The organism is Bartonella mastomydis (genome assembly GCF_900185775.1).
Classification (GTDB): Bacteria; Pseudomonadota; Alphaproteobacteria; order Rhizobiales; family Rhizobiaceae; genus Bartonella; species Bartonella elizabethae.
Genome location: NZ_LT883138.1, coordinates 174081 through 231751, shown reverse-complemented (window position 1 = coordinate 231751; position 57671 = coordinate 174081). Strand labels below are relative to the sequence as shown.

At 37.0% G+C, this 57671-nt stretch carries 45 protein-coding genes, 2 tRNA genes and 4 pseudogenes (2 of these 51 cut by a window edge); 17 read left to right on the top strand and 34 right to left on the bottom strand.

Features of this window, described 5'->3' with window-relative positions:
* The 8 genes and pseudogenes from zwf to FJG96_RS09035 form a co-directional block, all read right to left on the bottom strand.
* Positions 1 to 585 carry the 5' end (the start) of a glucose-6-phosphate dehydrogenase gene (gene zwf / locus FJG96_RS04195; RefSeq protein WP_139412874.1) on the bottom strand. Its footprint begins 888 nt before the window's first position, so the window shows 585 of its 1473 coding nt (coding positions 1-585); the start codon lies at positions 583 to 585; the stop codon falls past the left edge of the window.
* A gap of 121 nt (positions 586 to 706) precedes the next feature.
* Positions 707 to 1990 carry an NAD(P)/FAD-dependent oxidoreductase gene (locus tag FJG96_RS04190; RefSeq protein ID WP_139412873.1) on the bottom strand — a complete coding sequence of 428 codons (1284 nt, stop codon included), beginning with the start codon at positions 1988 to 1990 and terminating at the stop codon, positions 707 to 709.
* Between the two features lie 11 nt (positions 1991 to 2001).
* Positions 2002 to 3429, bottom strand: a complete 1428-nt coding sequence (locus FJG96_RS04185; protein WP_139412872.1) for a glutamine synthetase family protein — start codon at positions 3427 to 3429, stop codon at positions 2002 to 2004.
* Between the two features lie 661 nt (positions 3430 to 4090).
* Positions 4091 to 5860 (bottom strand): 50S ribosomal protein L7/L12-serine acetyltransferase, encoded by a 1770-nt coding sequence (rimL, locus tag FJG96_RS04180; RefSeq protein WP_139412871.1) that lies wholly within the window; start codon positions 5858 to 5860, stop codon positions 4091 to 4093.
* Positions 5861 to 6059: 199 nt separating this feature from the next.
* Positions 6060 to 6287 (bottom strand): annotated as a pseudogene (locus FJG96_RS09310) (hypothetical protein); the annotation flags it as partial.
* Positions 6218 to 6520: a hypothetical protein gene (locus tag FJG96_RS09040; RefSeq protein WP_246046901.1), complete on the bottom strand. Its 303-nt coding sequence runs from the start codon at positions 6518 to 6520 to the stop codon at positions 6218 to 6220. The gene FJG96_RS09040 and the pseudogene FJG96_RS09310, both read right to left, overlap by 70 nt.
* Positions 6514 to 6651: a hypothetical protein gene (locus FJG96_RS08890; RefSeq protein WP_210234975.1), complete on the bottom strand. Its 138-nt coding sequence runs from the start codon at positions 6649 to 6651 to the stop codon at positions 6514 to 6516. The genes FJG96_RS09040 and FJG96_RS08890 overlap by 7 nt, the downstream gene beginning before the upstream one ends.
* 12 nt (positions 6652 to 6663) lie before the next feature.
* Positions 6664 to 6792 (bottom strand): restriction endonuclease, encoded by a 129-nt coding sequence (locus FJG96_RS09035; RefSeq protein ID WP_342773678.1) that lies wholly within the window; start codon positions 6790 to 6792, stop codon positions 6664 to 6666.
* A gap of 438 nt (positions 6793 to 7230) precedes the next feature.
* On the opposite strand from FJG96_RS09035, the gene FJG96_RS04170 reads away from it, so the two are divergent.
* The gene (locus FJG96_RS04170; RefSeq protein WP_139412870.1) at positions 7231 to 8265 is read left to right on the top strand and encodes a virulence RhuM family protein; all 1035 of its coding nucleotides are present in this window, start codon (positions 7231 to 7233) and stop codon (positions 8263 to 8265) included.
* Between the two features lie 883 nt (positions 8266 to 9148).
* Here the strand turns inward: FJG96_RS04170 and FJG96_RS04165 are convergent.
* Together FJG96_RS04165 and FJG96_RS04160 are read right to left on the bottom strand one after the other, a co-directional pair.
* On the bottom strand, positions 9149 to 10492 hold the full coding sequence (locus FJG96_RS04165; RefSeq protein ID WP_139412869.1) for an MATE family efflux transporter: 1344 nt from the start codon (positions 10490 to 10492) through the stop codon (positions 9149 to 9151).
* A 512-nt stretch (positions 10493 to 11004) separates the two neighbouring features.
* Positions 11005 to 11227 (bottom strand): annotated as a pseudogene (locus FJG96_RS04160) (Arm DNA-binding domain-containing protein); the annotation flags it as partial.
* A gap of 444 nt (positions 11228 to 11671) precedes the next feature.
* Between FJG96_RS04160 and FJG96_RS04155 the strand changes: the two are divergent.
* The 6 genes and pseudogenes from FJG96_RS04155 (at position 11672) to FJG96_RS04125 (ending at position 19967) form a co-directional block, all read left to right on the top strand.
* Positions 11672 to 12967, top strand: a complete 1296-nt coding sequence (locus tag FJG96_RS04155) for a coproporphyrinogen-III oxidase family protein (RefSeq protein WP_246046900.1) — start codon at positions 11672 to 11674, stop codon at positions 12965 to 12967.
* Positions 12968 to 13103: 136 nt separating this feature from the next.
* On the top strand, positions 13104 to 14324 hold the full coding sequence (locus FJG96_RS04150; protein ID WP_139412868.1) for an MFS transporter: 1221 nt from the start codon (positions 13104 to 13106) through the stop codon (positions 14322 to 14324).
* Positions 14325 to 15793: 1469 nt separating this feature from the next.
* Positions 15794 to 16954, top strand: a pseudogene (locus tag FJG96_RS04140) (tyrosine-type recombinase/integrase).
* Positions 16955 to 17151: 197 nt separating this feature from the next.
* Positions 17152 to 17352 (top strand): helix-turn-helix transcriptional regulator, encoded by a 201-nt coding sequence (locus tag FJG96_RS04135; protein WP_139412866.1) that lies wholly within the window; start codon positions 17152 to 17154, stop codon positions 17350 to 17352.
* Between the two features lie 99 nt (positions 17353 to 17451).
* Positions 17452 to 18381, top strand: a complete 930-nt coding sequence (locus tag FJG96_RS04130; RefSeq protein ID WP_139412865.1) for a DUF7146 domain-containing protein — start codon at positions 17452 to 17454, stop codon at positions 18379 to 18381.
* Positions 18378 to 19967 (top strand): YfjI family protein, encoded by a 1590-nt coding sequence (locus FJG96_RS04125; protein WP_139412864.1) that lies wholly within the window; start codon positions 18378 to 18380, stop codon positions 19965 to 19967. Before FJG96_RS04130 ends, FJG96_RS04125 begins: the two co-directional genes overlap by 4 nt.
* Before the next feature lie 1810 nt (positions 19968 to 21777).
* On the opposite strand, the gene FJG96_RS09215 is transcribed toward FJG96_RS04125, so the two are convergent.
* The 6 genes and pseudogenes from FJG96_RS09215 to FJG96_RS04100 form a co-directional block, all read right to left on the bottom strand.
* A complete protein-coding gene (locus tag FJG96_RS09215) occupies positions 21778 to 21903 on the bottom strand; it encodes a helix-turn-helix domain-containing protein (protein ID WP_281279004.1) in 126 nt (41 codons plus the stop codon).
* An 18-nt stretch (positions 21904 to 21921) separates the two neighbouring features.
* Positions 21922 to 21999, bottom strand: a pseudogene (locus tag FJG96_RS09030) (type II toxin-antitoxin system RelE/ParE family toxin); the annotation flags it as partial.
* Between the two features lie 13 nt (positions 22000 to 22012).
* Positions 22013 to 22945: a DMT family transporter gene (locus tag FJG96_RS04115; RefSeq protein WP_139412863.1), complete on the bottom strand. Its 933-nt coding sequence runs from the start codon at positions 22943 to 22945 to the stop codon at positions 22013 to 22015.
* Between the two features lie 11 nt (positions 22946 to 22956).
* Positions 22957 to 23463, bottom strand: a complete 507-nt coding sequence (locus FJG96_RS04110) for an SDR family oxidoreductase (protein ID WP_281279029.1) — start codon at positions 23461 to 23463, stop codon at positions 22957 to 22959.
* 43 nt (positions 23464 to 23506) lie between these two features.
* Positions 23507 to 23701 carry an SDR family NAD(P)-dependent oxidoreductase gene (locus FJG96_RS09305; protein ID WP_425456577.1) on the bottom strand — a complete coding sequence of 65 codons (195 nt, stop codon included), beginning with the start codon at positions 23699 to 23701 and terminating at the stop codon, positions 23507 to 23509.
* A 266-nt stretch (positions 23702 to 23967) separates the two neighbouring features.
* Entirely contained in the window at positions 23968 to 24624 is a 657-nt protein-coding gene (locus FJG96_RS04100; protein WP_281279028.1) for an HAD family hydrolase, read from the bottom strand.
* Between the two features lie 1361 nt (positions 24625 to 25985).
* On the opposite strand from FJG96_RS04100, the gene FJG96_RS04095 reads away from it, so the two are divergent.
* The 5 genes from FJG96_RS04095 (at position 25986) to FJG96_RS04075 (ending at position 29515) form a co-directional block, all read left to right on the top strand.
* Complete coding sequence (locus tag FJG96_RS04095; protein WP_139412859.1) at positions 25986 to 26627, top strand: LbetaH domain-containing protein; 642 nt, start codon at positions 25986 to 25988, stop codon at positions 26625 to 26627.
* A gap of 94 nt (positions 26628 to 26721) precedes the next feature.
* Complete coding sequence (locus FJG96_RS04090; protein ID WP_139412858.1) at positions 26722 to 27396, top strand: LbetaH domain-containing protein; 675 nt, start codon at positions 26722 to 26724, stop codon at positions 27394 to 27396.
* A 95-nt stretch (positions 27397 to 27491) separates the two neighbouring features.
* Positions 27492 to 28271: a hypothetical protein gene (locus FJG96_RS04085; RefSeq protein ID WP_139412857.1), complete on the top strand. Its 780-nt coding sequence runs from the start codon at positions 27492 to 27494 to the stop codon at positions 28269 to 28271.
* Between the two features lie 568 nt (positions 28272 to 28839).
* Positions 28840 to 29190, top strand: a complete 351-nt coding sequence (locus FJG96_RS04080) for a type II toxin-antitoxin system RelE/ParE family toxin (protein WP_139412856.1) — start codon at positions 28840 to 28842, stop codon at positions 29188 to 29190.
* A 1-nt stretch (position 29191) separates the two neighbouring features.
* Positions 29192 to 29515 carry a helix-turn-helix domain-containing protein gene (locus FJG96_RS04075; RefSeq protein ID WP_139412855.1) on the top strand — a complete coding sequence of 108 codons (324 nt, stop codon included), beginning with the start codon at positions 29192 to 29194 and terminating at the stop codon, positions 29513 to 29515.
* Between the two features lie 725 nt (positions 29516 to 30240).
* Here the strand turns inward: FJG96_RS04075 and FJG96_RS04070 are convergent.
* The 10 genes from FJG96_RS04070 to FJG96_RS04030 form a co-directional block, all read right to left on the bottom strand.
* The gene (locus FJG96_RS04070) at positions 30241 to 30756 is read right to left on the bottom strand and encodes a DUF6622 family protein (RefSeq protein ID WP_246046899.1); all 516 of its coding nucleotides are present in this window, start codon (positions 30754 to 30756) and stop codon (positions 30241 to 30243) included.
* Positions 30757 to 30847: 91 nt separating this feature from the next.
* Complete coding sequence (locus FJG96_RS04065) at positions 30848 to 31156, bottom strand: hypothetical protein (RefSeq protein ID WP_246046898.1); 309 nt, start codon at positions 31154 to 31156, stop codon at positions 30848 to 30850.
* Positions 31157 to 31614: 458 nt separating this feature from the next.
* Positions 31615 to 32529 (bottom strand): hypothetical protein, encoded by a 915-nt coding sequence (locus tag FJG96_RS04060; protein ID WP_139412854.1) that lies wholly within the window; start codon positions 32527 to 32529, stop codon positions 31615 to 31617.
* Positions 32530 to 32531: 2 nt separating this feature from the next.
* Entirely contained in the window at positions 32532 to 33419 is an 888-nt protein-coding gene (locus FJG96_RS04055; RefSeq protein ID WP_139412853.1) for a hypothetical protein, read from the bottom strand.
* A complete protein-coding gene (locus FJG96_RS09025; RefSeq protein WP_246046897.1) occupies positions 33412 to 33660 on the bottom strand; it encodes a hypothetical protein in 249 nt (82 codons plus the stop codon). The genes FJG96_RS04055 and FJG96_RS09025 overlap by 8 nt, the downstream gene beginning before the upstream one ends.
* Before the next feature lie 10 nt (positions 33661 to 33670).
* Complete coding sequence (locus FJG96_RS04050; RefSeq protein ID WP_246046896.1) at positions 33671 to 34243, bottom strand: hypothetical protein; 573 nt, start codon at positions 34241 to 34243, stop codon at positions 33671 to 33673.
* Between the two features lie 294 nt (positions 34244 to 34537).
* The gene (locus FJG96_RS04045) at positions 34538 to 35347 is read right to left on the bottom strand and encodes a hypothetical protein (protein ID WP_246046895.1); all 810 of its coding nucleotides are present in this window, start codon (positions 35345 to 35347) and stop codon (positions 34538 to 34540) included.
* Between the two features lie 178 nt (positions 35348 to 35525).
* Positions 35526 to 35864, bottom strand: a complete 339-nt coding sequence (locus FJG96_RS04040) for a hypothetical protein (RefSeq protein ID WP_139412851.1) — start codon at positions 35862 to 35864, stop codon at positions 35526 to 35528.
* 545 nt (positions 35865 to 36409) lie between these two features.
* Positions 36410 to 36486 (bottom strand) — tRNA-His (locus FJG96_RS04035).
* A 151-nt stretch (positions 36487 to 36637) separates the two neighbouring features.
* Positions 36638 to 37720, bottom strand: coding sequence for a quinone-dependent dihydroorotate dehydrogenase (locus FJG96_RS04030; RefSeq protein WP_139412850.1), 1083 nt, complete (start codon positions 37718 to 37720; stop codon positions 36638 to 36640).
* 1589 nt (positions 37721 to 39309) lie between these two features.
* Between FJG96_RS04030 and mscL the strand changes: the two genes are divergently transcribed.
* Positions 39310 to 39720 carry a large conductance mechanosensitive channel protein MscL gene (gene mscL, locus FJG96_RS04025; RefSeq protein ID WP_139412849.1) on the top strand — a complete coding sequence of 137 codons (411 nt, stop codon included), beginning with the start codon at positions 39310 to 39312 and terminating at the stop codon, positions 39718 to 39720.
* A 19-nt stretch (positions 39721 to 39739) separates the two neighbouring features.
* On the opposite strand, the gene FJG96_RS04020 is transcribed toward mscL, so the two are convergent.
* Positions 39740 to 41440: a PAS domain-containing sensor histidine kinase gene (locus FJG96_RS04020; protein ID WP_139412848.1), complete on the bottom strand. Its 1701-nt coding sequence runs from the start codon at positions 41438 to 41440 to the stop codon at positions 39740 to 39742.
* Between the two features lie 1169 nt (positions 41441 to 42609).
* Entirely contained in the window at positions 42610 to 45195 is a 2586-nt protein-coding gene (locus tag FJG96_RS04015; protein WP_139412847.1) for a DNA translocase FtsK, read from the bottom strand.
* Between the two features lie 465 nt (positions 45196 to 45660).
* Between FJG96_RS04015 and FJG96_RS04010 the strand changes: the two genes are divergently transcribed.
* The 3 genes from FJG96_RS04010 to rpoH all read left to right on the top strand — a co-directional run bounded on the left by FJG96_RS04010 (position 45661) and on the right by rpoH (position 49159).
* Positions 45661 to 47091, top strand: a complete 1431-nt coding sequence (locus FJG96_RS04010) for an aldehyde dehydrogenase family protein (RefSeq protein WP_139413611.1) — start codon at positions 45661 to 45663, stop codon at positions 47089 to 47091.
* A gap of 30 nt (positions 47092 to 47121) precedes the next feature.
* A complete protein-coding gene (locus FJG96_RS04005; protein ID WP_139412846.1) occupies positions 47122 to 48126 on the top strand; it encodes an RluA family pseudouridine synthase in 1005 nt (334 codons plus the stop codon).
* A gap of 148 nt (positions 48127 to 48274) precedes the next feature.
* A complete protein-coding gene (rpoH, locus tag FJG96_RS04000) occupies positions 48275 to 49159 on the top strand; it encodes an RNA polymerase sigma factor RpoH (RefSeq protein ID WP_139412845.1) in 885 nt (294 codons plus the stop codon).
* A 189-nt stretch (positions 49160 to 49348) separates the two neighbouring features.
* Here rpoH and FJG96_RS03995 read toward each other — a convergent pair whose 3' ends face one another.
* From FJG96_RS03995 to FJG96_RS03985, 3 genes are all read right to left on the bottom strand, one after another.
* Positions 49349 to 50776, bottom strand: coding sequence for a hypothetical protein (locus tag FJG96_RS03995; protein ID WP_139412844.1), 1428 nt, complete (start codon positions 50774 to 50776; stop codon positions 49349 to 49351).
* Positions 50777 to 51013: 237 nt separating this feature from the next.
* Positions 51014 to 52303, bottom strand: coding sequence for an adenylosuccinate synthase (locus tag FJG96_RS03990; protein WP_139412843.1), 1290 nt, complete (start codon positions 52301 to 52303; stop codon positions 51014 to 51016).
* A 386-nt stretch (positions 52304 to 52689) separates the two neighbouring features.
* On the bottom strand, positions 52690 to 53853 hold the full coding sequence (locus FJG96_RS03985) for a phosphoserine transaminase (RefSeq protein WP_139412842.1): 1164 nt from the start codon (positions 53851 to 53853) through the stop codon (positions 52690 to 52692).
* A 401-nt stretch (positions 53854 to 54254) separates the two neighbouring features.
* On the opposite strand from FJG96_RS03985, the gene FJG96_RS03980 reads away from it, so the two are divergent.
* A tRNA-Phe gene (locus tag FJG96_RS03980) sits at positions 54255 to 54330 on the top strand.
* Between the two features lie 2128 nt (positions 54331 to 56458).
* Here the strand turns inward: FJG96_RS03980 and FJG96_RS03970 are convergent.
* The 3 genes in view from FJG96_RS03970 to FJG96_RS03960 are tightly spaced (at most 31 nt apart) and all read right to left on the bottom strand, a layout consistent with a single transcriptional unit that may run on beyond the window.
* Positions 56459 to 57013 (bottom strand): biotin transporter BioY, encoded by a 555-nt coding sequence (locus FJG96_RS03970; protein ID WP_139412840.1) that lies wholly within the window; start codon positions 57011 to 57013, stop codon positions 56459 to 56461.
* A 31-nt stretch (positions 57014 to 57044) separates the two neighbouring features.
* Positions 57045 to 57668 (bottom strand): energy-coupling factor transporter transmembrane component T family protein, encoded by a 624-nt coding sequence (locus tag FJG96_RS03965; protein ID WP_139412839.1) that lies wholly within the window; start codon positions 57666 to 57668, stop codon positions 57045 to 57047.
* Positions 57665 to 57671: the end of an energy-coupling factor ABC transporter ATP-binding protein gene (locus tag FJG96_RS03960; RefSeq protein ID WP_139412838.1), read on the bottom strand. Its footprint extends 674 nt past the window's final position; only the last 7 of its 681 coding nucleotides appear in the window; its start codon lies off the right edge, out of view — the gene reads right to left on this strand; the stop codon is at positions 57665 to 57667. Before FJG96_RS03960 ends, FJG96_RS03965 begins: the two co-directional genes overlap by 4 nt.

Genomic DNA, 57671 nt, shown 5'->3' with positions numbered 1-57671 from the left:
AAATCGCAATGCCATCAAATTTTGAACCGTTTCCTTGCCAAGATAATGATCAATGCGAAAGATTTGATCTTCATTACAGACACTTGCAAATGCATCGTTAAGCGAAATAGCTGTTTTTACATCACGGCCAATAGGTTTTTCAATGATAATTCGTGTTTGTGGCGTCACCAAATTGCTTTTGCCCAATTGCATCGCAATATCAGCAAAAAGCGACGAACCAACAGCCAAATAAAAAGCTTGAATATCTGCTGAATCTTGTGACAATACCAGCGCAAGATCTTGCCACCCTCGGTTTGAGGAAACATCAACAGAAACGTAAGTTAAACGTGCAAGAAAACGATGGAGTTCAGTTGAATTGAGATCTTCCTTATGAATATGTGTTTCTAAAGACGCACGAACAAAATTTTGATATTCTTCATTACTCCATGCAGAACGTGCAACCCCAATAATACGCGTGGGCTCATTAAATTGCCCAACACACTGACAATGATAGAGAGCAGGCATAAGTTTGCGCGCTGCTAAGTCACCGTTACCACCAAAAACAATACAATCAAAGGGAGAAACTGGAATAATTTTACTTACCATGGACTTATTTATTTTTCTATTCGATTATTCAATCCTAGTATTACTTATAAAAGCTTTCATCATTAAAGCAGACAGAACCTAAATAAGCCATTAATTTTCTACATTTCAATCAATGTTTCTGTTAAAGACGATCCATTAAAGAAAACCAACGCATTGCTAAAAATATAAGTGGATAACGCAAAATGCTTCCTCCCGGAAAGGATGAAATCTTTAAGTTCTGAAAATGGGCAAAACGTTCATAATTCCCAGTCAACCATTCTGCGTATAATTTTCCCATAAAAGGAGCAAGTATAACGCCATGCCCTGAATAACCACCACAATAAGTCATCTTTGAGAAAAGTTGGCGAACATAAGGCATACGTTCAACCGTGATAGCAACCGTTGCCCCCCAACGATGGGTCAAATTAACAGAGTATAATTGAGGATAAATTTCAGCAATTTGCCGTTTTATACGTACATCTAAATTTATAGGATTCTTATTATTGTAACTTTCTACACCACCAAATAAGAGACGATTATCGATGCTTTTGCGAAAATAACGAACCATAAAACGGGAATCATCAACCGATTCACCGCCCATGAGAATTGAACTGTTCTTTGGTAAAGGTTCCGTTGCTCCAATATACGAGCGAATAGAAACAATATTTTTCTGAACAAAATGCTGCAAACCAAGTTTATACCCGTTCGTTGCGAGTAAAACATGCTCTGCTGTTATACTCCCTTTTTCTGTTATTACGTTCCAATGAGTTCCCTTGCTCTTCACGGTTGTTACTTGTGTCTTCTCATAAAGCTTAGCACCAGCATCTTTAGCCCTTTTTGCCAACCCAACAATCAATTTTAAGGGATTTATATGGCCGGTATCCGCATCATAAATACCACCACAATAAAAAGACGATCCAAGTCGCCTAGATGTTTCAACCCTATCCATAAAAGTAAGCGCGTGATAGCCATAACGCTGCATTGCCTCAATATGCCGTTGATAAGAGAAAAGCTCACGCCTTTTATGGGTCACAGAAAGCTGCCCTACCATAAAATCGCATTGAAAATCAGGCATTACACATAAAGATAAAATATCTCTTTTAGCTTCTTCTGCTAAATCAAATAGCACTTTACTGCGCTCAAAACCATATTTTTTCTCTAACGTTTCGACCCATTGCCGTTGCCCCGTTCCCAGTTGTCCACCATTGCGCCCTGAAGCACCATCCCCAAAACGTGATGCTTCAAATAAAACAACATCCACTCCAGCGTTCGCTAAATGATAAGCAGCTGAAAGCCCTGTCAATCCACCCCCAATAATGACCACATCACACTGTCTATCTTCACAAAAAGAAGGATAAGAGGGACGCTCTTTTAAAGTATCTTCATACCAAGAAAGACCTGGAGAAATTGGATTAGAGCCAATCATCGTGATAAACCTCAAACATTAAGCAAGAGATATTCGCGCTCCCACGGGCTAATCACTTCCATAAAAGTTTCAAACTCTTGTCGTTTGATTGCAGCATAAGTACTAACAAACATATCTCCTAGAATAGCGCGTATTTCTGTATCTTGTTCAAATAAATTAACTGCTTCAATGAGTCCACGCGGTAACTCAATGTTATCAGCATTCACATTATTTGTCGTTGGCTCATCGGGTTCAATTTTCTGTTGTAAACCAATGAGACCACAAGCCAAAGAAGCCGCCAGAGCTAAATAAGGATTTGCATCTGATGAAGGAAGTCGATTCTCGACACGCCGCGCTTGAGGAGCAGAACGAGGAACACGAAATGCTGTGGTACGATTATCATAGCCCCATCGCAAATTAACAGGTGCAGAAACATCGGGCATAAGGCGTCGATAAGAATTGACATAAGGCGCAAGCATAACAAGTCCTCCCGCCATATGTCTTTGTAATCCACCAATAAAATGGCGAAAACAAACACTTTCTTCACCATCTTCCTGCGTAAAAATATTCATACCTGTCTTCTTATTAACGACTGATTGGTGAATATGCATCGCAGAACCCGGCTGCCCTTGAATGGGCTTGGCCATAAAAGTTGCATACATATTATGTTTCAGTGCTGCTTCACGAATTGTGCGTTTGAACATAAAAACTTGATCAGCCAATTCAATTGGATCACCATGGCGTAAATTGATTTCAAACTGACCTGCCCCCTCTTCGTGAATAAGTGTATCGATCTCCAATCCTTGTGCTTCCGAAAAATGATAAATATCATCAATGAACTCATCAAACTCGTTCACACCGGCAATCGAATAGCCCTGCCCCCCACCAATTGAACGTCCAGAACGACCAACTGGAGGAACTAAAGGATAATCAGGATCAGGATTTTTTTCTACTAAATAAAATTCAATTTCTGGTGAAACAACCGGCTTTAGATCCATTTGCGTATAAAAATTGACGACTTTTCGCAAAACATTTCGTGGTGTATAATCGACAACCTGTCCACTTTGATATACAAGATCACAAATCACCTGTGCTGTGGGAGCATCTTCCCATGGCACAATGCTTAGCGTAGACAAATCAGGCTCAAGACGCAAATCACCATCGGTTTTAGGATATTCAAAGCCATGACCATCTTCAGGATAATCTCCTGAAATTGTTGTCATAAAAACCGCTGAAGGCAATGCTAATGATGTTTCCGATGTAAATTTTTTAGAAAGCATCATCTTGCCACGCGGCACCCCTGCTTGATCAGGCGTGATACACTCAATATCCTCTACCTTACGGAAAGCAAGCCATTGTAAAACTTGTTCCCAATTTTTTACACCCCTTAAATTTTTAAGGAAATGAGCGACAGGCTTAGAACCCTTACTTTTTATTTGTATACCATTCTTCACAGCCATAACATATCAACTTTAAAAATAATCAAGTCCTATTCTTATTATATCAGACTTATATCAGCCACGTATGAATGACACGAAAAAAACTTATCAACGAATATTTTTAAAGAATGCTATAAAATTCATCAAGGTAAGAGAACCTTACACTCAATAAGCTATCCTATCAACTATAGTGCAAAATTGGTACTGCACGCGATACATCGGCGCTAACGCTCTGTTAATAAAAAATAAAAGGTCTAAAGCCATTCTGGCAAGCAATAATCGTATAAAATCTCATAGTGGATGCTCAACGTAATTATTACATCTCTACTCTTAATGACCACAAAGAAGCGATCCGCACACCGTCCCTTCTGCTACCTCAATCTATACAGCAAAATCCTCAATCATAGCGTCTCATTAACTACGCCTTACCGTAACTCCAATAAACGCTTGAGACAACTAGAAGCCGTCAGCATTCGTGGGCAGCTAAACAAAAGACGAATTTCCTATTCTGCTAATAAATCTAGCTTGATTTAGAGCACTAGCCCTCTCAATGATTTTTTTGCCCTTCTCCAGATGCGTCGCACATATGACTTCTTATCTGCGTGGCTGAATCTTATTTAGCACAGATAATTTACCTCATCGGTATAAACCCACGCAGTATATCAAGAAATAATTTTTTTAGCTAATCACACATTATAAAGCTATAAATATTCTGATCATGAAAAACTCCGTTCAATAATTCAGCTTTTCTCAATCTGCCCTCAAGCTCAAAACCACAGCGCTGCGCTACTGCGTTGCTTCTCTGATTGTCTACTGAGCATTTTATGACAAATCTTTTTATTTTGCCAGATTTCAAATAAGACTGCATCAAAGCTTTCACAGACTTAGTGATAATCCCTTTTCCTTGAAGTTTTAAATCAACCCAATAGCCGATATAAGCGGTCTTATTACCACTATCAATCCTATTGAAAGAAAGTAATCCCACTGGAACTTCATCAAACAAAATAGCATATGTTTTTCCATCATTCTTCTGATGTTGCAAAAAGCAAATGTCAAGAAAAATAGCTTCATCATGTTCATTCATAACATAACGTGGCCAAGCCATATATTGATTGAATTCCTTTCTATTACGATCTATGATATTAAAAAGTTCGGAAGCATATCTCGAAGATGCGGGTGCGAGTTGAATATTTTTATCCACACTAATAGCTTCCTCTGCATGCAATAAATCCACTCGCCCAGCTGGTAGGGCATTTTCTGCAAGCCTGGCTGTTACAATTTCTTTTTTGTATAAAGCGTATACGGGAGGTTTAAGACGCGTCCATTCATTAGCAGCTTGTAAATCATAAGAACCGCAACCGCGAATAATAAACAACTGATCTTTGCCCAAACCATAATCTGCCTTGGGAAAAAGGCAATCATTTTCAAAACAGTTAAAACCTGCTAATATCTGATCATGTTTACCACAAGCGCTTTTTTTCTCTTCTAACGGTACAAGCGAATGGTGCCAAACACGCCAAGAAGGTATCCAGTTAATGTCAAGATTTGTCTGTATGATATCAACCTTACCGCGCTTTTTAATACTCACAGTTCTCCCTACAGCATAACAATGATCTTCACTGATATACCTACTAGGCTCAAAAACCAATTTCCATCTAGCCGGTAAAGTGGGGTCTTGTTCAGATAAAACATTAAAAATTCCTTGGAAAAACTCCCGTAATTTTGTATCCGTAACTTCAGCATCTTCTGAGAAGGAGTCTGTTGGAAATCCGCTCTCCATATCAAGATACCCTCCCTTAGGCATATTTTTTAAAAGGAAAGGAAGCCAATCACGCAAGTTCTCAATAATTCGTGCCGGACTTTCCAGATTCGAACCGATATGAAGATGAAAGCCCTTAAGATAAACATTCTTGCAAGATTGCAGCAAGGGAACGATTTCTTCTTCAAATTCTTCTACTGTCACTCCAAAACGAGAACATTGGCTATCCTTGTAAAAATGCGACAATCTTACACCCAGACCCACTACGCGATCAGTATCAGAAACTAGATCAATTATGGACTTGAGTTCGTGCGGACTATCGACATGAATCAGTGCATTTTCAGCAATCCCTTGAGAAAGATCGTTGAGAGATTTATAAGGCCCATCCAATACAATCCTATCGCCAGTAAAACCAGCCTTTAAAGCTAGCTGAAGCTCATCTGCCGAGCATACTTCTGCACTGAATCCATGCTCAGCGATTAGTCGCAACAACAAACCTAACGAGCATGACTTAACCGAAACAGCGATAACTGCGTTCAGAAAATATTGCTGACAGACCGCTTGCAAATGCAGAACCCATTTCAGAGCAGAATCAACATCGAATATAAAAAACGGCTCGTCGCCATAAGGCTGGCGTCCACGCAATCGTTTAGCTGCCGTGATGATATTTTGAGCTATTATTTTTTGCGCCATAACGGTATCGTAACTCCCTGATAATCTCGTTGAGCATTAAGAGGAGGAACACGGATAGCAAAATATCGCTCATAAAATGCATCCTGCATATTTTCCTCAAGCTGACAAGTGACCTTATTTTCAATTCCAATATATCTGCGAAGATTTTCTTTAAGCTCATCATAGGATCAAGACGATAATTCATAATTTTTTCTCGATCCTATTCCAATCCTGCTTTGCCAAAAAAGTTACACCAATAATGCAGCGTCCAAGTAGAATTAAGTTTGAACCCTATGGCGCTACAAACGTCAGTAATAATTTTATCGCTAAGCACCCTTTTATCGTAAAAATTTAAAGTACAAAGAACACCTTCTACTTTCAAAACACGACAGACCTCAGATAGCGCTTGTTCCCTTGCTTGAATAAATGCAAAATTACATCCACCAAGTACATGAGTAAACGTTTCTGCATAAAAAGGAAGGCTGCAGACGTCAGGTACTTGATAGCGTAAAGATCATCCGCCGCAAGCTTAGCCGCCGGCTCACGGGCAATAATGATTGCTACTTCAGATATATCAATATCCTCTGTAGAAGATATCGTTTTTTTCAAAACAATAACGCGAACTGTAACCGGTAGAGCAGGCAAGATCCAACAACAAAGAATCGCGGCGAATGCTAGCATGCGATCCAATAATCAACAGTATAATTACCACTGGGCAGCGTATTATCCTGTTTCATCAGCGCCACAAAATCAAGATAACTCATCGAACAAACGTCTTCAAACTTCGCAAATGTATCACTAAGCTCCATCATATAATTTCCTCCTTATAGGATTTCTTTAAAACGGATCTCTAGCACAAAGTAAAGCTTTTGTTCTCCCTCACGCTCTAAAAACACCGCCAAATCCGGCGTGTAAGATTCTATGAGCGGCACAATTTTAAAGCTCCTTGGCAATTTAAAAAATAATTTTACTTCGGGGGCTTTATCATTGATTTTACACAAATTCTTTCTCAATACGGCTCTGGCAAATCACATGATCATAAACACTTTTCTCATTGACCACTGCCAGACATATGATCGCCTTTTATATCCTCATTTTACAGATGTGGAACCAATTTATTACGCTGCGCACATTCAGCAATTATTTTTATTATCTGTATTAGAGATCCAAAAACATGAAAATACGCGTCCGCTTAGATAATAAGGGCAGCTTCTTAATCAACCTACACAAAAATGCATATGCAGGCAATATATCGGTGCTCGCCTTCTCTTTAAATATAAACAGCGCAAACGGCGTGATCATCGCCTCTAGCTTCTTACCAATATTGTTTGACAGCAAACAGAAAATTCGTAACATTCAGCAGCACAAGACGCGTTTTAAGAAGGTACCAAATGCCCCCTAAAAAATTAATCATCCGCAATAGCACTGCTGAATTTCTTATTTTCACTCAACAAGCTGGTGAAAACGGCATTGAAGTTCGCTATGAAAATGATACAATCTGGCTTAGTCAAAAGCTTATGGCAGAGTTATTCAGCGTAGACGTCCGTACAATCAGCGAACATTTAAAAAATATATTTAAAACTCAAGAATTAGATGAAATTTCAGTTATCCGGATTTTCCGGATAACTGCCTCTGACGGTAAAAACTATAATACTCAATTTTACAACTTAGATGCCATTATCGCTGTTGGATATCGTGTCAACTCCAAACGCGCTACACAATTTCGACAATGGGCAACGCAAATACTACGTGACTTTGCAATTAGAGGTTATGTCATAGACAAAAAGCGCCTTGAAAACGGCCAAACTCTTAATGAAGATTATTTCGAACATTTACTCGCTGAAATAAGAGAAATTCGCCTTAGTGAACGGCGTTTTTATCAAAAAATTACGGATATTTATACAACCAGTATAGATTATAACAAAGATGCGCCAACAACACACGAATTTTTCAAAAAAGTTCAGAATAAACTGCATTTTGCTGTGCACGGAAACACAGCCCCTGAATTGATTGCTAAGCGAGCAGACAGCAACAAAAAACATATGGGCTTAGCAACGTGGGAGAATTCTCCCCATGGTAAAATTGTAAAAACCGATGTCACAATTGCTAAAAACTACCTAACACAAGATGAACTTAAGCAGCTTGGCTTAATTGTTAGTGCTTATCTTGATTTAGCAGAGAGTCGCGCCGAGCGAAAAATACCAATGACTATGGAAGATTGGGCACAACAATTAGATAAGCTCCTCGAGCTAGACAAGCGGAATATTTTACAAAACGCTGGAACAATCACAGCAAAAATTGCCAAAGAACATGCCAAAACTGAATTTGAAAAATACCGCATTATTCAGGATAAATTATTTGAATCTGATTTTGATAAAGAAGTTAAAGCCCTTAAGAAACCTAGGCGCCAAAAAAGTGATGACTAAGCTCACAATGTGCTTCAATAAAACTGTCTTAAGCACAGTGTATACTGACCAACGCTTTTAAGATGTTAAATCGCAGCACTTTCCACAAATGTGGATATGCATGCGACAACACTCCCAGCATAAGTCAACAATCCTGCATTCATAGCCACCAACACCTACCTCCTACCTCAATCTCATCGTGCCCAATTAAAAGACAATTAACCTTTCTTTCATCAAATTGAATCTTATTAAAGAGTGTGCTTCTTCACGTTCATTAATAAAATCTCTATCAGCGCAGAAAACCTGAAAGACAAAATTTTAAATTTCATTATAAATAGAAATCTACGTAGAAGGGAATGCAAACGGTAGAAAATATCCATATGAGATAGTACACGTTTTTAGGTAGTCCGTCCATGAGAGATAAAACCAACAGCTTTATCATATTCTCATTAGCAAGCGAACTACCAAGAGTATCCTTCATCCCCCTGAATAAAACCCGTAATAAACAGAATTTGCAAGAATAACACCATCAACGACTGAGATTATTTTGACAAATGCATGCATCCTAGCTCCGCAATGTCATTACTTATAAAAACAATAACTTTTTTAGATTACCCCTCAACAGCGTATAAATTATAAATATCGACACGCTTGTTCTAATCATTTTTTATGGTATTAAACTATTCCAATTTACCAAACTTACTCCTCATTGAAGCTAGATGTCCCATAAACCCACATGATAAAAAAATCAACAGATCATATTGGAGCTACAATCAAAGGTATGTCTTTTCAATATTAAGCAAGTTTTGTAACCTCTCTTGTTATTTCCGTAGAAGGAAACAGCCTCTATGGACAGTGAGGAGCGATGCCTTTATAGTTAATGCTTATAGCGCTTTTATAACACTCAACCCGCCCCAAATATAGGATTGCGCTTTATTAAATAACCTACGCGCATATAGTTAAAGAGAGAAACGATTAAGCTGGCACCAATCATGCCAAGCCAATAGCCAATAAAGCCATATTCAAAAAAATGTGCCATGAGCGCTCCCCCAAATAAGCCTATCCCCCAATAGCTTATTATGATAACAATGGTTGACCAAAATGTATCAAGCAAGCCCACAAGTATGCCATTGAGCATGGCTCCTAAAGTGCCAAAAGCAAAAGACAATAAGATAAACGGAAGCAACTTCCAAGAGAAAACAATAACGCTTTCCTCAGCAATATCAAAGATAGTTGTAAGAATGAATTCATAAGAGAGATAAACAACCCCTGATAAAAACAAGACATAAGCAACAGCAAAAACTGTGACACTCATACGTAACTGTTTTAGAACTATATTATTCCCATCTGCTCTATACCACGCTGCTATAGTTGCCGCTGCGCTGGAAATTCCCAAAGCCACCACAGAAATAAGCATATCGAGACGCATTCCAATCGTATGCGCAGCCAAAGCTTCGACTCCAAAAGCTGTAATCATGAAGGCAATGACAGAAGGAAAGCCCTCCGCAATAAGAATACGGATACCAATGGGAAGTCCTATGAACAGTAATTGTATTATTCGTGAAATTTCTAACTTTGGTCTTAAATAATTAAAGTGAAAGGAACTAAAAGTAGAATTGCGGGACAGAATTATTGCTACTGCCATAACAATCAAAATACGGATCAAACTACTCGCAATTCCAGCACCAAAGACACCCAATCCGCTTGCAGGACCTATACCAAAAATAAGCAGCCAAGAGATAAGAAAATTCATAGGGATAGCGGCAAGCATAACAAAAGTTAAAGGCTTTGGATGACCAATTGCTGAAAGTAATCCGCGGCCATTGACATAAAGATAAAAAAATACCACTCCTATCGCAGCACCCCTGTTATATTCCTGCGCTATATGTGCAATTGCCTCATCTTGACCAAGAAGACATAAAATATTCCTCGTATTGAATAAAATGATCGCGCTCATCATTCCAATCAAAAGGGAAAGCCATATCCCTTGATCAAACCATGCTTTTAATGCATCTCTATCTTGTCTACGAAAACTTTCCGCAAGTTTTGGTGCAACCGCGGTAATAATACCGAGCCCCAACAACATAACAAAACTAAACATACTCAGAGCCAACATTGTACCACTCAAGGCTTGAATACCTAAATGCCCCACAAGTACCACATCTGTAAAGGAAATCATCATCTGAGAAATAAAGCCAACAGCCAGTGGCAAGCCAAGAGAGAGCAATTGCTTCATCACAACAAACATTGGGAAAAACCCTTCCATACTGAAGTGTATATTAAGCTTGGATCCTTCAAACAAAACGTATTGTTTTTTTCCGTCAAGTTTTTCCACCGTAAATCTTGTGTAAAGGATGCATAATGAGAACGCATTATGCTAAGAGGAAATGCTCAATTCTTAAAAAAGAAGCGCAATGCCCCTTTATTGGTTTTTGGGACTTCATGCCAAGCGTTTTTTTTATACAACATTATATCCCCAAGCAGTTATAATCGTTGATAAAATATTCTCAGCAAGCCTTTATTCATCTTGCACATCCATTTTCAGTATTTTTAATAAAATTTTTTGGTACAAAACTTGATATGCTCCCCCTAAAAAACGGATTCTTGACAATAAAGAACTGTTGAAAAATATAAAAATAAACGAGGGACTAATCGTCCTGTTCGAAGATTTTGTACAATGGAATTAGTTTCAAAATCAATATACAGTTCAAAACGATCTGAATGTCAAACGCTGTCTTTTAACTGGAGAGGACGCACACGTAAAACAGAACGCCATTGGTTTGCTAATTCACGAGCTTTTTTTAAGAGATATGTCTTAAAGCACCCAAGCCCATTTCGTGACGGCGCCCATGAATGGTGTAACGATAAATCCATTGAGCACCTCCATCTTTACACTTATGAAGTAACAAACCGCACCATCATTATATTTGCCAGCCCCCAATGTTGCGACAGATCTTGCATTAAGACGGTTCATAAGAGCCATTTTTAGTTCTTGTCTTTAACAAATTTTATCCACACATTCATCCCGCTTTTGACGTGCAAGGGAATGATTTTGATTGATTCAACATAGAGAGGTTTGAAATGAGAGAATCTTACGTTATTTGAGATTCTCATTCAACATACAAAACAGAAAATTATCATTATAAATCAATAGCTTGTACAATTCAAGCAGGATACCAATTGCAATATCAGACCATAAGATTGCAAGAGAAAGTTCTTTTATAAAGAGACATTTTTTAGCTTTATATTGCCTCTTAAACAAGCTAGCCTGTTCATATAACTAAGTTATATGTATAATACATATAACTTCTACAAAAGGAGGATTCATTATATTCCGTGAAAGCCTTTGGTAATACACTCGGGCGATTAGATCAGCCATCACCCATCAATAATATATTGCGAGGTAAGAAATTGGGGGAGGTAACCTATGCAACTCGTGGATCATCTTTTTGTGAAGTTCGATCAACTCAAGTCGATTTACAATTTCACATATCCGCTGTTTCGCACTATTTCAAATAAATTTTACGATTACCTAGATTTTAATAATCTAGCGCAAAGTAAGCAGATTCCACAAGCGCGTACCATTTTTCTTTATTTGCATATTCCCTTTTGCAAAACCATTTGTTCCTTCTGTCCCTTTCAGAAAGAAGCTTATAAGCACGTTAAGCAAATCAAAGCTTATATGTCAGTGCTTACCACAGAGATCAGAAACAAAGGAAATTTCATTCACTCACTTAGAGGGCCCATCCACAGCATCTATATAGGAGGTAGCACACTCTCGCTCTTGTCCGCGGATAATATCCGACACATCGGAAAAGTATTGCATGCCGAATTTGAGCTCTCTTCCTTAGCCGAGTTTACACTGGAAGGCGAACCGAAGAGCGTCACACGTGATAAACTTTATGCTGCCCGTGAGATCGGCGTTAACCGGATCAGTTTCGGTGTACAGAGTTTTATTGAGCGTTTCCGATCATTGTTTAACCTCACCTCAACACGTGAACAAATCAAAAATACCGTGGCTTGGTCACAAGAGATAATTGGACATGTCGGTTTCGACCTACTATATGGCATGCACAACCAGCAAGCCGAAGAACTATTATACGATTTGAAGCAAGCAAGCGAGCTTCACCCTGAAACCACCAACCTCTACGCAATCAACAATCTAGCTATCACGTCGCAACTGCATAAGTCTTACGCACAAAAAGGGCTAGAACCATCCAGCCTACAGCATCGACAGATGCTTCGCTTATTTAGTGACATCGTTATGCGCAGCTGCGGCTATGCACCATGTAATGGGCATTCCTATATCAAAATTTCCAATAACACTCCTCTAACGCTTGCTCAAACGAGTCCAGCTCATTATTTCCGCTATCACAAATATTTGCATGGCTATCATGACGATTATGTGGTTGGCTTCGGGGCGTCAGCAATGTCGCTTCTCGGCTCACTCGTCACACGAACCAATCCCAGTCGAAGCGGATACATGACCAACATACAACTTAAAGGCAAATCCAAAGTATACTACAATTGGGTATCAGCGGAGCAACAAACCTCCAAGGCTTTGTGTATGCGGCTACCTTATAACGGCTATGTCCAAAAAGAAAGAATTGACTGGAACTCAATCCCTTCTTTTGTATACAATAACCTACAACAGCTCATAGGTGCAGGTCTCATCGCAGAAAGTGATAACGATCTTCAGCTGACTCAGCATGGTTGGCAATAGTATTCCAACCTCATATATTTCCTTCTACCTCAGGCAGATAGAAATATCTTGGACGACTATGTCGCAAACATGCTGAATACAACCGCCGTACTTGATGGACCAGTGGAAATCTGTGTGGCATCTTAAGGAGAAAAGAATGTTCACACTTTTTGCCAATAAGGACATACGCTATTTTTGCCTAACCGTTAGTCTGCTCGCCTTACTCAGCGGTGCTTTGCGCACTGCCATCCCGCTATTAGCAAGACAATCTGGATATGACGTCATCGGAGTAAGTTGGGCACAAGGTCTCTTCTCATTAGCGTGGCCAATTTTCGGCATCCTTGCAGGCACTTTACTTGATCGCTGCGACAAGATAAAACTTGCTACCTCGGCTCTCCTCATCTTCATGCTCATGCATATTGTCCTGTTCGTACTGCTTATGATACAGATTGCTCCAGCCGAACAAATTTTCTTCTATGCAACCATTGCTGGGTTCATCGTCGTTTCTGCCGAAGCTTATATAATGACGATTCCACCACTTATCATGGAGGGAGAGCGATTGATGACTTTCTACTCAGTTGTCTTGTTTCTAGATTTCGGTGTCTCCTCTTTTCTTGCTCCTATCATAACAAGCAGCATTTTAGCGCATAGCACACTGCTATTTCTTGGCCTATTAATCGCGCTTTTTATCACGTTGATTTTTACCACTCGCCATGCTGTTCCGAAATCGCCAGCACTTGATAAAGAAAACATCTCTTTGCGTTATATCATTGCCGGCTTTCATTTCATTTTTTCAAATCGGCATCTCACCTCCCTTACATTACTCACATTCTTTCTATCGGTGGTATTTGGAGCATTCCTAACCTCGTTCATCTTTTTCGTTACCGACAGTCAGTATCTGGGTCTCCATAGCAACCAATATGGCCTGATGTTTGCAGCCTACGCGCTTGGTACAATGGCAGGTGCCCTATTTGCACCGCGTATACGCTATGCACCGGTGCGCCTAGCTGTTCTCACTGACGGTTTAGGAACTATTGTCTTGCTGCTGATTCCAGCCTTTTCAAAAAGTGCTATCGTCGTATGGGGCGTCACCTTTATCGCTGGCGTTGGAGCAAGCTTATGGTTTATTGCTGTTACCGCCTTCAGGCAGCGCCTCACACCAAAGCAACTTCTCGGGCGAGCTAATTCTGCTTTTCGGGTGATCGGCTATGCTGGAATGCCGGTCGGAAGCTTTTTGGTCGGCGTCTTTGGTTCTTTTATATCATTGCAGTTTGCTGCCACCTTTATCGCTGGACTACTATTGGTGGCTATCGCGATAACGCTTCCATTTCTTTGGCAAGCTGATCATATAGATACATCCAACCCTGCCACGAGGTAAAGCTGCTTTTAAAAAAAACACAGTCAGAAAAAGCGCACATTCCCTATTCCGCAATCGATTGATCTGTTCTTTGGACGAGGAAATTATCACCATAATGGCTGATAGCGCTAAGGAGCACTATGGAATCAGACAAACAAACGCTAAGGGCAAAACAGACCCTTTACGTTGCATTGGGCGATGATCTCAACGCCTATATGAAGGATGGAGAAAGCTTATAGCGTACGGAACGCACTTCTTAACCAAAAACTCCGCCCTAACAATGGCCCACTTATACTCCAGTTAATCCATCACCCGCTATTATACGCATCTTTGTGCTTCTCTGTTACGCTTAGTATAAAATGTCTACGAATATTTCTTTTGTACGTCGCAATTTCTTTTATCCTATTTATTTCTGTATTCTCTGCAAATTTACTTTCATGCAAAGTATCGTATAAGCTATTCTCTTTATCTTTCAAAGTTCCTTGTGTTTATTTTATTTCTTTTCGCTTACGCAAATCAGCTCGATCAGCTCGCATTACCACATTTTGATCATTTTGCTTTTTTGCCTTGCTTTGCAAGAGCAATAATTTCTCGCGCTCTAAATTTGCGCGCTGTTTCGCATAATTAAAGACGGCGATTTTCTATTTCCTCTGGTGCTCTATTATGACACTTACAAATATTATCAGCAAGCTTATCAATTGGCACTAGTCCATCCCAAATATGTATATCTTTTGGCATTGTCATATTTCTAACAAATCGAAGAGCTGAATCTCCAATTTGACGATATATCACCACAGGTAAATTTAAAATTGCTTCACATGTGGCATAGCTAAGCACAATCTAGAAAAAAACTCTAATAATGACGGTGTCTGCCGACTATATACCTAAGCTTGTTGTTACTACAAGCCTGCTGCACGCCTAAACTTACGGGTTCGCATCTTATATCTCATCATAAGGTGCACTTGCACACTCAAAAGCAGAAACTCTCTATTCCATTGAAAATAAATCTTAAAAATATCTTTTTAGACAAGATCTCTACTCATTAAGACGCTTCGGCTTTTTTGAACAAAAAAAGCAAAAATACGAGAGAAAAGTCTTTACTCTGTTATCGCTCAAACGACCCCCAAAAACCAATAATCGCAGGTTTTTTAAAGGAAGAAAGTAAGAAAAATGAAAATAATTGTACAAAGGAAAATGGTACTGCACGCGATACATCGCGTGCTAACGTTCTCTTTAAAAACACACAGATAATTATAACCAGCTTCAAAAAACAGCCTTACCAATGAAGTACTCGCTAGAGGGTTGCGTGCACAAGACAACACATTGATTTATAATGATAATTTAGCGTTATTCATATTGAATTAGACTCTCGAATAACGTAAGATTCTCTCATTTCAAATCTGTTTATGTTGCATCAATCAAAATCACTCATTTGCACATCACAAGCGGGGCTGGCGTGTGGGTAAAAACTGTAGAAGAAAGGACTAAAAATGGCTCTTATGAACTGTCTTAATGCAAGGTCTGTCGCAACATTGGGGGCTGGCAAATATAATGATGGTGCCGGCTTGCTTCTTCACAAGCGTAAAGATGGTGGCGCTCAATGGCTTTATCGTTATACTATTCATGGTCGTCGTCGTGAAATGGGATTGGGTGCCTTAAGACATGTCTCTTTAAAACAAGCACGTGAATTGGCAAACCAATAGCGTTCTGTTTTACATGAGGGTCGTGACCCCATTAAAGAACGCGATAAACAAAAACGTGAAGCAATAAGCAATCTCCATTATTTAAAAGATATTGCACTAGATGCTTTTGAAAGTCGGAAAGCTGAATTAAAAGGTGACGGCAAGGCTGGAAATTGGTTTGCACCTTTGCGGCTTTACATTCTCCCTAAATTAGGTTGCCTGCCCGTTTCAGAAATTACACAAACAGAAATACGCAATACGCTTGCCCCTATCTGGCATACAAAAGCTGTAACAGCAAGAAAAGCACTGAATCGTCTTAATCTTTGTCTCAAATATGCGGCTGCATTAGGATTGAATGTTGATTTACAAGCAACAGAAAAAGCACGCGCGCTCTTAGGTAAACAACGTCATAAAACGCAAAATTTACCTGCCATGGATTGGAAAGATGTTCCTGCTTTTTATAAAACACTTTGCCAAAAAACAACCCTAACACAACTGGCTTTGCGTTTGCTTATTTTGACAGGCGTTCGTACTTTTCCTTTACGTCATATTCATAAAGATCAAATTGAAGATGATATATGGACTATCCCTGCTGAGAATATGAAAGGAAAGCTTGATACAACAAAAGAATTTCGCGTTCCTTTATCATCAGAAGCACTAAAAGTGATTAAACAAGCGCTCCTTTTATCTCGTAATGGGTTTCTTTTTTCTGCAACCGGTCGCGGTCCTCTTGCACAAAACAGCATGCTACAATACATGAAAAAAACTAGTCTGGAAGCTTGTCCCCATGGTTTTCGCTCTAGTTTACGTGATTGGCTCGCAGAAACAACAGATGCCCCTTATGAAGTCGCTGAAACCATTCTAGGTCATACGGTTGGGGGGAAAGTGGAGCGTGCTTATCGTCGTACAGACTATTTAGAACAGCGTCGTATCTTTATGGATAAATGGGCTTCTTATGTTACTGGTTAAAACAATAAAAGTTGTGGATAGCTCTATCTCTCTTTTTCGCATTTCATCCACAATGGATAATATAATCACAAATTATGGCTTCTCTTGAATAAAAAATCACAAGATATTGTTTTTTTACTGGAAAAGTTTGCTACAAATTGCTATTTATATATAACTAATGAGTAGTGATTCTACCACTTAATATAATAGGGGATTCCATGATTCCAAATGAACCACTTCTCACAGTACGTGAGAGTGCGAAATTACTTAATATAAGTGTTTCAACACTTTGGCGGCGGGTCGCTGATGGCTCGGTGCCAAAGCCTTTAAAGATTGGCTCCTTAGCGCGTTGGTTACAATCTGACCTTCGCGATGTAATCGAAAAGGCAAAAAACCAACGTGGCAACGACGCCGCCTAAAGAAAACTTCGCCTTATAGGACAGACAAAGTATTTCGAGTTTCGCAAATCCCGAAATAACAGAATCTGTCTTGTAATGCAAGTAGCAGAAAGGGATTTTATGCATTTTGCAAATGTTACAACAAGCAATGCTTATGCATTGCATACAACAGCTCAAAAAATTACTTGTGCATTACGTGGAGTTTGGTACGGGCGTTATGGAAGTGCCCGTTGTCCCGCTCATGATGATAGGCTGCCTAGCTTATCCCTTGCTAATGGACATGATGGGCGTCTCTTACTCTACTGTTATGCTGGCTGTTCTTTTAGAGAGATCATACAAGCACTTATCAGAATTGGCTTGCTGGGGAAACAAGCCTTTTTTGATAAAGCTTATGATCACACGCTTTCTTTCTCAAAGCAGGTATGTGCTGATCTTAAAAGAGCAAAACAGAAAGCAGAAAGAGCAAAAGCGATTTGGCAACAAAGTCAACCGATTAAAAACACCTTAGCAGAAACCTATTTACGCATGCGGGGGATCACATGTGAATTGCCTACTGATTTACGATTTCACGATAAATGTCCACACCCCTTAGGAATGACACTGCCCGCGTTGGTAGCTCTTGTTAAGGGGGCCGGTTCCTTTGCCATTCATAGAACCTTTTTACAAGCCAATGGCTGCAAAACAGATCAGAAACCAGCAAAAGCCATGTTGAGTTCTGTCATGGGTGGTGCTGTGCATTTAAGTCAAGCCAATCCAAAACATCTGGTTATTTGTGAAGGCATTGAAACCGGTCTGGCGCTGCTGTCTGGATTGTTATCAGAACCCGTTAATTTATGGGCGTCTCTTTCCACCAGTGGCATGATGCGTGTGAATTTACCCCCGATAAAAGGACGTTTGACAATCGCAATGGATGGCGATGATGCGGGTCGTAAAGCAGGTTTTACCCTAGCAAAACGTGCTTATAGCCAAGGCTTTGAGGTCTTTATGATGCAAGCTCCAAAAGGAATGGACTTTAATAATGTATTACTTTCTCAAAAGAGGGAACTATGAAAGAGTATAATTTACAAAACAACAATGAAAATACCTCCGTCAATGATAACGATAATACTTGTTTAAAAGCTATTCCTTATGAAGTCGCCTTGCAACAAAATGGTTGGGGGGAATTACAGCCTATTAATAAGGCTCTCTTACCCGTCGAACCTTTTAAAATGTTTCTGCTTCCAACACCATTAATGGACTATGTTTATGACGTTGCTGATATGCAACAATCTTCTATCGATTTTGTGGCTATCTCTGCTTTATGCGGTTTGGCTGCTGTCATTGGAAATGGTGTGCGTATCGCTCCAAAACAACATGCTAATTGGACGATTGTTCCTAATCTCTGGGGTGCCATTGTGGGAGAACCTTCAACCATGAAAACACCTACCATGAAAGCTGCTTTAGCCCCTCTCTATGCTTTGCAAGAGGAATGGCATCAAGAATGGGTAAAGCAGAAAAAAAGCCAAGAAACAAAAGATATTCTTATTGAATTAGACAAAAGAGAAAAGAAAAAACAAGCCTATAAAGCACTCAAAGATCAAGACGAGGAACAAGCCCTTGCTCTTCTTTCTCAAGCTCTTGAACACAAAGAAAGTGATGATGATGAAACTTTTGTCAAACGACGTCTGATTGTCAATGATGTCACGGTTGAAAAGCTTGGGGAATTGTTAAAAGAAAACCCCCGTGGTCTGTTGTTGGTTCGTGATGAATTATCTGGTTTTTTAGCCAATTTAGAGAGAAAGGAATATCAAATAGACCGTTCTTTCTATTTAACAGCTTTCAATGGAGATGATCAATTTACCTATGACCGTATAGAGCGTGGAACCATTTTTATTCCCAATGCAACCCTTTCTGTCATTGGGGGTATTCAACCCTCTCGAATTATTCCCATTATTCAAGCCATGCACCATGGAATAAACGATGATGGTTTATTGCAACGATTTCAAATGCTGGTCTTTCCCGATGAACGAAAAAAGCGTGACTGGGTTGATAGACCTCCTAATCAAGAGGCATGGAAAACTTATGAAGGGGTGTTTCGTTTTCTTTATGATAAACCATTAGGATCACCAAAACACCCAATGACCATGCGTTTTTCTGCTGATGCTCAAGAGATGTTTCGTGAATGGTGGGAAAATTTTCAAAGAACAATCAAAGGGGAAAATTTCTCTACAAGTTTACAATCATATCTTTTGAAAATGGATAAAACCATACCAACCCTTGCGTTGATTTTTGAACTGTGTGAAGGGGGGCGTTTTGAAATCAATAGAGATGCCCTTGAGAGAGCCTTGTATTGGGAAAAATATCTGATAAGTCACGCAAAACGTCTTTATGCGGCGGGGGATATATTAACAGCAGAGCGTGCAAAATTGATTGTTGAACGCTGTGATTGTTTACCCGATGTTTTTACGGCAAGGGATATCTATAGACGATGTTGGAGTTCTTTAAAAGAGAAAGAAGCTGTGAAGCAAGCTTTAGATCTTTTATGCCGTTGTAACTATATTCGTGAATTTCCTATAGAAGGGAATGAATTAGGTCGGCGTCCTGATAGACGTTATGAATGGCACCCTTTCGTCAAAAGCAACAGCATAAAACAATAAAGAAATCTCTTTTGAAGTCTTTAAAAAATCACGCAAAACTCTTTTTATAGCATTCTCATCAAGTCACTTTTCTCCAAAGACAAATGATCTGAGTGGTTTTGTAAAAAGAGTTTTGTCATTTTTGTCAGTTCACTCTAGCCCCATTATCATTTTTTTTAAATGAGAGGAAATAAAAATTATTATATTTCAAAATGTTAGTATTTTAACGATACAATCTATATCAATAATACAACCTTAAAAACAACCTATAATATATATTTGTCAGTTATTTGTCAGTAAATTGAACTGACAAAAGTGACCATTTCTGATTCATAAAACGCTTCAAAATAATCATTCTGATGTTTTAGAAGTACATAGTGCATTTGTCTTGATTAACACATCAAACGATCAGCAAATTTCACTATTTTGCTGATCTAACCATGCGTCATAGGTTGTTGATAGGTATCCTTTAAAAAACTCTTTTCAAAAAAATATCGGCTTTTTTAGCACTTTTTCCCCATTTTTATCTCAATTCATTAAAATGAATTAGAAAATGTATCAAAACATTTATTTTAAGGTTTTAATATACTTTAAATACATATCGTATTAATCACATTTAACGATTGGAATAAATAAACAATAGTAATATGTGGATGTGATATGTATAGAAAAATAAATTACATTATTGATATTATTGGTGTTATTATAATAATAACAGCACTTATTTTTACATGTACGCTCTTATTAACTCCCGTGTAGATTAAGTGTTTTGCTGCATTTTTATCTATATTCATTCAAAATGGATTTAACAAGCTTCATTTCAATTCTTTTAAAGAGAATTAATGAATATAGAAGTTAGAGAAACTGAATAGACTTGCCATGCTCACATAATGGGTATGCTAATCTGATAAGGGGTATAGAATATAGCTATACCTCCTTTATTAAGCTGATTACATATAATCTTAAAAGGAATAATTTATCATGCGTTATTCTAAAAAGAGAACACTTGCACTTTTAGATACTATTATTGGGATTGCTTTAAGACTTGTAAGAAATCCACTCTTAAATAGAATACGCTTCTTTTGGATTGCCTTTAAAAGGTTATACCGTAATCTCAAATGATAGCTTTATCCTTTTCAAAAGCTCTGTCTAAAAGAGAGTTATATATATTCATTTTGCTATAGGTTTTGAAGGTTCCTAACACCCTCAAAATACCTTAAAAATATATCATGAGTTGTGTTTATATCTTTATAATATCACTATAGGTTGTTATTTTTAAATTTGATAAAAATTAACACATTGAAATATAATAACTTTTATTTTTTGATTGAAAAAAATATATAAGAGGGCGTAAAAAGAACCTTCAAAACCTTCAAAACCTTCAAAATTCTCAAAACTCATAACCATAATGATCTTGATAGCATTATAAATCGTTTCTTTTGAAATGCTTTAAGGGAACACATGCTTTCATAAGACGTGTTTTAATCACTCACTAAAATGATCACTTTTGTCGGTACAATTTACTGACAAAAATGGCAAAAGTCTATTAAAAGGGATTTTGTTAATCTCTATAATGATCAGTCTCTCTTTAGATGTTTTCATGACAGTCTATAAATTACAATTATCCTACTTATCGTTTCTCTTATGAAAATGAAAAATGATGCCATGGCTATAAAGCATATAACAGCTATAGAAAATGCGTAAAAACAGCAGCTTCAAATAACTAAACTGTAAATGAACGCATTGATTATAAAGAGAGCACCTATAAGAGGCTATTAAATTTTAAATGTATTTAAAAAAATACAAAAAAATATCAAAAAAAGATAAAATATTATTTTACAATAAATACGTATTTTGTTATATGAAGACGATACGCTAATCTTTGTATTGTTATCCCCATTTCTTCTAAAAAAGCTACTTTTAGAACTTCACTAGAATGGGCGGGGTTATGCGCCATTTGTTTTCATTCCTTTCATCAATGGTAATCTTGATAATCAACAAGCTCCACATCTGTTCCGATAAAGCGAAAAATAACACGCCAATTTCCATTCATCTTAAAAAGTATATTACTCTTCATGCGCATTGGGAACGGCTTTTCTAGATCCTAGTAAGCTGAATATATAGCCTTGTCCGATTAGAACTCCAAAAATCGTAACAAAAACGCCTATGATTTGCATGATTTGAGGGATGAAGCCGAACAGGATTTGCACCAATAAGGCTGAAATAGGTACAAAATTGAAAAATATCGCCGTCTTACCCGGACCTCGGATCGCTATTCCAATATTCCAAAATAGGTAGGCTAAAACTGATCCTGCAACCCCTATCCAAAGGAGTGCGAATAAACTAGCGCCGGACATAGACATCGTTTCTTGAAGAGGGGATTCGAATAAAAAGGTTAGGATGCCAAGGGCGACGGTGCCAGAGAGCATCGTCCAGCTTGTTGTTTCAAGCGGGGTTGCGTTCTTGACAAATGACCGCGTGCCCACGGTATAGAACGCCCAACCAATGGAACCTAAAAGAATCATAATATCTCCTTTGGCAAAGGAAACATGGTTAGACAAAAATCTCCCATTTGTTATGACTAAATAGACCCCGAACATGCTAATGAACATCCCTATAACCCTCTCACAGGTTGGGAAAGATTTATTCATGATAGCTTCAATAATATTAGCACTAATAGGGGTTGTCGCCATGATGAGGGAGGCTGTTATGGGATTTGACGTTTGCAAGCCAACAAATAAAGCGCCATTAAACCCTGCCACACCGATAATCCCTAGGAAAATATAAGAAATAAAATTTTGCGATAAAACATGCCACCGCAAGCCTTCTTTGAAAATCATAATTAAAAATATGGCGATTACGGCAATGAGAAACCGCTCAAAAGAAGCTGTCCATGGAGAAACAGTCGTTAAAGCTATCTTAGTGGCTTGGAAATTGGAACCCCAAAAAAAGGTTCCTACGAGGGTTAAGACAAGAGCTATTCTGGGCGTGATTTTCATTGGATAGATCCTTATACTTGATACCAAAGTGGAGCATCGAGACGTATAGAAGAAATTTGTGCGGTATTAGATGAGGAAAGAATAAAGTTGACCTCGGAAGCAATGTCATCTGGGTGAAGCATTTTGGCAAGATTCTCTGGAGGTATCTCTGGGAATCCTTTAAAATTGCGACGAAAATCCGTATTAACTTTATCAACTTGGATTGAACAAACACGAATATTTTGTGGCATTCCCCATAAGCGCAACCCACCAGTATAGCCCTCTACAGCAAATTTAGAAGAAGAATATGAAATTAAAGAAGGATTGTATTCTACACCCCATATGGATGAAATATTTATAATATCGGCGCGAATTTCCTTTTTTAGATAGGGTAAAGTAGCAGCTGTTATATAGAACATTCCTTTAATATTCACATCAAATGTTTCAGCACATTCTTGAGCATCAATTGTTTCTGGATCGCCACTATAACAAATGCCTGCTACATTAACTAAGACATCAAGACCCCCAAATTCTAAGATAACCTTATGGACAGAAGAGTCAATAGCTTCTTTATCGCGGATATCAACAATACAATTTACATAAGCTTGCCGTATCGATGGAGGTTGGTAGTTCTATGTCAATGATGTCTGCACTTGCTACCTTATGACCATTTTTCAATAAGTTTAGAACAATTGCTTTACCGATGCCGCGAGCGCCTCCTGTGACTAAAATACGTTTCTGTTGTTGTGAGTAAATTCCGGTCGTGTTTTTTATCATTTCGTTTAGCATTTTCTATACCTGAAGTTGTAATCATTAATATTCAGCTAGTTTATTTTTAGCCATGCATTATGTATTACTGTATTATGTTTAATGTATTGAGTATTATTAAATTGTTTAAATAATAAGATAGCCTTAAAGTTTATTGTGATTAGGTTGAATAACTAAAGAACTGATATTTCATGTAAAGACGTCTCATTAAAAGGAAATACCTTTTTAGAGGAGAATGCTAGAGTTTGTGATTCTTTAGGTAGATTTAAACAGCGTCAACCATGCTTGTGAGCATACGCCTCAAGCAAAGGATCGCCAATAACAGCGACAGGATGACCTACAAGCTTCAGCATATGCTCATCGGAAATATCATCACCGTAGGCCCAGCAGTTCTTAAGGTCACCACCATGTTTTTCAATAAAATCCTGAATCGCAAGCGCTTTTCCAACGCCGATCGTTTGCGGAGGGACGAAACGGCCATTATATTTTTGCCCATCATGCAATAGTTTTGTGGCCAAGATGTAAGGTACACCTAGATGTTCTGCAATGGGGGCTAGAATTTCTATAAAAGAGCCGGATACTAAGACCGGCTCAATTTTTTGGCTATGATGGGATTTTAGTTCTGTTACTACTTCTTGGATTAAGAAAGTAGGATTCATCAACGCGCGCTTTGCCCAAGTTTCTGCACATCTTGTTACTTCTGCTACAGCACGCTCGGCAAAAAATTCATAAAAGCGACGGTTTATTACGCTGCGCGGACTCTGGTTATCATGGTGTGCACGTAAAATAGCAGTAGTATCTGCATATTCCTCTTGGTGAGCGTTGGTTGAAAAACCTAGCCAAGATTTATACCAGAAATCGTGGAAAGCGAGCATACTTTTGCTCCGAATAAGGGTGCCATCTACATAGAAGAATGCATACGCAAGGCTTATTATTAATTTCTCCCTTCAAAAAAAATTAAATACTTTATAATGTTGTTTGTTCTTTATAAGCATGGATATGATTTATTCGTAATATTAATCCTTTGTTGTGAATTCCCAGAAACCTGTTTTTTTGAGCTTTAGCTGCGCGTGGACATCCCCTCCTAAGCCATACCATCCGATCGCACCGCCTCGATTCATTTGATAACTCATCCAAAGCAAGACGATATTTACTATTCGATTAGCACTTTTATTTGAGATTAAAAAAATATAATAAAAGAAAAACCTTCAAAACTCATAACCATAAGGATCTTGATAGCATTTCTTATGATTATAAACTGTCTTTTGAAAGGCTTTAAAGGATCATATGTTTTTTAAAGACGTGTTTTAATCACTCACTAAAATAATCACTTTTGTCAGTTCAATTTACAGACACAAACTGACATATATATATTATTGATTGTATTTATTTGTTATGGTTGTTTTAATAAGTTGTATTTTGAAAAATAGATAAAACTTAACATATTGAAATATAATGTTTTTAATTTTCTCTCATTAAAAAAATAATAGAGGCTCTAAAAAGAACTGACTAAACTGACAAAAGTCTATTAAAAGGGATTTTGCTCATCTCTATAGTTATCACGCTCTTTTAAGATGTTTTTATAAAAAGCAATAAATTACAATTATCATGTCTCTTATGAAAATGAAAAATGATGCGGTGGCTATAAAAATTACAACAGCTATAAAACACACGTGAAAACAAAACAGCAGGTTTCATAATCATGATGCAAATGAAAGCATGGTTATAGAGACAATCCCTATAAGAGGCTGTTAAGTTGCAAATGTGTTATAAAAGAAATCAACAGAAATCTTTAAAACCATTTAGTAAAAAACATGATACGTTATCAAGTTTAAAATACGCATGATGAGAGCTTTTATAAACATTATAAATGTATAGATTCAAAAAATATCGCAATCGTTTAAGAAAGCCCATAATATAGCTTTAAAAGCATATAATACAAAAGAAATGTTTTATAAACATATGATAAATATATACACATAACGAATTTAAAAAATATCAAAAAGTACATAAATTAATTGACAATAAATACGTATTTTGTTATATAAATAATCAAGTGATGAAAACACTTAACCGTAAGCGAATGGGTTGCTATAAACCTATTTCCTATTATAAAAACTGACTATCTTTTATGCTGTGATTAGCATATATGATGATTTTGTCGGGTGTAGCTATGCTATACAATACCCTTTTATGGGGAAGGCATAGCAACGGACTTACGGCCGTGTTTTCAACACCCGGCGCTCTTATAGGGCATCAATTGAAAACAATATTAACCCGTAAGGATTTAGTTATGACAACTACATCACAAAACACTACAAATTCCTCTAACATTTCAAATGAAACCGCATCTAATAATAAACAAGAGCCTGCAAAAAAATATGAATTTACGGGTGAAACAATAGAGGTTGGCTTTAAAACGCTGCATAGGATTAGAGCCTTAAGAGATTTTGGTGATGTCAAAAAAGGGGACCTTGGTGGTTTTATACAAGGTGAAGATAACCTCTCTCATGAGGGCAATTGCTGGGTTGGAGGTAAAGCTAAAGTTTATAGCAATGCGCGTGTTTACGATAATGCCGTTGTAAGTGGTTATGCCCATGTGAACAATGTTGCTTGCATTTATGAAAACGCCCGTGTTTATGGCAAGGCTGTGGTGGCTGGTCAAATTTATGGCAATGCTGAGGTTTATGGTTTTGCACGTATTTATCCCGATGCTCATATTTTTGAAAATGCGCGCGTTCATTATTACGCTTGTGTCTTTAATGATACACAAATTTATGGCAATGCGAAAATCTCTGGATATGCTTGTATTTTTGCAAATGTAAAGATTTTTCGCAATGCGATCATTAAAGGTGATACTTGGGTTCGCAATAATATTGAAATCTGTAATAAAGAAACCGTCTATAATGATCAATCACTAAAAGACGCTGCTTAAATAAAGCACAGGCGCGGCGGAGGCGCCCCTCTTTAAAATTTCCCATTCAAAATTTTATTCAATGTTTATCACATTAAATTGTGAGGGTATTCTTATGTCTAAAAAATATGAATTAACCAGCGAAATCAAACAAATTAAAAATATGTTTACTAGAGAGATTACAACCCTTTATCGTATTAAAGCTTTAAAAGACTTTGCTGATATCAAAGCGGGGGCTCTTGGGGGCTTTATTGAAAAGGAAAGCAACTTATCACATGATGGCAATTGCTGGGTTTATAATGAGGCGTGTGTTTATAATAATGCTCATGTTTGTGATAATGCTACAGTTTGTGATTACGCTAGTGTTTTCGATAATGCAAAAATTGAAGGCAATTCTAAAGTTTTTGATTGTGCAAGAATTTATGACAATGCAAGAGTTTCTGATCATGCTAAAGTTTGTGGTTCCTCTTATGTTTATGATCATGCCTGCGTTTTGAATCATTCTGAGGTATCTGACAGAGCTGTTATAAAAGGGCATGCTAAAATTTATGATAACGCTTTATTGACTGGCTATGCGCAAGCCTATGGCAATGCAAGAATTTATGACCATGCGCAAGTTTGGTTTTTTGCTGTGGTTTGTGATGATGCTTGTATTTATGAAAATGCAAAAATTACAGGCTATACATACATTTGCGATAAAGTGAGTGTTTTTGGTAATTCATATATAGATACCCAAAAATTGAATGGTCATATCAATATTTGTGATCAAACCATAAAAGACGCTGCGTAAATCATATGCGGGTGTTTGCGGGGGCGCCCCTCTTTCAAATTTTCCATTCCAAATTTTATCAAACGTTTATCACATTAGATTGTGAGGGTATTCTTATGTCTAAAAAATATGAATTAACTAGCGAAATTAAACAAATCAAACATGCGCTTACTCGAAATATTATTAATCTTTATCGCATTCGGGCTTTAAAAGGTTTTGATGATGTTAAGGCGGGTGCCTTGGGTGGCTTTATTGAAAAGGAAGTCAATTTATCCCATGATGGCAATTGCTGGGTATATGATGATGCTTGTGTCTATGGTCATGCCCGTGTTTATGACAATGCAAAGATACGACATTATTCTCAAGTCTGTGGTCAAGTCTATGGGAATTGTGAGGTCTATGGCAGAGCTTTTATCTCTCAATATGCAAAAATTTATGACCATGCTTTTGTTTATGGTAGTGCTCATGTTTATGGGAATATTTATGGCAATGCTCATGTGAGTGGTGGCGCCCGCGTTTTTGCTGATGCTCATATTTATGACCATGCGCATGTTTCTCATGATGCTGCAATTTTTAGTTATGCAAGGGTTTATGGTCATGCCAATGTTTCTGGCTCGGCTTGCATTTATAGCCATGGCAAGGTTTATAATTATGCTGTTATTAAGGGTCGTGCAAAAATTTATGGCAAGGTCTATGGCTCTGCTAGCGTGGGGGGCTCTTGTGAGGTTTATGGTTCTGTTTATGGCAATGCAAAACTCTCATATTGTGCAACGGTCTGGGGTCGTGCTTATGGGAATGCAAAAATAACCAAAAAAAGCAAAGAAAAGTTGGTACCAAAAAATTGTGAAGTTTATGAAAGCGATCATGTTATCAAGATTATTGATAAAACAGAATAAGGAAGGGCATGGGGGGCCTTCTTTATAGCTATAAAAGCATCATAATATACATTGTTTAAAACCTATCATATTGCAAACGCTCTATTGTTTTTATAAAAACTTATCAAAAGAACCGTAAATGATGGGTATGATCTTGATAGCATGCATTTGAAATAAAGCACATAATTACAATGCTTCTTAAAAATATTTCAATATACTGACTTCGAAATTGAGTTGAGTGAATTCCAAATAAGCATTTTCTAAAATCAAAACCTATCAAATAAATCAAAACGCTTTTATCAAACCTAAGGCTTTTAAATTGGCTCTGCTGTGAAATCTAGAGCTTTGTTTTTCATAAATGAAACTTTCTTAAGAGCAAATGATAATTGTTATAAAAAGAGATCTCAAACGTTTAAACATTCACTTAAAGAGGTCCTTATAAGCATATTTTCACTTTTCATTAAAACCTAATTTCTTTAAAAATTAGCCGGCTAAATTTGAGTTCGTTATCTTTAGAATTAAGCATTTCTAATTTAGTATTATTAAAATAAGCACTTGAAATTATACCTATATAGGTATATTAATAATCATGAGTAAAATAAAATGTATCATATGGCTTGGATCTTCACTCAAAGATATAAAAAGTTTTTCTGATCTTATTCAACAAAGGATTGGTTATGCTCTTTATCTTGCTCAGATAGGAGATAAAGGAGAAAATGTTAAGGTTCTCAAGGGATTTGGATCTGCCAATGTGCTAGAAATTATTGAACGTGATATTCAAGGAACTTATCGCGCCGTTTATACGGTAAAATATAAAAAATCTCTTTATGTGTTGCATTGTTTTCAGAAAAAATCGCCCCATGGTATTGCAACACCAAAACCAAACATAAATCTGATTAAAGAACGTCTCAAATTAGCAGAACAATTAGAAGGAGATTAAAATGATCAATGTTTTTCACGGGAGTTCCAATGTTTATACGGATCTTGGTTTTTCAGATTCTAGAGAGATGCTTATCAAAGCGCAACTTGCACATAAAATTAGTCAAATCCTTAAAGAAAAAAACTTAACACAAAAGCAAGCTAGTCAACTTTTAAAAATGACTCAACCCAAATTGTCTAAACTTTTGAGTGGAGAATTTCGAGGGATTAGTGAAATGAAAATGCTTGAGTGCCTAGCAAAATTGGGAAATGATATCAAGATTGTTGTAAGTTCAGAAAAAGTTAAAACGCTTGAAGGACAATTTGAAGTTGTTTTTGCTTCTTAAACCTCTTTATGATTTGCTTTTTATGATCTATTCGTACATAGCAATTGTTTATAAAAAATGATCAATTTAAACATGTATAAAAGTGTGGATTCTTAAGTGGATTCATATAAAATAATTTTATTCAACATATTGATTTTTTTATATTTTTATGTAATATGTGATGCATGCACAACGCAATAATGACACACTGACTCCCGCAAGCGTACTTTACATATTGTAGGCGTAGCCTGTATGGAGTCTGCCGCTCCTAAATACTCAAACGTAATGCTACTGGGTCGTACAAACCTTAAACACCGGTTCCTACCATATCATAATGCTTGACAAAAGCATCATGCCATCATAGCAACCGCTTTGCATATGGGTTCCACAACATAAGTTCTACAAATTGTTGATGCATAGCCAAGCTAAGAGTTTTCTTGCCCACCTACGTCAATGAAACCATCACTATCCTCTTTTTGAATCGTAAAACAAAATGATTTACCATTAGCGATAAACCATCTGCTCAAAGTCCAGCTAGTTTAAACGCGTAGCATTTCTAAACCTTTAGGCTCGCTCTGCCCCCAAGGGGGATAGTCAGATATATTACTTCCGTCACGTATTCACGCGCTGGAACAAGAATCTGAAACTATGAGGCAACGCTGCATTTATATGCAGCGTTGTTGTTAGGTATAAGCTTCTATTGAGATAGTTCTGATAGGAAGCCCCCACAGTTAATGGTATAGGGATTAATTTGGATTCTTTCGAAATGCTCTATATAAATTTAATGTGCCTCCCCAAAACACACCATCAGTGAACCCATTTAAAAGACCAAAAAGAAGGTTAAAATCAAATGCATGTTTCAAATCAGGTTTAACACTGAGAAAAACAATCAATGTGAATTTGATGACAAAAGCGATAAGAATAAATATCAGCGTCAACGGCGTACCAGGCCGAATAATTAAATCCGTTCCCTCTTTGATCTTTAAACGCGGAGTGGCACGCCAGAGCAACCAGCCAACGCCAATGCCGATCATCAGCCCCGCCAACATTGAGATTGCTCCCCAGAGCGGGAACGCCAGCTTGTTAATCACATCGCTTCCGCCCAAAAAAAGAAAGACTAACGGCAATAGAAAAAGGCGGTAAACCCTCATTTCCCTATCTCTCAATGCGATGATTCCCCACACAATGAGAAAAATAAGCAACCCCCAGACCCATAAAGGGGTTCCGGTCAGAATATTAAACAATGACATATTATGCTCCATGATGTTTATGCTCCATGATGTTTGACGCGATAAAAATATTGCATGATGTTAGGAAGATATTTAGAAAAAAGAATACCAGCACAAATTAAACTCATAGTGCCCCACCAAAGCTGGGGGGACCATGTAAAAAAACCCCTAGAAGACCATTGGCAAAAAAGATGATTCCCCAAATCCATGTAATATATTTATTGATGAGATAAAATAGGATATGTTTGCGTTTTTCTTCAGAAACACCAGCACTGGCATAAAAAATGGTAAAGGGTTTCTTTACCAAAAAGCTCATCAATGAAACTAGAGCAAGTGACAGATAACAAAAAACTGTGGGGTAGCTCAGTAAAAGTATAGACCATCTAGCGAAATAATTAACAAACAGGACAATAACTGTCAGAATGTTAGTCATTATCATGAGTTCCCCCCGTCGGACAATTTTAATATTCACAGCAATAATGGACAATAAAATCACAGTCAAGATGAGAAAACATTCGACCAGAGTTAAAACGTTTCCATTGATAACCCAAGAGTAAATACTCTACGGAATAAAAGAGACTATTATGTTAAACATGGTGCATCCTCCTTGCAATAATGCGTCATCGCCGCCTCAAGATTCCCATCTTCAATCTCATGGAGGATAATAGAAAGGAGAACACTAAAACGTTACATGATAGCATATTTGCAGACCCCATATGAGCGGGGCCAGTGGCACACCCTCCCCCCGATTAGTGCAGAAATGACGTCGCTCTTGGTACTGGACGCGTTACGTCGGTTCGAACGTTCTCTATTTTTGCAGAACAGAAAGCGCGTATTAGGCTCTCTAGCCATACTTAGAGTACGCAAAGTTATTCATCACTCTACAACACCTTAAGTGCGCAATTTTATATTTTGTATTAAAGGATTTTTGCTTTCAAAATATACGAACAACATCACACAAAGTAGAATAAACAAGCTGCCCCAAACATTAAACCAAACCTTGCCTGTAAGCATCACTGTTGCACCGAAACAGTTAACAATCGCGTGGACAAAAAAAGGCGCACACGCATAAAATTTAGAGCGCGTAACAACACCACGATACGCCAAGCATGTGTTTAAAATATGCATGAGTATGACGCTCATTAAAGCACACAAAAAAATACTCGCTTGCGTCCAGGAATAAAAAATTACATATTCACTGGCTAATAACCTAGATCGAATAAGCCAGCCATTATAAACAAGGAAAGGCCCTAGCGCCTTATAAACTAATTCGCATAAACCCCAGCCTATGCCAATATTCAGCGGCAAACGCCACAACAAACTAGGCGAGCACCGATAAAACTTAGTAACTAGCCAACGACGCATGGCTTCTTCTGCTACAACAAAAAAAACCGTAAATGATAAAAATAAAGAAACAAGCGCCAGCCCCTGCTCTGCACGACTCTGGGGTTCAACAATACGCATCATATAAAGCGTTTTTACTACAGATTGCTCCCAAAAAGCAATCAGCCCGAAAACAATGCAGCTAGCAACAAACCATCCCACAGCACCAGCGACAACCAATTTGAACTTCAGAAAATGATGAAACACACATAGAAGAAAAACAACGCCAAGCACTTGCAGTAAACGTAAGGCATCAAGATTATGTTCTTTTTCCGAGTAACGCCATACTAACAGAACAATCACCCCAAAAACTGTGCCGCTCAACAGCACATTTATCCAACTAAATGTAGAGCGAAAAAATTTATAAATGACAGCGCCATAAATAAGGCCTGCGAGAAGCGAAGTAATAAATACAAACAACATTATTATGCCCCCTCATTTACTACAGCGTAACTACTATTTTTCTTCATGGATAATCTGTCTTGCACAAAATCATAAATTTGCCGCATAAGAGCAAACATAAGAATAGTAGCGATTGTATAATGCCCAATTGCAAGAAATTCTGGCTTAGCGGCCCGCCATGAAAAGCGCGCCCAAGCCGCCAAGCATTGTAAAAGCAGGATAAGAACAAAAAAACGCCATTTCTTGTCAAGGCAAACCACAAGCATTAAGAAAGTTGATAAAAGACACAGACCTATAATAAACGTATAATATATTACCGTCTCAAGTAAAGAAAGTAAGGCGTTCCTATCAAGACTAAAGGCCCCTTTTAGGATCATCACAGCTTCTGGTAGAGATGTAAGCAGTGCAAGCCCTATAGCAGCCCCCCAAATTCCCATTCCCACGCCCAGTGCTGCCTCTACACCATTGCCATTATCTTCTGCCACCCAATGAGAGAGCAAAAAAAACTGCATAATCGCTATGCTTATAGGGAATAGACCAACAGCAAAAACAATATTAGGCGTACTATAAGCAGCAAAATCAAAAATTAAACCACCTATCATACGCATAAAGCCGTATAGAAAAAAAATCAAAAGCACATAAAAACCAGCGCTTGACCCAATAATTGCCTTCGTGCCTTTAAACGCTTTAACCAAAGAGAGTAACCAGCGGTACCCCAATATAAGCGAAAGCACCAAAACATAATAAGGAAAATAACTCGCAGCGCCATAAACATAAAGAAAAACAAGACACAAAACAACGAGCAAGAAAACCAAATGTTCAACCAATGTTTTTTTCTTCATCAAAGGAAAAATAATCAGCACCAAGCAAAAAACAGCGCCGATAACAGATAATGTCAATTTGTCAAGCATTATGGTAAACCTCAGAAATAGAATTTATTAATATTGCGTAGCCTGAAGAAATGCCAAACATAGACAAAAGACCAACCGCAAAATGAATTACAAAAGGCAGATAGAAATAGGCCTTGCGCTTATCTTGGAAACCAAGATACATAAAGCGCGTATTTACAACATGCATCAATACAATCATGCCCGCAGCAATAAGATAGCTGATCGCTTGTGGACAAGATTCAAATGCGACATAGCCCGCCATTTGTGGCCCCCTATACACGGTAATTCAAGTAAAGAAAAAGAGCTGGGAGAGTCTTACAGCATAAGTCTAGCACACCCCAGCCCAGCCCGAAATAAAGGACCTCACGCGCAGCTAATTCTGGCTTATAGACGCGAAGCAACCACAAACGCAAAAGCTCCGTAGTTAAAACTGATATCAAAAGGATAAAAAAGGGATAGTTTGCAGCAACCAAACTCATGTAATGCACCATCTGCTGCTGGCTATTATGAGCAGCAGACAAAGCAGGCAATGGCAACAAAGAGCTCAAATATACAAAACCTGCCCCACTACACAAGGCAACAACTGCACCACAGAAGCCAAGAACTAAATATTTATATAAATAGCGCTCGTGCAGAATTAAAAGCATGCCAAGATAACATACCAAAAGCAAAGATAAGTCTGGAAGCCCACTTTCACTATGTGGATAAGCGAAGATGATAGCGCAGGAAAGACCAGCTAGAACCCCCAAAATGACGCGCTCGCCCAACAAGCCATTGTTTTTAAGGACACGAGGGCTGAAACTTATCCCAAAACTAAGCTGCATTCCAAAAATTAAGTCAGACATATAATTTCCCTAAGGCGCCTTGCCCTCCAAAGTATACCAAGATATTATTGCGGGAGAGCCCCCCAGCTAAGAGGCTGATAGTGTCCCCCTTAGCAACGCCTTTGCCTTGTTCACAAAGCTAGGTCAAACAACAATTTCACCATTTAGAGCAAGCACAATCCCAACCAGCTTTAGCAATACCCGCGGCTGCGCCACGGCCCCCCCCCCCGCATATTATTACTCCAGAAACTGCCCCTCTTGGGGTCGCTGCTCTAGGCTTTAGGATAACCCAAAGAACTATAGCCTCCTGTCTTCTCACTCAGTTTTCCTTTTAAATGGGTTAATCACGCTAAACTTCACATTCTTTGATTTAATGTAACGCGCGTACATATAAACAACATACAGCAAACAAGTCCAATCTCTAACCATTCCATAGTCATCATCTGTATGAACAAACGCTACAGAATAAGAAACAGAGAGGCTAAAAAACAGCTCTGCAAGAACATCAAGGACCAACCAATAATATTTCTTTGTAGTAACAAAGAGAACCATCAAAAATGTCAAAAAAACTTGGCCCGTTAGAATAGCAAAACCAAACACCGCATAATCAAACATTTTTTTCACTGCCTCCCTGTTTGCAAAACCTATCTGTTGATAGATTTCTCGAAGGTCTGATAAAAGCAGTGATGACACAAAAAAGACGCCTATGGCAAAACCACAGCCAATGCAAATGCTTAAATCTAGCACTGACATAGATTTTTCCTTCAAAGCTTTAGCAATTAGGACATAGCGAGCCCCCGCTATCATCAACGGAATAATGAAAAGCAGATAAATATAGCTCGAAAGCTGCAGATCAAAAAAATCTAACAGAAGGTCATCACCCATAACAATAAAACCAGTAGCGATGAAAAAAATGGGGCAACTTGCGATAATGGCCAAACTAAAGCACTTTATGTTGTTGACTATATTGGATATAAATTCAATGCAAAAAGAAAGAAAGAACATAATCATAATAACAGGAGGAGATGTTATCGGCACACCGACTACATACTCAAAGGCATACACGAGGGGAGGGATAACCAATGCCGCTACTATGAATGCAACCGCGCTCCCCTTGTATAACACGCTTTTTCCATTAATAGCAATAGTTTTGAAGAATAGATACATGCCAAACCACAGACAAAAATAAGCGAGCACTAAACCAAACGCGCCCATAGCTCCTCCTGTGCAATATTCCAAACATAAAGGTGGCACCTTTTACAGTACCACCGTTCTAGGCTTTAGGATAACCCAAAGAACTACATCAAAAGCCCGTCAATATCCCAACACCGTACCAACCACCTGAATTAGCAATAGATTGACCAAAAAACTGTGTGCCACACTGAGCAGCAGCCACACCATAACCAGCATAACCGCCTATGGTGTCTCCGAATTCATGGCCTACAGCTCCCCCAAAGCTTCCTGCGTCCATGGTAGAAATAGGATTACGCGTTAACCATCCTCCTGCGACAAGACCACCCAGAAAGCCAACCTTACCACCATACTGGCTACCAAACGCAGAACCAGAGTTATATTTGCTACTAAAATTATCGGCACAGCAATAATCGTACGAACCACTTGAATGTGAACTTGAATTTCCCATTTGTTTTCTCCAATTTAGTGTATAAATAAACCCTCCCAAGGTTACTTATGTCCCCGCGCCAGAATGGCTTACCCATAATCAACCACCAAAACACCACTGGAGATATGAATGCACTTTCATGCAAGTTCATATTTATAATATATGGTTGACATAAATCAAGGAAATTATGTCAAAAATATGTCATATTTTAGTAAATTTATACTTACTTATTTTATGTATTTAAACTTAATAGTCTATATTATGAACAATAATAATGAAAGATAAATAAGATTTCTTGGTTTACAAAATATAATATAATTATATAAATATACTGATAGAGATATTTATTATTGCAATTGCAATCAGAATCATAGACTTAGTTAACCCATTTATATTTCAAGCAATTATTGATCGCATCATTCCGTTTTTGGCAAAATTTGAGAAAAATCATCCGCGCAAGCTCTCTGCTTCGTGACGGCTCACACGCAAAAAAAGCCGCCAAGCGCGGCTTTTAATTGCCTTACAAAACGCCAAAAATAAGAATGAGAAAAGCTGGAGAAGATAAATGGTACGGTTGGTGGGATTTGAACCTACGACCTCTGGTGCCACAAACCAGCGCTCTAACCAACTGAGCTACAACCGCATAAAAGCAAATCTATCATAACTGTTCACGATTTTGTAAACATTTATTCTTTGCTTATGTGACATAAGGAAGATCAACAAAGTTTGCAAGCCCCTTTAAAAAAATCTCGCAATTTTTTGTGAAGAAAAAATATTTTTTACGAAGGAAATTTTTACAAGGGAAATTTTGCCCAATGCTCAAGACCATGATCACGATAGTCTTTTATGTTATCAACACCATCTTGTTGCATCATCCGTAAAATCTCTTTCAAAATAGTTACGACAAGATTTGGACCTTCATAAACCATCCCACTATATAATTGAATTAAATCTGCACCTGCTTTTACTTTTTCCAAAGCGGTTTTTGCATCCTTTACACCGCCAACACCGATAATTGCAATCTCCTTCCCTAACTTTTGACGCATTTTTGCAAGTACAATCGTAGAACGCTCAAAAAGTGGACGTCCAGAAAGCCCTCCCTCTTCATTGCTGAAAGGACTATTGGTAAGACCTTGACGTGAAAGAGTCGTATTGGAAACAATGAGTCCATCAAAATCAGAAAGTTTTATTTCTTCAGCAATATCATCCAACTCTTTCTCTGATAAATCTGGAGCAATTTTTAAAAAAAGGGGAAGCGAGAATCTATGCTTTTTCTCTTGCTCCTTTCGCGCTTTTGAGATGGCATTCAACAAAAGGTGCAAACTATCACGAGCCTGTAAATTTCGCAAACCTGGTGTATTGGGAGAAGAAATATTAACCGTAAAATAATCCGCAACATCATAAAAATGAGCAATGCCAACAGTATAATCGTCAATCTTATTAACCGTATCCTTATTGGCTCCAATATTGACTCCTACAATACCCGTTTTTTTACGTGTCCGCAGTCTGTCGTAAACAACTTGATGTCCGTCATTATTAAAACCCATTCTATTAATAATCGCTTCATCTTCTTTTAAACGAAAAAGCCGTGGTTTAGGATTTCCAACCTGAGGCTTTGGTGTCACTGTTCCAATTTCAGTAAAACCAAATCCCAAATGAAAAATTTCATCAACAACCTCTGCATTTTTATCAAACCCCGCTGCAAGACCAATAAAATTTTTAAACTCAAGCCCTGCAATATTTACACACAATCGCTTATCAACAACCTTTTGACAACCGTTTAATCCACTTTTTAATCCCACAATCGCTAAACGGTGCGCATGCTCTGGATCCAACATAAATAAAGCAGAACGGCCAATACAACGAAAAAAACTCATCAATCCTTCTCCACAACATAAAAATGATCCATCACATCTCACATAAACCTTTTAACACAAAAGATCGCCAAGAGAGCATATGATTCAAAAAATTTCCTCTTCCATAAAAAAATTCATTACATCATCGGCATTCACGCGAATTTTTACGAACCCTCAATAGAAAAAACTTATTCTTGAAAAAACATTTCTCTTTTTCACAATTGTTCAGTTAATTAAATATTCTGTAAATTCTAAATCTTATAAAATGTAAAATGCCTGTGTGAATTGAAACATCAATGCCCCTTCACCAAACCATGGTCTTATCTCTTGCAAGCAAGCTCATAATCCCCTTATGAAAGAAATTTATTTCTTTTCTCTAAATTCCTTTGTATCATATTGTTTCCAACAAAAATAAAACTTGCTCTATAAAGCTGTTTTTTTTCTAGCATTGAAAATGCACAGTTCGTAAAATCATCTTACATTCATGCCATTGTTGCACCATTTTTAGCTGCATGGGATTCAACCATTGTATGAGATTCGTAACGTTTTGAAGAATCTGCGTTATTATCATTGCTGGTGCACAAAATACAGTTTCAGTGATGAAAGTTGATCATTAAACGCATACTTAATCATACTAGCGCCTTGCAAACCCAAACAATCTTCTAAACCCTATAGGCTCTTATATCTATAAACTGATACAAGCTTCCAACTGATGAAATGTGACTCAATGGGAGGCAATCCCTCATATAAAACAGAATGCCATTGGGTTGATCATTCTTTCTTTAAATAAATATTTCTTAATGCTGTTCATCCTATTTCATGACACCCCTCATGAATAATAGTATAATGATAAATCATTCAGCATCACCATTTTTATGCTTATAGCATAACAAGCCAGCACTATCTCACGCTTTGCTCTTTCCCAATATTCTACAGCTCTTGGTATTTGAGACGATTCATAAGAGGCATTTTTAGTTCTTTCTTTCGTGTTTTTTACCAACACACCAACCCTGTTTATAACATTCAAGCATGTGATTTATTTGATTCAATGTGAGAAGGATTGTAATGGGCAAATCTTCAATGTTCGGTGTTATGATTTAAGTTAAAAACGATGATTTATCATTATAAATCGACATGTTGTCTTCTGTTAAAATTATAATCATTTTTAACCTATGCAATACAGTACAAATAGCTTTTAGATAAGCTTGCGCTCCTCATTGCTCTATCGCTTAATATTCAAACTGCAATTGCAACAGATTGAATTAAAAGGGAACTAATTATAAGTCTTACGCCTGCTTCATCAATTCATTTTTCCCATCAGAGCTGGAACATAATTTTTTATTCTCAATGCTCTTTTTACACCAATATATAATACTTCATTCGCCAAGCTTCCTTAAAGCAGATGCAGTTTTTATCCAAAAAGCTTTTATCTACGAGAGATATGTCTATTCAAATAGAATCTATAGAGCTGTTTATTAAGCCTTCATAAAGTTCTTGGAAAATAATATTAATGTTGTAGTATAATCCTAAAAATAAAATCTGCCCTTTCCTTTTTCATCAAAAGCGGTAAGTAAATTACCGTATATCGCTTACATAAAGGGGAAACTGCAATGCTTAAAGAATTCAAAGAATTTGCCCTAAAAGGTAATATGATTGATCTTGCTATTGGTGTGATTATCGGAGGCGCTTTTGGTGGCTTAGTCAATTCAATTGTCAATGATATTTTTATGCCCATCATTGGACTTGTTACAGGTGGAATTGATTTTTCTAATATGTTTATTCAACTTGCTGGTGAAAAACAAGCGACTTTGAGTGCCGCCAAAGCAGCGGGAGCAACCATTAGCTATGGGCACTTTATCACTTTATTGATTAATTTTCTCATTATTGCTTGGGTTCTTTTTTTCTTTGTTAAAGCTATGAATAAAATCCGTAGAAAAGAAGAAGGAGAAAATCCCCCAAAAGCCTCTTCAGAAGAACAACTTCTAACAGAAATTAGAGATCTCTTGGCTAAAAAAAAGTAAACTTATGAGAGGATTAACCTCACGAAACACAAGGAAAAAACATTTCCACAGTCGTTCCATGGTTGGGTTTTGAGAACAATAAAAATTCTCCCCCATTTTCTTCCACCATTGCCTTACACATTGGGAGCCCTAAGCCTGTACCCATAAAGGCACTGTCACCAGATCGACCATCTTTTCGCTCTATTTGACCATAAGGTTGTAGGGCCTGTACAATTTCTTCTTCGCTCATTCCTATACCATTATCACTCACTGAAATTTTTACGCGCTCTTTTCTATAAGAAACATGAACAATAATCTGACCACCCAGAGGTGTAAAACGAATAGCGTTGGAAAGAAGATTCCATATAATCTGGCGAAACATTTGTTGTGATACAGGAATAAATGGAACATGCGGTGGAGCAACAATGCGCATGATAATGCCGTTATGATTGGCTTCTGTTTCAAGAAAAGCGATCGTCGCACGTAAACAAGATATCACATCAAATGTTTCAGAAATAAGGGAAGAATCAATCTGATTATTGGAACCAGAGTAATTATTCTTCGAACATTCTAGTAATTGATTAATGAGTGATAATATATGTTTTCCAGAGGAGATAATATCGCGCAAATATCCATGATAACGTTCATTGTCTATCGAACCAAAACGCCCCTCTCTCATAATTTCTGCAAAACCAATAAGAGCATTCAAAGGTGTTCGTATTTCATGAACAACTCCAACGATTTTATTCTCTTCTGCTTTTTTTTCTTCTGATAGAGCTGTTTTTGTCATATCATGCAACATAACAGCATAATTGCCTTGCTGTGCCAAAAATACAATCGTTATAAGAACGGTTCTATTTTTATGACTTTTCGTCATTAAATCAGCTGTTTCATTGCACTTTAAAACCTGATTTTTCCTCTTCATACGGATTAATTTAAAATATTTTTCAACCAAAAATCGGCTTTGCAAAGTAAAGAGGGAAGAGAGTGGCTGTCCTCGTAGTTCATTTATTTCATAACCCATTAATGCTAAAACAGCCTTACTTGCCGATTGAATAAAACCCTGTTCATCTAACCATAAAACACCATCTGTTGCTGTCTCCAACAATGATAAAACTGCAGCGGGTTCTTTTATGAGAACTTGTTCTATCGCATTTACTAGCAATGTTTGTGGATGTGATAACTGAACAGCTGTTTCTTCAACAAAATTCTCTTCTTTTACTGATGAATTCAATTCATCTCGTAATTGCTCTGCAATCTCACGAAAAGCTGAGCGTTCTATCTCCGTAAGACATGGCATTTCCGTCTCCAGCTTTTCGTCTCTTTTTTCTTGAACTCTTTCTTGTATTTTTAAAACACCAAAGCCACGAAACCCCTTAAGTTGCTTTTTAACATCAAAAATTGGTAAAGCCGACAATTCAACATCAAGCCATTGTGAACAACCATCAACAGGCCATTGAACAATCTCTTTACTCCACGACATAGCTGCTTCAATAAAACGACTGAGAACCTGATATCGATCATCATTAAATTGATGAGCAAGCTCATGAAAACTACATCCTAGAATAGAGGAAGAGAGAGGCCCAACAACTTCAGCTAGCTCTTTTGAAACTTCACAAAATAAACCATTGTGATCGATTTTCCACGTAAAAGGTCGAGGCAAAAGCTCTGGTGTAAAACAAAAGGCTTCTTGCTTACACTCTAATTCACTTGTACTTAACTCATCTGCTTTTAATGACATAACTAAAACTAAAAAAGTGTTGGATTAAATCTCAAACGGATAATGTTCATTGATTAAAAAATACCTGCTCTCGTTAAAATAACTGAATATCTCATTATCAATTATCTGTAGCAAAATTTTGACTGTTTCACCAACAAAACAAGAGTAAAAAGAATCTTCTAATTCACCTATTATTGTAATAAAGCTTGTTACAAAGGAAAATGCCCCTCACATAAAATAGTACTCTCAGAAGAATATACTTGCGTATTCATACACCTGTCTTAAAGAGACATCTTGTTCCAAACTTATTTTATTATATCGACATCAGTAAATGTCGTAATGTAAAAGCCCCCATCACGGATATCAAGGGATTATGCTTTACCTTTTTATCCTTCTAAAAGAACTCGCTTGCATTATTATTACACGCGTCTAGTCCATAATATAGCCAATGGTTCTTATGTTTGAAAATGTTCATTAAAAGGTATTTTTATTCCTTTTAAACGTTTTGTACCCTCCACCGCTTTTACTATGATGGACAAAAAACAGTTTTGATTGTTTCAATGTAAACAGATTTGAGACGAGAAAATTTTATGATACTTGAAACTTTTATTCAATAGGAATAAAGATAAATTATTATTACAATTCAATATATTATATTATAAAAATCCGAAATTAAAAATTTCTTTTTTCAAATAAAGTTTCCCGTCACAACACCTTATCTTGCGCCAAAACATCAAATGATCATAAATTCAGCGTAGCATTTTAAAGCATCACAGATCTTTGGGAACTCTTCTTATGATGTTTCCCAGAATACTTCAAAGCCCCTTTTTTCATAAAAACCGCTATAGAAAAAAACAAAAAATATACCACTTTAATACTTGATCAAAGAATCTTTTTGTAATCAGAAAAAAGAACAAAAATCATCTGTTCTCCTATAAAGATTTATTTCATTTCCTTACATTCAAGGCCCTCTAGAAATGTTAAAAACATCTCCGCCCTTTTGTATCAGCCTATTCTCCCCATGAACAGTTAAAAGGTTATTTTGTTATTCTCTACTCAATTTTTTAATAAGGATCTCAAAAAAATAAATAGATGGTCGCATCTGACTTGAAAAAATAAAACACGTATTTTCTCTTTAAATAATTACTGTCAGATATTTAAAAAAATCGCATATTTTTAAATGTGCTCGTTTATTTTCCTTCATTGATTAAAATTTCACGTTTACCAACGTGATTAGCGGCTCCCACAATGCCTTTTTCTTCCATACGCTCAACAAGAGAAGCTGCTTTATTATAGCCGATTGAAAGTCGGCGCTGGATATAAGATGTTGAACATTTTTTATCACGCATAACAATCTTTACAGCTTGGTTATAAAGTTTCTCACTCTCTTCATCAAAATTTTCTTCCTCAGAAACTTCAGCCGTTGAATCAGCAGTAATATCCTCATCGTTTTCGTCTTCATTATCTGTGACCGTTGCTAAATAATCGGGTTTTCCTTGCATTTTAAGATGTGCAACAACCGATTCAACTTCTTCATCAGAGACAAAAGGTCCATGAACGCGCACAATGCGCCCCCCACCTGCCATATGAAGCATATCTCCTTGACCTAAAAGCGTTTCAGCCCCTTGTTCACCTAAAATCGTACGACTATCAATTTTTGATGTGACCTGAAAAGAAATGCGGGTAGGAAAGTTTGCTTTAATTGTCCCCGTGATAACATCAACAGAAGGACGCTGCGTTGCCATAATCAGATGGATACCTGCCGCACGCGCCATTTGCGCTAAACGCTGAATGGCATTCTCAATTTCCTTCCCCGCCACCATCATGAGATCAGCCATCTCATCAACAATCACGACAATATAAGGCAGCTGTGTAAGATCCATAGCTTCTTCATGATAAAGCATTTCCCCTGTTTCTTTATCAAAACCCGACTGTACAGTACACATGATCGTTTCGCCTTTTTGAGCCGCAAGTGCAACGCGTGCATTAAAACCATCAATATTACGCACACCTAATTTCGCCATTTTGCGATAACGCTCTTCCATTTCTCGAACCGCCCATTTTAAAGCGGTAACCGCTTTTTTAGGATCTGTTACAACAGGTGTTAAAAGATGTGGAATGCCATCATAAACAGAAAGCTCTAACATTTTAGGATCAACCATGATCAAACGACACTGCTGGGGCGTCATCCGATAAAGAATCGACAAAATCATTGTATTAATTGCAACAGATTTTCCTGACCCAGTTGTTCCTGCTACCAATAAATGAGGCATTTTTGCTAATTCTGCAATAACAGGTTCCCCATTAATCCCTTTCCCCAAAGCAAGAGCAAGTTTAAATTCACTTTCACGAAAAGAACGGGTTTGGATTAATTCCCGTAAATAAACAGTTTCACGAACCGCATTAGGCAACTCAATCCCAATAACATTGCGTCCAGGAATGACAGCAACGCGTGTGGAAATAGCAGACATAGAACGTGCAATATCATCAGAAAGATTAATAACACGCGATGACTTTACACCCGCAGCGGGCTCAAATTCATACATTGTTACCACGGGTCCCGGATGAACATGGATAACTTCACCCTTAATGCCAAAATCTTCCAAAACACTTTCCAAAAGTCCAGCACCACGTTCTAATGTTTCCTGAGGAATCATCGTCCCTTCATGAAAAACAGGTTTCTGTAATAAACTAATCGGAGGAAATTCATAAACATCACAGTCAATAGATTGAATATTTTTCATAAAAGAAGAATTATGATTGCCTAAGGGTGCGCGGGTAGATTGTAATGCTTTCATTTTACCGTTTGCTTGCATCACAGACAATTCTTTTGAATTCTTTGTAGCATCCTTTGTTTGACAATCAAAAGTGTTATGGGCGGCACTATTATGAGTTTCTTCAGTCTCTATAGCATCCCTAGTGTCACTTAGCACTTCAGTATCATTTAACATATGAGCAGAATTTTCAACAGAAAACTTAGAATGACATTCTTTAGAATCCTTCATAGGATCATTATTCGTATTCATTAAATCAGAAATTTGCTCAACGCCTCTCATCCTTTCCGCTGGAGAGTCTGATGTAATTGAATCATAGAGTTGCGGAAAGCGGTATTCAAGAACACGGTAAAGAGCCGTTATTGACTCATCAAAAACAGAAGGAACATCCAGTGTATCAGGTGTCGTTTCATTTGTGGTATCAATCGATGTGCCATCCTCTTTTGAAGTTTGAGTATCCACAGGTTCAAATATCAAAGATCCACACTCAAAAAATGCATCATCGGAAAGGTGCAAAGCAGGCTTTATTTTTTGTAGCTCATTTTTCACGTGTAATTCATGCTCTGGTTTATTTTCCTCAAGGGGAATATTGGCTGATGGTATGCTAATAGCTTGCTGCGACAACTGCTTTAAAACTGTTGAATGACAAACTGAGGTTTTATTCTCTATCGATTGGGGATTAATGACTTTTTTTGTCGATGGAATATTTGTTGTTTTCTTTTTAGAATGCACAACATCTGTAATTTTTTTTCGATCTTGCTTCGTAAAAATTTTAAACTGTTTTGCAAAAACTGGATCTGTTTCTATACGACGACGTAAAATCTCAACTTCTGGGGTTCGTGTAAAGCGGACATTTTTTCCTAGGGTAAATGCCTTTTTCCACACTTCCGGATAAGGAAATATCTCTGTAATCTTAATAGATAAATCTTCTCTTGATGCATCTTTCGTACCATCATCAGACAAAGAAGACGTAGAAATAGATTTTGTTTTTGAATTATGCATGGGCACCCAACAAATTTATAGCAATGAGAAAAATAACCTTTTCAAAAAGAATTTATAGAAGCTATCATATGAAGGTTAATAACCTTTTGCTGATGGTTACTTTTTAATGAAAAAAAATGATGACCAAATGCATAATATTTTCTTTTAAAGTTTATGACAGAAATTGCTAAGGTTGATAGTGTCTTATCGCACCTATTCCATTTATTTTGAAGAAAATTTCATGACAAAAAGTGTCAAGAAAGTTGTCTATACCTCTCTTCCTCTCCCATTTTATAAAAACGATGTGTCCCAATAATACAAACAGTTATAGAAGCATTGCTCTATTTAACGCTTCATATTTGATGATCATAACACAATCTCATTTCTCGCGTTTTTATAAGATTATCCTTGTTATCTTCATTTAAAAAGGCTTAGACTAGGATAATCATAATTACATAAACATAAATAGAAAAAAGGGAGTGAATGATGTTTAATAAGCGGAAATTTTATGTCAATGGTCTATGGGATGATCCAAGTACGCCTCACGATTTTGACGTCATTAATCCATCAACAGAAGAAGTTTGTGCTGTCATTAGCCTTGGAAGCACAAAAGATGCTGATAAAGCAATTAATGCAGCAAAAGAAGCGTTTCCAAAATGGAAAACCACTTCACCAAGCGAACGTCTTGGATTCGTTGAAAAAATTTTAGAGATCTATGAAAAACGTTCCAAAGACATGGCTAAAACCATTTCAATGGAAATGGGAGCACCGATTGATATGGCGTTTAATGCGCAAACCGCAGCCGGCGGTTCCCACATTCGTGATTTTATCGAAGCTTATAAAGAGTTTTCGTTCCAAGAAACGTTAATAAAGGGAAATGAACACGCAATCCTTCACTACGACCCTATCGGCGTCGTAGGATTAATTACGCCATGGAATTGGCCTATGAACCAAGTGACTCTTAAAGTTATCCCAGCTCTCTTGGCGGGCTGTACCATGGTGCTAAAACCCTCTGAAATTGCGCCTCTTTCTGCTATGCTTTTTGCTGAATTTTTAGATGAAGCCGCGCTTCCTGCCGGCGTTTTTAATTTAATCAATGGGGATGGCGCAACTGTTGGTTCTTACCTTTCAGCACATCCAGATCTAGAAATGATCAGCTTTACTGGTTCAACCAGAGCAGGAAAAGATATTTCTAAAAATGCCAGTGCCACTTTAAAAAGAGTCTGTCTGGAACTTGGAGGAAAAGGCGCAAATATCATCTTTGCTGATGCCGACTCAGATGCTATCCAGCGGGGTGTGCGACATTGCTTTTATAATAGTGGACAAAGTTGTAATGCACCGACTCGTATGCTTGTGGAACAGAACATCTATGACAAAGCCATAAAAATAGCCAAAGATATTGCAGAAACCACAAAAGTAGGACCAAACTGCCAAGAAGGTAATCATATTGGACCTGTTGTTTCAAAAAAACAATATGACAAAATTCAAGATCTTATCCAATCGGGCATTGATGAAGGGGCAACTCTTGTTGCAGGCGGAACCGGTTTACCTATAGGGATGGAACGCGGTTATTATGTCCGTCCAACAGTCTTTGCTGATGTAAAACCTCATATGCGTATTTTCAAAGAAGAAATCTTTGGTCCAGTTCTCTCGATTCTTTCCTTTAGGACAGAAGAAGAAGCCATCGCTTTAGCAAATGATACTGAGTATGGTCTTACAAACTATATTCAATCGCAAGATCGCAACAAATGTCGTCGTATTGCGGCACAAGTACGCTCTGGTATGGTAGAAGTTAACGGACATGGATTACCTGATGGGAGCTACTTTGGAGGTGTAAAATTCTCTGGGCGCGCTCGTGAAGGGGGACATTGGGGAATTAAAGAATTTCTCGATAGCAAAGCAATTTCATACTGGTAAAAATCTTATTAAAAACTTAATAGGAATCGTATGGTTATACAGAAAATAACGGATGAAGGTGCTCTTGGACAACGTCTTGATCAGTGGCTTGCAAAACAATATCATACTGTGCTCTCACGTTCGCGTTTGCAAACCCTCATCCGTGAAGGCTGCCTTAAAATTGATGGTCAATTCATAAAGGAACCAAAAACAAAATTAAAATCTAACCAAATAATTGAATTGGCAATGCCTGACCTTCGTGACGCAGAACCTAGCGCTGAAGCCATTGCATTGGACATCCTTTTTGAAGATGATCATGTCATTGTTATTAATAAACCAGCGGGTCTTGTTGTTCATCCTGGCAATGGTAATTGGACTGGTACGTTGGTTAATGCCCTTATTTATCACTGTGGGAATAGTTTATCTGGTATCGGTGGTGTTAAGCGCCCAGGCATTGTCCATCGGCTTGATAAAAATACAAGCGGTGTTATGGTCGTTGCAAAAAATGATCTGGCTCATAAAAGTCTCAGTGCTCAATTTTCTGATCATGGACGAACCTGCGCACTAGATCGACGCTATCACGCTTTGATTTGGGGGACACCTCACCGCAATGTCTGGACAATTGATGCATCACTTGGCCGTTCGCCCCATAACCGAACAAAGCAAGCTGTTGTCGATAACCAAACCCCTCATGCTCGTCATGCCGTTACACATTTTTCACTGCTTGAAAAATATGGTACTCGCGAAGACTCAACCTCTTTTGCTAGTCTTCTGGAATGTCGTCTGGAAACCGGACGTACCCATCAAATCCGTGTTCATATGGCACATATCGGACATCCACTCGTCGGTGATACGGTTTATGGAAATGCTTTTAAAACAAAATCAAACACTCTTAATCCCACTCTGAAAAATGCAATCGACCAATTCAACCGACAAGCACTCCATGCCGCAAGTCTTACTTTTAAACATCCTTCTACCGGTAAAGTTATGTCGTTTTTCGCACCGATGCCTCAAGATATGGCTACACTTATTAAGCACTTAAAAAAAATGAATTGAAACTTTTCTTCGTCTCAAGATTTCACAATAAAATATCTTTTTTTGAACAAAATTGAAAAATATGCTAAAGTGAAGTTACAAGGATAGTTCGCTATCTTAAACGTAGAATTTGCCTTATTAGGGAATTCAGATAAAAGGAGGGTGCTATATGGCCCATATGAATTTGTTATCAGTAATCACAGGTGATGGCGGATTAAACCGTTACTTAGAAGAAGTGCGTCGTTTTCCAATGCTAGAGCCAAAAGAAGAATATATGCTCGCTCAGCGTTATCGTGAGCATAATGATCTAAAAGCTGCACATAGGTTGGTCACCAGTCATTTGCGTCTCGTTGCTAAAATCGCTATGGGATATCGGGGTTATGGCCTCCCCATTGGGGAAGTCATTTCAGAAGGTAATATTGGACTCATGCAAGCTGTTAAGCGTTTTGAACCGGAGCGTGGTTTTCGTTTAGCGACCTATGCAATCTGGTGGATTAAAGCATCAATTCAAGAATATGTATTACGGTCTTGGAGTTTGGTGAAAATGGGGACAACAGCCAATCAAAAGCGCTTGTTTTTCAATCTTCGTAAGTTAAAAAATAAACTTCAAGCATTTGATAGCGGCGATCTTGATACAGAACAAGTAAAAGAAATTGCGACTCAGTTAAATGTCACAGAAGATGAAGTTGTATCAATGAATCGCCGACTTGGTGGTGACACTTCGCTCAACGCACCCCTTCGTACAAAAGAAGGAGAAAACAGCGAATTGCAAGATTGGTTGGTGGATGAATCAAACAACCAAGAACAAATTTTAATTGAAAAAAGTGAATTAGAAAATCGTCGTTCCATGCTTGTCAATGCCATAGACAGTCTCAATGAACGTGAAAAACGTATATTTAAAGCGCGTCGTTTAAACGATATACCCTTAACTCTAGAAGAACTCTCTGGTGAATTTAACATTAGTCGAGAACGCGTAAGACAAATTGAAATGCGTGCGTTTGAAAAAGTACAAAACTCTATTAGAGGTTCTGCTTTATCTCAAAGTCAAGTATAAGACTCTAAAAATTAGGTATAAAGCCAATGGCTTGCACATTTTTGAATTGGAAATGAAAAAAGCATCTGTTGGCTGTGTACTTTTAAATGAATCTTTCAAGCTTTTTGAGTTATTGGTGTATGTGCTTTATTGAATTCGTTTAGGTATAATGGATAAAAATGTATGGTGAGAAGTAGCCTTTTATCTTATTTACATCTGTGTTTTATTCTTTTGGCCAAGAACTGTTAGTTTATCTTGTTGAGTAAGCCATTTTCCAATAACTTCATTAAAAATGGACTCACCTATTGGGCCTTTTGCAAAGGTTAATTCATTTATGCGTCCATTTTTATCCGTTAACACCAAACGCATCCAATGCAATTCTCGCATCAATTGTAAATTTCGGTCGAGAAATGGATGATTCCTACTCAATGCAACAAGAAAAAAATCATCGTTAATCTTTGCAGAAATAGTTCTTGTTAAAGCTTGCCCAATGGATTGTTCACTTGCTTTAAAGGTTAATGCTTGAACATTGCTTATAGCTTTGCCTGAAAATTTATCAGAAAGAATAAAAATAAGGTCCATCATATATGCAGCAGGAAATGACCGATCGGTATTACGACGTAAAATTAAACGTAATGATAACCCTTCATCGGGAATTGTTATATCACCTTGTATAGCCATTTCTTCTGGAGCCCCCTCTACACGAGATTCCCTTATAAGCGTCCAGCGAGCACTTCCCGTTGCGACCTTTTCTGCATCATAATTTGTACGTGCCTGATAAAAAACAGCCTCCCCTGATTTTTCAAGTGATTGCAAATTGCTGGTAACAACTGTTGAGATTCCTTCTTCATCAGAAGAATCTGCCGCTTGTTTTAAACCAACATCAACTTCACTCCCATCTTCTAATAAGCGTTGTGTTAACTTTCTCTTAACCGAAAGCGCCTTTGGTAACCCATGAGAAGCTTGAAGATTTTCTTCTAACAGCTGATGATCATTTAATACAAATACACGTTCCCCAATAAAAAAAACACCAACCGCTAAAACAATAAAACTCACAACAGAAACAGCGCTTATCACAATACGCCTTTGCACCAATGATTTATTAGCACGACGTAAAGCTTGAGAAAAAATATGCGAAACAATATGCGGATTATCTTCTTGTGAAGGAGAAACCTTTAACGCATAGCGATTAATATATTCAGAAGGCACATAAGCCTCCATATTAACAGGCTCTGCCTCTGGCATATCTGATACACAAGGATCATTAAATACCTCGTTATCCTTTGGACGTGTAACAAAATCCTGCTTGCTCTTTGTATTTATCCCTGAAAATTCATTATTCTTTTGTAATATGGTCTCTTTTATATATTTTTCATCTTCATTTATATTTGTGGGATTCCACCCAATAACTGAAGAAAGCAACTTCTTTTCAACTGCTAAATATTCTTCTTCAACAGTTTCAATAGCACTTTGAAGAATCTTTCTTTGTTCATCTGCTATTGCTTGCGGCATTTTCGCTGTTAAAAATTGATGTTCTAACGTTTCGATAGCCCGTTTATAAATCCGCTTACGCACTTGTGGTGTAACATTATTTTGCGCATTAATTGCCTTTTTTAAGATTCCAACGAAATCTACCATTTCCTCTATAATCTCTCTTAAACTGAGAAAAGAAACCCCAGCCCTAAAGCCAAAACACTTTTTAGCTTCATACATTAATTGTCATTTATATTGGTGCAAATATCGTAATAGTGTAAAATGAATATGAAAAATAAACAATGTTATTTTACACCTTTCTCTTATGCGCTCTTAAAAAAGCTCTTTGTTAAAAGACATAGAAATGAACACAGAATCTATATGAAAACCTAAAAAGAATCCTCAATTTGCAAAGGGATCTGTAATAAGAATAGTATCTCCACGTTCTGGACTTGTGGATAATAAAGCTACTTTTGCGTTAATCAGTTCTTCGATATAGCGTATATATTTAACAGCCTGCACTGGTAAATCTTCCCACCTCAATGCATGGGCTGTTTTTTCCTTCCAACCTTCTAATGTTTCATAAATAGGCCTTACACGGGCTTGAGCTCCCATGGAAGAAGGTAAATAATCAATTTTTCTACCATCAAGCTCATAACCAATACAAATTTTTATTTCATCCAAACCATCCAGAACATCAAGTTTTGTCAATGCAATACCTTGAACACCACAAATTGCGACCATCTGACGCACTAAAACTGCATCAAACCAACCACATCGACGCTTTCGACCCGTTACAACACCAAATTCATGCCCACGTGTCCCAAGAAATTCCCCAATATCATTTATCTGCTCTGTCGGAAACGGCCCTTCTCCAACACGTGTAGTATAAGCTTTTGCAATACCCAAAACATAATGAATGACTCTAGGTCCCATCCCAGATCCTGTACATGCCTGCCCAGCAACTGTATTCGATGATGTTACATAAGGATAAGTTCCAAAATCATTATCGAGTAAAGCACCTTGTGCCCCTTCAAAAAGAATGTGCTTTCCTTCCCGATAGCCTTCATCTAAAAGATGCCACGTACAATCCATAAAGGGCAGAATTTTATCTGCAACTTGCATTAATTCATCATAAAGTGCCTGAGAATCAATCTCTGCAACCCCCATCCCACGACGCAAAGCATTATGATGCCTCAAAAGCCGCTCAATCTTAGCCATAAGCGTATCTTTTTCTGCTAAATCCATCACTCGGATAGCACGACGTCCCACCTTATCTTCATAAGCCGGCCCAATACCACGCTTTGTTGTCCCAATCTTTAAACCTGATAAACCGCTTTCTCGAATTGCATCAAGATCACGGTGTAAAGAAAGAATTAAGGGAGCATTTTCAGCAATCCGTAAAATTTCTGGGGTAATTTTTACACCCTGATCACATAGTTTTTTTAATTCTGCAACAAAATGATGAGGATCAACAACGACACCATTCCCGATGATTGATAACTTCCCACGAACTAAACCAGACGGTAAAAGTGATAATTTATAACTCACTCCATCAATAACCAATGTGTGACCAGCATTATGCCCCCCCTGATATCTCACCACGATATCTGCGCGCTCAGACAACCAGTCTACAATTTTACCTTTGCCTTCATCACCCCATTGTGTACCCACAACAACTACATTGGCCATAACTTTCTCCGTCGTGTTTGGTCAAAAAAAAACCAGCATCCAAAAACAAATACTTCCTTATAACGAAACCTTAGGGCAAGTGCGACTCCTCATTTCAGATTTTTCTCAATCTTCAAGAAATTAAATTTTTTACATTTATGATAATAAAGATAAACAAATACCCCAAGATTCTAAATCTTGTCATTTTTGCTATAAAAAGTAAAAAATTAGAAATTTCAATTTATGCTTTCCCCTCTGACAAAACATTCATTTTCTCTCTTAATCTTTTACAATTCATGTATATTACTCAGAAGTCGTTTGTCTGATATAAGAATACGAAAGATCATCATAATCTCTCGTATCCTTTTTCTGTTTAAAAACGCGTTGTGAAAATCACCCGCCATTATTTAAAGCTGTGCCTTTTCAACTTGGAACGCCCATTCAAGCCATTGTGTTAAAATTTCAAGGTCGGAAGCCTCAATTGTTATACCCGCCCAAATTCGAAGCCCTGGAGGAGCATCACGATACGAACCAATATCATAAGCAACACCTTCTTCAGCAAGACGATTTACAACCGCTTTTATAAAAGATATTCGCTTTTCAGTTTCTAAAGCAGTGATCACTGGATCCACAATATCTAAACAAATAGATGTGTTAGAACGCACTTCAGGATCTTTTGCCAAATATTCTAACCATGGTGTTTTACGAACAAAAGCATCAAGTACAGAAAAATTTTTCTCAACCCTTGCTCTTAATGCCGCTGCGCCTCCTAGAGATTTTGCCCACTTCAACCCATCAAGAAAATCTTCAACACAAAGCATAGAAGGCGTATTGATTATTTTTCCTTTAAAAATATCTTCGTTCAGTTTTCCATTTTTTGTCATACAGAAAAGTTGAGGCATAGGCCAAGCTGGAACATGATTCTCAAGCCTCTCAACAGCACGAGGACTTAAAATCACCATACCATGTGCTGCTTCACCTCCCAAAACTTTTTGCCACGAAAAAGTAACAACATCTAATTTTGAAAAATCAAGATGTTGTGCAAAAGCTGCAGATGTTGCATCACAAATGGTCAATCCTGCTCGCTTATCCGGAATGAAATCCGCATTCGGAATACGTACACCAGAAGTTGTCCCATTCCATGTAAAAACAACATCACGATCAAAATCAAGTTGTGTTAAGTCTGGTATTTCACCATATGGGGCTTCAAAACGACGCACATCAGAAAGCTTTAATTGCTCAACAACATCTTTATTCCATCCAAATCCAAAACTTTCCCACGCTGCCATATCAATGCCACGCTCACCTAATAAAGACCATAGAGACGCTTCAACAGCACCGGTATCTGAACCTGGCATAATTCCTATACGGTGATCAAAAGGAACCTCAAGAATCTCACGGGTTAAATTAATAACTTCAGCAAGTTTTAATTCTGCTTCTTTTGATCTATGCGAACGCCCAACTAATGCATTTTTAAGAACATCAAAAGTCCAACCAGGTCGTTTGCTACAAGGACCTGAAGAAAAATTAGTATTATTGGGACGGCTGCTTGGTTTTTGTAACATTATCATTATTTCTCCCCTTTTAGATGTTTTGCTTCCTTTATAAAGAAAAACAAATTGTTATAAAGACTTATCAAACGTCTTTTTAGAAAAAATCAAAAATGTTTTCTATTATTTCGTAGGCTTAAAATTCACGGAAATTTTGTAAAAAAATCTTTTTTAATCATGCCTCTCAATTGATTCTTTTAATTTTTTTCGTATCATCACCACGATAAGATAGCATTCTGATAATAATACACTAATGTATCACAACATACCTATCAAGTTTATTTTATGATAAAGATTCATTGATAACTCTCTAGAATAGGGAGATAAACTTATTAAAAAATCAATTATTTTTCTTTTGATGACTGGACAGAGAAAATTTTAATGTTATAACCGCACACGCTCTATATTTTTTTATGAAGCATGCCCAGATAGCTCAGTAGGTAGAGCAGCGGACTGAAAATCCGCGTGTCCGTGGTTCGAATCCGCGTCTGGGCACCACCTTTTCTGTTTAACATATTGAAATTATACTTTTTTAATTTGATTTTCTATTCTTAGTCCACCTTTTAGACCACCTTCTACGGTTTATATAATTTTACCTAATTTGTTGTTTTTACTATTTTTTTAGTGCGGAATGCGTAAATAAAAGTTGAAGAATAGGATTTTCCAGCTTGTCTCTTAATTATTGTGAGTCGAGGTTTCTTCTCGAGGTATGTTCGTTGATTCGAACACTCAAAATGCTTTCGTTTTTAACAAGATGAATTCCTAAGAAATCTTTCTAATTTCATTATAATTATTATACTTCAACGTTAATTTGATCCTGAAAATTTTCGATGATATGCGCTATATTAACGGAATTATCTATATCAAAGTTATCCAATGGGATAATTACTCTTTCTAAAAAATGCGAAAACCATAAATAAAAAATTATTGGAAGCATCACAGAAAACAATCATGTGTTTTTACAAAATCTTTTTTAATTTACATTAACTCTTTGTAAATATACAATATAATTTATTATTGGTATGTAATATGAGAGGTCTGAATATCGTAGATCTCTCATTTAAAACTTGTTTATATTCAATCAATTAAAATCACTTGCTTGCACATCGCAAGGATGGCTAGCATATGAATAGAAAACGTTTTATGAACCATCTCAGAGCCGAGAGCTATAGAAACATTGAAACTGGCAAAAATGTATGATGGTATCGAATTTCTCCTTCATAACTGAAAGATGCTCGTATCCTAATATATTATTCGTGAGGACTTTAGCATTACACCATTCACAAGCCTCGTCACAAAATAGGTGTAACGTGCTTTGATAAATGCCTTTTGAAAATAAACTCGTAAATTAACAACAATAGGTAAATCATGTTTGAGTTGTTCTCTTTGTCAGTGAAGGACATCACTCTATTAAAAAACGTGAGACATAAAAACGTAAAGCAATGCGTAATTTTCATTATTAAAAAGATATTAATGTGAGTGCTTTTGAAAGTCAGAAAACCAAATCAAAAGAAAATGACCAAACGATTGATTGCTTTATATCTATCCCACATCATTTTCTCTAAAAAATTTATGAAATTGATACTCATCCATCTTTAAAAAATTAAAAGACTTATAAACCTTCTTTCAAAAATAAAACTTACACCACTCTTTCAATAAGGTAAAAATTTTAAAATCAATTGGTAAAAAATTCAAAAATAATTATTGCAAATAAACTAATCATTCTTATTGTTTTACAAAAATAATAGTATTTTTAAAGTCCATTATAAAAATTTATTAATTCAGTATTGAACGTTTATATACTGTAAACTATTGCTAAAATAAATAATATGATTAGAATATTGATGTATATAATTATTAATTATATATAATATAAATCATGTTATTTATTATAATTATGATATAAGTTGTTTTATTACTTAAAAAAATAAATATTCTACCATTTGAATATGGAAAATATTGAATAATATAAATACATTCCTAAATTAGTATACACACGTTTTGTTGTTTCAAAAAGAAATATCATATTTTTCCAAAATACATCATGATCGCCAGGATGAGTTGGTAAAATAACTTTATTTAATAAATAATCTCTCTGCTTACTAAGAAATAAATCTGATTTAGAAATAGAATAATTAACAGTAATAGATGTTTCTCTTGGTAAAAATTTGCATTCAGATGCTTTCACAATAGACAAAAAAATTAACAATAGAGCACATATAGTAAAGAAATATTTTATAATCATTTTTATAATTTACCTCCATTAATAAATATTCATAATGAAATTAACATAATTATATTTTTGTGTCTATATTATATTTAATAAAAAATAAAAATATATATTTATAGTTAAAAATCACATATTTATAATATAAATCAAATTCTGATTATATATAATTATTAATTTATGATATTGGAAAACAAACTATGAAAAATATTATCTTTATAAGATTTTTGAATATATATTTTATAAAACAGAATTAAAATTTATAATGAATATATAAGATATAATAAATTATTTATTTTCTATATATTCTATTTCACTAAAAGATAAAAATGCTTTAGCTTGTTACTATTTGCGCTCTATCTTTCTTATGCAATGTAATACAAAGTTAAAGAATCAGAACTATCCTTTCTTGGAATGAATGAGAGGTACAGTTTTTTTAATAGTAAGCGCTATAAACGATGCAATCAGAACTTTCAAAAAACCACCAATTAAAAAACCCAATGAGCTTATTAAAACTGTCAACAAAGACACTTGTGTCATATACGCTGTCCATGGAATACCAAAAGCATAGACAACGCCTATACCACCGACAGTATTAATTAAGAATAAGAGTATAAAATTTAGTCGCTTCCAAAATAACTCAACAAATAAACCAATAAAAAATGCAGCAAAGGGAAAACTGATGAGATAACCACTCGTAACTCCTAAAAAAACACTCATTCCACCACGACCACCAGGCAACAGAGGCAATCCAATCGCAACGAGAACAAGAAAAAGTAGTGATGCTAAAGCACCTCTTTTTGCTCCAAGTATAGAGCCTGCTAGCATTGGTCCCATCGACTGAGCTGTAATAGGCACCCCTAGAAGAAAAGGAAGATAAATAGGAGGAAAAAGGCTTAAAACAGCATAAATAGCACCGAATAAAGCAATATAGACTAAATCTTTTGTATTCATTTGATTCTTCTTTCACGATCAAAAACTTGCATTATTGATGAGATATTGTATCAATAGTATCAGCATCATAAGAACGTGCTTCCAATGCTTCAGCTACTTCTGAACCCATTCTTATAGTCCGTATAATTAAAGGTATTGCAAGAGCAATGATGTTCGTATTAAGTCCCCGTGCTTGCTGTGCTTCATAGACTTCATTAAACTTTTCACTCAAAAGAGGAATAAACCTGATCGCCATAGAGAGAACCATACTCACTTTTGATGGATTTATACCCAAACAACGAAAGGGCTGAATCCCTGTTTCAATTGCATCCACCATATCTGAAACTTTTGTTGTGAATGAAACAAGGGATGATAAAGAAAAGAGAATAACAAGACGTAATATGACCTCAACTCCCATAAGCCAACCACTAAAAATAGTTTGAAATACAAATAGAAGAACTAAAAGCAATCCCATCGATTTAAACTGCTTTATCACAGTGCTAAAAGGAACCTTGGCAACTCTATAGAATAGGACAACAAATAATAAAAAGAGTCCAAGAGGTGGTATAGATGAAACCATTATTATAAAAGTTCCACATACTGTAAGAAATAATAACTTAACTCCTGGACTTAACCTATGAATAAATGTATCCTTTGGAATATATAAACCGATCATGAC

Coding starts and splice junctions, on each gene's coding strand:
- FJG96_RS04190 (WP_139412873.1), bottom strand. CDS start 1,990: ATGATTGGCTCTAATCCAATTTCTCCAGGTCTTTCTTGGTATGAAGAT.
- FJG96_RS04185 (WP_139412872.1), bottom strand. CDS start 3,429: ATGGCTGTGAAGAATGGTATACAAATAAAAAGTAAGGGTTCTAAGCCT.
- rimL (WP_139412871.1), bottom strand. CDS start 5,860: ATGGCGCAAAAAATAATAGCTCAAAATATCATCACGGCAGCTAAACGA.
- FJG96_RS09040 (WP_246046901.1), bottom strand. CDS start 6,520: ATGCTAGCATTCGCCGCGATTCTTTGTTGTTGGATCTTGCCTGCTCTA.
- FJG96_RS08890 (WP_210234975.1), bottom strand. CDS start 6,651: ATGATGGAGCTTAGTGATACATTTGCGAAGTTTGAAGACGTTTGTTCG.
- FJG96_RS04170 (WP_139412870.1), top strand. CDS start 7,231: ATGCCCCCTAAAAAATTAATCATCCGCAATAGCACTGCTGAATTTCTT.
- FJG96_RS04165 (WP_139412869.1), bottom strand. CDS start 10,492: ATGTTTGTTGTGATGAAGCAATTGCTCTCTCTTGGCTTGCCACTGGCT.
- FJG96_RS04155 (WP_246046900.1), top strand. CDS start 11,672: ATGCAACTCGTGGATCATCTTTTTGTGAAGTTCGATCAACTCAAGTCG.
- FJG96_RS04150 (WP_139412868.1), top strand. CDS start 13,104: ATGTTCACACTTTTTGCCAATAAGGACATACGCTATTTTTGCCTAACC.
- FJG96_RS04135 (WP_139412866.1), top strand. CDS start 17,152: ATGATTCCAAATGAACCACTTCTCACAGTACGTGAGAGTGCGAAATTA.
- FJG96_RS04130 (WP_139412865.1), top strand. CDS start 17,452: ATGCATTTTGCAAATGTTACAACAAGCAATGCTTATGCATTGCATACA.
- FJG96_RS04125 (WP_139412864.1), top strand. CDS start 18,378: ATGAAAGAGTATAATTTACAAAACAACAATGAAAATACCTCCGTCAAT.
- FJG96_RS09215 (WP_281279004.1), bottom strand. CDS start 21,903: ATGGCGCATAACCCCGCCCATTCTAGTGAAGTTCTAAAAGTAGCTTTT.
- FJG96_RS04115 (WP_139412863.1), bottom strand. CDS start 22,945: ATGAAAATCACGCCCAGAATAGCTCTTGTCTTAACCCTCGTAGGAACC.
- FJG96_RS09305 (WP_425456577.1), bottom strand. CDS start 23,701: ATGATAAAAAACACGACCGGAATTTACTCACAACAACAGAAACGTATT.
- FJG96_RS04095 (WP_139412859.1), top strand. CDS start 25,986: ATGACAACTACATCACAAAACACTACAAATTCCTCTAACATTTCAAAT.
- FJG96_RS04090 (WP_139412858.1), top strand. CDS start 26,722: ATGTCTAAAAAATATGAATTAACCAGCGAAATCAAACAAATTAAAAAT.
- FJG96_RS04085 (WP_139412857.1), top strand. CDS start 27,492: ATGTCTAAAAAATATGAATTAACTAGCGAAATTAAACAAATCAAACAT.
- FJG96_RS04080 (WP_139412856.1), top strand. CDS start 28,840: ATGAGTAAAATAAAATGTATCATATGGCTTGGATCTTCACTCAAAGAT.
- FJG96_RS04075 (WP_139412855.1), top strand. CDS start 29,192: ATGATCAATGTTTTTCACGGGAGTTCCAATGTTTATACGGATCTTGGT.
- FJG96_RS04070 (WP_246046899.1), bottom strand. CDS start 30,756: ATGGAGCATAATATGTCATTGTTTAATATTCTGACCGGAACCCCTTTA.
- FJG96_RS04065 (WP_246046898.1), bottom strand. CDS start 31,156: ATGACTAACATTCTGACAGTTATTGTCCTGTTTGTTAATTATTTCGCT.
- FJG96_RS04060 (WP_139412854.1), bottom strand. CDS start 32,529: ATGTTGTTTGTATTTATTACTTCGCTTCTCGCAGGCCTTATTTATGGC.
- FJG96_RS04055 (WP_139412853.1), bottom strand. CDS start 33,419: ATGCTTGACAAATTGACATTATCTGTTATCGGCGCTGTTTTTTGCTTG.
- FJG96_RS09025 (WP_246046897.1), bottom strand. CDS start 33,660: ATGGCGGGCTATGTCGCATTTGAATCTTGTCCACAAGCGATCAGCTAT.
- FJG96_RS04050 (WP_246046896.1), bottom strand. CDS start 34,243: ATGTCTGACTTAATTTTTGGAATGCAGCTTAGTTTTGGGATAAGTTTC.
- FJG96_RS04040 (WP_139412851.1), bottom strand. CDS start 35,864: ATGGGAAATTCAAGTTCACATTCAAGTGGTTCGTACGATTATTGCTGT.
- FJG96_RS04030 (WP_139412850.1), bottom strand. CDS start 37,720: ATGAGTTTTTTTCGTTGTATTGGCCGTTCTGCTTTATTTATGTTGGAT.
- mscL (WP_139412849.1), top strand. CDS start 39,310: ATGCTTAAAGAATTCAAAGAATTTGCCCTAAAAGGTAATATGATTGAT.
- FJG96_RS04020 (WP_139412848.1), bottom strand. CDS start 41,440: ATGTCATTAAAAGCAGATGAGTTAAGTACAAGTGAATTAGAGTGTAAG.
- FJG96_RS04015 (WP_139412847.1), bottom strand. CDS start 45,195: ATGCATAATTCAAAAACAAAATCTATTTCTACGTCTTCTTTGTCTGAT.
- FJG96_RS04010 (WP_139413611.1), top strand. CDS start 45,661: ATGTTTAATAAGCGGAAATTTTATGTCAATGGTCTATGGGATGATCCA.
- FJG96_RS04005 (WP_139412846.1), top strand. CDS start 47,122: ATGGTTATACAGAAAATAACGGATGAAGGTGCTCTTGGACAACGTCTT.
- rpoH (WP_139412845.1), top strand. CDS start 48,275: ATGGCCCATATGAATTTGTTATCAGTAATCACAGGTGATGGCGGATTA.
- FJG96_RS03995 (WP_139412844.1), bottom strand. CDS start 50,776: ATGGTAGATTTCGTTGGAATCTTAAAAAAGGCAATTAATGCGCAAAAT.
- FJG96_RS03990 (WP_139412843.1), bottom strand. CDS start 52,303: ATGGCCAATGTAGTTGTTGTGGGTACACAATGGGGTGATGAAGGCAAA.
- FJG96_RS03985 (WP_139412842.1), bottom strand. CDS start 53,853: ATGATAATGTTACAAAAACCAAGCAGCCGTCCCAATAATACTAATTTT.
- FJG96_RS03970 (WP_139412840.1), bottom strand. CDS start 57,013: ATGAATACAAAAGATTTAGTCTATATTGCTTTATTCGGTGCTATTTAT.
- FJG96_RS03965 (WP_139412839.1), bottom strand. CDS start 57,668: ATGATCGGTTTATATATTCCAAAGGATACATTTATTCATAGGTTAAGT.